The 43,553-nt window shown below is 70.8% G+C and carries 37 protein-coding genes, 2 tRNA genes and 1 other RNA gene; 27 read left to right on the forward strand and 13 right to left on the reverse strand.

Annotated elements, in window-relative coordinates:
* From AB1K54_RS16320 to AB1K54_RS16340, 5 genes are all read right to left on the reverse strand, one after another.
* A partial coding sequence (locus tag AB1K54_RS16320) for a transposase (RefSeq protein ID WP_371203820.1) occupies positions 1 to 365 on the reverse strand: 365 nt, incomplete at its 3' end.
* Between the two features lie 404 nt (positions 366 to 769).
* Positions 770 to 854, reverse strand: a tRNA-Ser gene (locus tag AB1K54_RS16325).
* A 26-nt stretch (positions 855 to 880) separates the two neighbouring features.
* The gene (locus tag AB1K54_RS16330; RefSeq protein WP_371203821.1) at positions 881 to 3,178 is read right to left on the reverse strand and encodes a transglutaminaseTgpA domain-containing protein; all 2,298 of its coding nucleotides are present in this window, start codon (positions 3,176 to 3,178) and stop codon (positions 881 to 883) included.
* Entirely contained in the window at positions 3,165 to 4,412 is a 1,248-nt protein-coding gene (locus AB1K54_RS16335) for a DUF58 domain-containing protein (protein WP_371203822.1), read from the reverse strand. The genes AB1K54_RS16330 and AB1K54_RS16335 overlap by 14 nt, the downstream gene beginning before the upstream one ends.
* A gap of 70 nt (positions 4,413 to 4,482) precedes the next feature.
* Positions 4,483 to 5,559 (reverse strand): AAA family ATPase, encoded by a 1,077-nt coding sequence (locus AB1K54_RS16340; RefSeq protein WP_371203823.1) that lies wholly within the window; start codon positions 5,557 to 5,559, stop codon positions 4,483 to 4,485.
* A 256-nt stretch (positions 5,560 to 5,815) separates the two neighbouring features.
* Between AB1K54_RS16340 and ffs the strand changes: the two genes are divergently transcribed.
* The 8 genes from ffs to AB1K54_RS16380 all read left to right on the forward strand — a co-directional run bounded on the left by ffs (position 5,816) and on the right by AB1K54_RS16380 (position 16,297).
* An RNA gene (ffs, locus tag AB1K54_RS16345) (signal recognition particle sRNA small type) lies at positions 5,816 to 5,915 on the forward strand.
* A 61-nt stretch (positions 5,916 to 5,976) separates the two neighbouring features.
* Positions 5,977 to 8,109 carry a phosphate acetyltransferase gene (gene pta / locus AB1K54_RS16350; protein WP_371203824.1) on the forward strand — a complete coding sequence of 711 codons (2,133 nt, stop codon included), beginning with the start codon at positions 5,977 to 5,979 and terminating at the stop codon, positions 8,107 to 8,109.
* Entirely contained in the window at positions 8,106 to 9,332 is a 1,227-nt protein-coding gene (locus AB1K54_RS16355; RefSeq protein WP_371203825.1) for an acetate/propionate family kinase, read from the forward strand. The genes pta and AB1K54_RS16355 overlap by 4 nt, the downstream gene beginning before the upstream one ends.
* Positions 9,333 to 9,396: 64 nt before the next feature.
* Positions 9,397 to 10,125 carry an HAD family hydrolase gene (locus AB1K54_RS16360; RefSeq protein WP_371203826.1) on the forward strand — a complete coding sequence of 243 codons (729 nt, stop codon included), beginning with the start codon at positions 9,397 to 9,399 and terminating at the stop codon, positions 10,123 to 10,125.
* A complete protein-coding gene (locus tag AB1K54_RS16365; RefSeq protein ID WP_371203827.1) occupies positions 10,122 to 12,683 on the forward strand; it encodes a glycoside hydrolase family 65 protein in 2,562 nt (853 codons plus the stop codon). Before AB1K54_RS16360 ends, AB1K54_RS16365 begins: the two co-directional genes overlap by 4 nt.
* Positions 12,684 to 12,692: 9 nt before the next feature.
* Entirely contained in the window at positions 12,693 to 14,771 is a 2,079-nt protein-coding gene (locus tag AB1K54_RS16370) for a DNA polymerase III subunit gamma and tau (protein ID WP_371203828.1), read from the forward strand.
* Between the two features lie 9 nt (positions 14,772 to 14,780).
* Entirely contained in the window at positions 14,781 to 15,374 is a 594-nt protein-coding gene (gene recR / locus AB1K54_RS16375; protein ID WP_371203829.1) for a recombination mediator RecR, read from the forward strand.
* Complete coding sequence (locus AB1K54_RS16380) at positions 15,371 to 16,297, forward strand: DMT family transporter (protein WP_371203830.1); 927 nt, start codon at positions 15,371 to 15,373, stop codon at positions 16,295 to 16,297. The genes recR and AB1K54_RS16380 overlap by 4 nt, the downstream gene beginning before the upstream one ends.
* 42 nt (positions 16,298 to 16,339) lie before the next feature.
* On the opposite strand, the gene AB1K54_RS16385 is transcribed toward AB1K54_RS16380, so the two are convergent.
* Positions 16,340 to 16,831: a hypothetical protein gene (locus AB1K54_RS16385; protein WP_371203831.1), complete on the reverse strand. Its 492-nt coding sequence runs from the start codon at positions 16,829 to 16,831 to the stop codon at positions 16,340 to 16,342.
* An 82-nt stretch (positions 16,832 to 16,913) separates the two neighbouring features.
* Between AB1K54_RS16385 and AB1K54_RS16390 the strand changes: the two genes are divergently transcribed.
* From AB1K54_RS16390 to AB1K54_RS16425, 8 genes are all read left to right on the forward strand, one after another.
* Entirely contained in the window at positions 16,914 to 18,983 is a 2,070-nt protein-coding gene (locus AB1K54_RS16390; protein ID WP_371203832.1) for an elongation factor G, read from the forward strand.
* 131 nt (positions 18,984 to 19,114) lie between these two features.
* Positions 19,115 to 20,401 (forward strand): aspartate kinase, encoded by a 1,287-nt coding sequence (locus tag AB1K54_RS16395; RefSeq protein WP_371203833.1) that lies wholly within the window; start codon positions 19,115 to 19,117, stop codon positions 20,399 to 20,401.
* 90 nt (positions 20,402 to 20,491) lie between these two features.
* On the forward strand, positions 20,492 to 21,079 hold the full coding sequence (locus AB1K54_RS16400) for a DM13 domain-containing protein (RefSeq protein ID WP_371203834.1): 588 nt from the start codon (positions 20,492 to 20,494) through the stop codon (positions 21,077 to 21,079).
* A gap of 49 nt (positions 21,080 to 21,128) precedes the next feature.
* Positions 21,129 to 22,199, forward strand: coding sequence for an aspartate-semialdehyde dehydrogenase (locus tag AB1K54_RS16405; protein WP_371203835.1), 1,071 nt, complete (start codon positions 21,129 to 21,131; stop codon positions 22,197 to 22,199).
* Positions 22,200 to 22,201: 2 nt separating this feature from the next.
* Positions 22,202 to 22,411, forward strand: a complete 210-nt coding sequence (locus AB1K54_RS16410) for a PLDc N-terminal domain-containing protein (RefSeq protein WP_371203836.1) — start codon at positions 22,202 to 22,204, stop codon at positions 22,409 to 22,411.
* Positions 22,412 to 22,510: 99 nt separating this feature from the next.
* Positions 22,511 to 24,022, forward strand: a complete 1,512-nt coding sequence (mqo, locus tag AB1K54_RS16415) for a malate dehydrogenase (quinone) (protein ID WP_371203837.1) — start codon at positions 22,511 to 22,513, stop codon at positions 24,020 to 24,022.
* Complete coding sequence (locus AB1K54_RS16420; protein ID WP_371203838.1) at positions 24,019 to 26,016, forward strand: DUF2207 domain-containing protein; 1,998 nt, start codon at positions 24,019 to 24,021, stop codon at positions 26,014 to 26,016. Before mqo ends, AB1K54_RS16420 begins: the two co-directional genes overlap by 4 nt.
* Positions 26,017 to 26,106: 90 nt before the next feature.
* Positions 26,107 to 26,754, forward strand: a complete 648-nt coding sequence (locus AB1K54_RS16425) for a thymidine kinase (protein WP_371203839.1) — start codon at positions 26,107 to 26,109, stop codon at positions 26,752 to 26,754.
* Positions 26,755 to 26,803: 49 nt separating this feature from the next.
* Here AB1K54_RS16425 and AB1K54_RS16430 read toward each other — a convergent pair whose 3' ends face one another.
* Positions 26,804 to 27,652 carry a DUF1295 domain-containing protein gene (locus AB1K54_RS16430; RefSeq protein WP_371203840.1) on the reverse strand — a complete coding sequence of 283 codons (849 nt, stop codon included), beginning with the start codon at positions 27,650 to 27,652 and terminating at the stop codon, positions 26,804 to 26,806.
* Between the two features lie 96 nt (positions 27,653 to 27,748).
* Between AB1K54_RS16430 and AB1K54_RS16435 the strand changes: the two genes are divergently transcribed.
* Together AB1K54_RS16435 and AB1K54_RS16440 are read left to right on the forward strand one after the other, a co-directional pair.
* Positions 27,749 to 28,456, forward strand: coding sequence for a FadR/GntR family transcriptional regulator (locus AB1K54_RS16435; RefSeq protein ID WP_371203841.1), 708 nt, complete (start codon positions 27,749 to 27,751; stop codon positions 28,454 to 28,456).
* Between the two features lie 17 nt (positions 28,457 to 28,473).
* Positions 28,474 to 29,733, forward strand: coding sequence for an alpha-hydroxy-acid oxidizing protein (locus AB1K54_RS16440; RefSeq protein WP_371203842.1), 1,260 nt, complete (start codon positions 28,474 to 28,476; stop codon positions 29,731 to 29,733).
* A 6-nt stretch (positions 29,734 to 29,739) separates the two neighbouring features.
* Here the strand turns inward: AB1K54_RS16440 and AB1K54_RS16445 are convergent, their stop codons facing one another.
* From AB1K54_RS16445 to AB1K54_RS16460, 4 genes are all read right to left on the reverse strand, one after another.
* Complete coding sequence (locus AB1K54_RS16445; protein ID WP_371203843.1) at positions 29,740 to 30,504, reverse strand: HAD-IIB family hydrolase; 765 nt, start codon at positions 30,502 to 30,504, stop codon at positions 29,740 to 29,742.
* Between the two features lie 59 nt (positions 30,505 to 30,563).
* A tRNA-Pro gene (locus AB1K54_RS16450) sits at positions 30,564 to 30,640 on the reverse strand.
* Between the two features lie 16 nt (positions 30,641 to 30,656).
* Positions 30,657 to 31,634 carry a metallophosphoesterase gene (locus tag AB1K54_RS16455; RefSeq protein WP_371203844.1) on the reverse strand — a complete coding sequence of 326 codons (978 nt, stop codon included), beginning with the start codon at positions 31,632 to 31,634 and terminating at the stop codon, positions 30,657 to 30,659.
* Positions 31,634 to 34,471 (reverse strand): transglycosylase domain-containing protein, encoded by a 2,838-nt coding sequence (locus AB1K54_RS16460; protein WP_371203845.1) that lies wholly within the window; start codon positions 34,469 to 34,471, stop codon positions 31,634 to 31,636. The genes AB1K54_RS16455 and AB1K54_RS16460 overlap by 1 nt, the downstream gene beginning before the upstream one ends.
* A 116-nt stretch (positions 34,472 to 34,587) precedes the next feature.
* Here AB1K54_RS16460 and AB1K54_RS16465 point away from each other — a divergent pair, with 116 nt between their 5' ends.
* From AB1K54_RS16465 to AB1K54_RS16475, 3 genes are read left to right on the forward strand one after another with little or no spacing between them, the layout of a single operon-like run.
* Entirely contained in the window at positions 34,588 to 34,803 is a 216-nt protein-coding gene (locus AB1K54_RS16465; protein ID WP_371203846.1) for a hypothetical protein, read from the forward strand.
* A 4-nt stretch (positions 34,804 to 34,807) separates the two neighbouring features.
* The gene (locus tag AB1K54_RS16470) at positions 34,808 to 35,278 is read left to right on the forward strand and encodes a RidA family protein (RefSeq protein WP_371203847.1); all 471 of its coding nucleotides are present in this window, start codon (positions 34,808 to 34,810) and stop codon (positions 35,276 to 35,278) included.
* Positions 35,275 to 36,108: a PIG-L family deacetylase gene (locus AB1K54_RS16475; protein WP_371203848.1), complete on the forward strand. Its 834-nt coding sequence runs from the start codon at positions 35,275 to 35,277 to the stop codon at positions 36,106 to 36,108. Before AB1K54_RS16470 ends, AB1K54_RS16475 begins: the two co-directional genes overlap by 4 nt.
* On the opposite strand, the gene AB1K54_RS16480 is transcribed toward AB1K54_RS16475, so the two are convergent.
* Together AB1K54_RS16480 and acs are read right to left on the reverse strand one after the other, a co-directional pair.
* Positions 36,105 to 37,553 (reverse strand): glycosyltransferase, encoded by a 1,449-nt coding sequence (locus tag AB1K54_RS16480; protein WP_371203849.1) that lies wholly within the window; start codon positions 37,551 to 37,553, stop codon positions 36,105 to 36,107. The genes AB1K54_RS16475 and AB1K54_RS16480 overlap by 4 nt on opposite strands.
* Before the next feature lie 15 nt (positions 37,554 to 37,568).
* Positions 37,569 to 39,539, reverse strand: a complete 1,971-nt coding sequence (acs, locus tag AB1K54_RS16485; protein WP_371203850.1) for an acetate--CoA ligase — start codon at positions 39,537 to 39,539, stop codon at positions 37,569 to 37,571.
* 409 nt (positions 39,540 to 39,948) lie between these two features.
* Between acs and AB1K54_RS16490 the strand changes: the two genes are divergently transcribed.
* The 6 genes from AB1K54_RS16490 (at position 39,949) to AB1K54_RS16515 (ending at position 43,434) form a co-directional block, all read left to right on the forward strand.
* Positions 39,949 to 40,959, forward strand: coding sequence for a TadA family conjugal transfer-associated ATPase (locus AB1K54_RS16490; RefSeq protein WP_371203851.1), 1,011 nt, complete (start codon positions 39,949 to 39,951; stop codon positions 40,957 to 40,959).
* Positions 40,956 to 41,858, forward strand: a complete 903-nt coding sequence (locus tag AB1K54_RS16495; RefSeq protein ID WP_371203856.1) for a type II secretion system F family protein — start codon at positions 40,956 to 40,958, stop codon at positions 41,856 to 41,858. Before AB1K54_RS16490 ends, AB1K54_RS16495 begins: the two co-directional genes overlap by 4 nt.
* Before the next feature lie 38 nt (positions 41,859 to 41,896).
* Positions 41,897 to 42,139: a DUF4244 domain-containing protein gene (locus AB1K54_RS16500; RefSeq protein WP_371203852.1), complete on the forward strand. Its 243-nt coding sequence runs from the start codon at positions 41,897 to 41,899 to the stop codon at positions 42,137 to 42,139.
* Positions 42,136 to 42,510 carry a TadE family type IV pilus minor pilin gene (locus tag AB1K54_RS16505; protein WP_371203853.1) on the forward strand — a complete coding sequence of 125 codons (375 nt, stop codon included), beginning with the start codon at positions 42,136 to 42,138 and terminating at the stop codon, positions 42,508 to 42,510. Before AB1K54_RS16500 ends, AB1K54_RS16505 begins: the two co-directional genes overlap by 4 nt.
* Positions 42,511 to 42,513: 3 nt before the next feature.
* Positions 42,514 to 42,831, forward strand: coding sequence for an Rv3654c family TadE-like protein (locus AB1K54_RS16510; RefSeq protein WP_371203854.1), 318 nt, complete (start codon positions 42,514 to 42,516; stop codon positions 42,829 to 42,831).
* A gap of 165 nt (positions 42,832 to 42,996) precedes the next feature.
* Positions 42,997 to 43,434 carry a hypothetical protein gene (locus AB1K54_RS16515; RefSeq protein WP_371203855.1) on the forward strand — a complete coding sequence of 146 codons (438 nt, stop codon included), beginning with the start codon at positions 42,997 to 42,999 and terminating at the stop codon, positions 43,432 to 43,434.
* Positions 43,435 to 43,553 lie beyond the last annotated feature (119 nt).

Below are 43,553 nucleotides of genomic sequence, written 5' to 3' on the forward strand. Positions count from 1 at the left end.
TCCTCCATCCGCCGGGTCGATACGCCCAGGAGATAGCTGGTCGCGACCACCGTGGTCAGCGCCGCCTCGGCCCGGCGGCGGCGTTCCAGCAGCCATTCCGGGAAGTACGTGCCCTGCCGCAGCCTCGGGATCTTCACGTCGAGCGTGCCTGCGCGGGTGTCGAACTCGCGGTGCCGGTACCCGTTGCGCCGGTTCACCCGGTCAGCGCTGACCGCGCCGTAGGAGGCGCCGCAGACCTGATCGGCGTCGGCGGACAACAACACGTTGATGAACGTGGTCAACATCTCCCGGAGCAGGTCCGGGGACGCCTGGTCGAGCTGTTCGTGGAGGAAACGGGCAGGGTCAATACTGGGTACGACGGTCATCGTCGTGGTTCCTTTCGAGACGGATGTGAAGAGTTCTCTCGAAGGATCACGCGGTGACCGTCGCCACGTTCACAGCGACGCGGCCACCGGATCCGTACACCACGCTATTGGACGCAACCCAGGCGGCTCTCGGTTCTTCCCGATTCACAACGCGAGACGGGAACGCAGATCGGCGTGCGGAGGAGAGGGGACTGCGTCGCACCGCCTCCGGCGGCGCTCCTCCCCGAATCCGCAGCACCCTATGAATGAGTTGAGCGCCGCACCCTACGGGCGCGACGCTCGATTCATCTGCGGAGGATAGGGGACTGCGTCGCACCGCCTCCGGCGGCGCTCCTCCCCGAATCCGCAGCATCCAATGATGAATCGAGCGCCGCACCCTGCGGGCGCGACGCTCGATTCATCTGCGGAGGATAGGGGATTCGAACCCCTGAGGGCTTGCACCCAACACGCTTTCCAAGCGTGCGCCATAGGCCACTAGGCGAATCCTCCATGGCCCCGAAGGACCGCAGACCATCCTACCGTGCGCGCACACGTGCCCCCGACCGAGCGGCGCCCGAGCCGGCGTAGAGGCTCCCCGGGCGGATGACGAGCGAGCGCGGCGCGACCACCGCGAGAAGCCGCCGCGCGGGCTCGACGTCGGCGAGCATCGCCCGCGACACCGTGGTGGCGGCATCGGCGATCGTCTCGCCCTGCCAGAAGCCGTGCTTTCCGCCCGGTGCGTAGCTGGCGCGCTCGATCGCGCTGATCAGCAGCCCCATCTCGGCGTGCGGCGCACCGTGGTGCTCGACCAGGCGGCTCCCGAGCGACCGCGCGGTCTCGGCGGCGGGCACGCTGATGCCGAGGTCGATGGCGGTGTCCTGCACGACGGTCCAGGCGGCGGCCGCATCGCCGGTGCGGGCCGATGCCAGCAGCTGGCGTCGACGCAGGTCGCGCAGCAGCGCGGGGATGAGCAGGGCGAGCAGAATGCCGAGCACGACCGAGATGGTCGGCACCGGGTCCGCGGTGGCCGTGGTGGAGGCATCCGTCGTCCCGGTCTGGTTCGGCCCCTCGGTGTCGGCGCCGGGGCCCGGCGCGGTGGTCGGCGCCGCGGAGGGCGCGGTGGGAAGTCCCGGCGTGTTGTCGGCGACGCCCGGCGTGCTGGGGGCCGCGGCGAAGGCGGTCGGTGTGCCCAAGCTGTTGGTCGGCTCGAACTGCACCCAGCCGATGCCGTCGAAGTACACCTCGGGCCATGCGTGAAGCTTGGCGCTCGACACCGAGTACACGGTCTCGCGGTCGACCGCGTCGGTCGTGGCTTCGCCCGGAAGATAGCCGACGACGATGCGCGAGGCCATGCCGAGCGTGCGGGCCATGAGGGCGAACGCCGAGGCGTAGTGGATGCAGTAGCCCGAGCGCACCTCGAGGAAGCGGCCGATCGCCTCGGCGCCGGTGCCGTCGAAGCCGTCCTCGACGGGCGCGTCGAGCGAGTACTGGAACTGCGGTCCGCGAAACCACGTCTGCAGGGCGACGAGCGCGTCGTAGTCCGACTCGGCGTCCTCCGTGACGGTGGCGGCGAGCTCGGCGACCGAGGCGGGAAGGTCGTCGGGCAGCTGGGTGGTCTCGTCCCGCTGCTCGCTGGCGCGCGCCTGCCGCGCCCGGATCTGCTCCAGCGTCGGGCGGGGCACCTGCGAGATGACCTCGTACTCCTGTCCCTGCGTGAGCGCCGACCGGGCGACCACGGTGCGGTTGTAGGGCACCGCGGCCCATTCGCCCTCCAGCCCGGTGATCCCGGTCGCGGGATACGCCACCGGCAGCCACGGCGAGGCGAGGTTCTTGACCTGCACGGTGGTGGCGTACTCGGCGAGCTCGATCGCCGACGACACCGACGGGGTGCTCAGACCCTCCGGGCCGTCCAGGGGCACGCTCCGAGCCCGGTCGGGCTGCCACACCGCGCCATCGAACTCGGTGAGCGTCGTCAGCCGCAGGTACGGGGGCGTCGGGGCGCTGCTGCGCATCTGCAGCACCTCGGTCTCCTGCGGGCGGCGCAGATCGTCGCCGAGCTGCAGGGTCGCGTCGACGCCCGCACCGCCGCCGAGCCCGCCCGCGCCCGCGCGCACGACAGGCTCGGGCAGCAGCGGCGTCGCCACCAGCGCCACGACGACCGCGATCGCGCCGATGCCGAGCGCGGTGGCCGGCACGCCGGCGGTGCGGTCGGCGTCCTGCTCGGCGGGCCGCTCGCGCGCGCGGGTGTCGGCCCGCATGAGGAACAGGATCGCCACCGCCAGCAGCACGAACGCCATCACGTCCATGTCGCTCGGCACCGCGATCGCGGGAATGAGCGACACGGCGATCAGGCCGACGGCGGCCAGCAGCGGCATCCGCGCGGTGAGCACGACATGGTCGATGACGATCGTGAGCAGTCCCGTCGTGCCCACGATCAGCAGCGACAGCGACATGCTCGCCTCGAGCGGGGCAGCGCCGAGCGCGATCTCTTCCGAGGCGATCGCGACCAGCGCCGGCACCTGGCGCGTGATCGTCTCGATGCTCGGGATCACCCACAGGATCGCCGTGTCGCGCAGGAACACGAGCGTGACGAACACGACCCACACGGCGACCTCGATGAGGGTCACGGCGATCGCGGCCAGGCGATAGCGCCGCGCGAAGAACCCCGCCGCGAGGATCGCAGCCGCCAGCACCACCGCGCCGAGCAGCCAGCCGCTCGGGCGCACGACGCGCATGAGCGGAAGGAGCGCGGCGAGCACCGCGATCAGCACCCCCGCCGTCAGCGTCGGGTTCGCGATGCGCCGGGCGCCGCGCGGCTGGTCAGCGGAAGACATTCGCCGTCCCCCTGTCGACCGCGCCCGCCCACGCGCTGGCGATGTCGGCCTCCTCGCCGATCCGCCCGACGCGCCAGCCGAGGTCGGATGCCCGGTCGAGCGAGCCCGCGCTGGGCGAGGTGGCCAGCAGCACCGGGAGGGTCGAGTGATGCACGATCGGGGCCAGGGCCGTGGCATCCGTCTCGTCGAATCGACCCGTGATCACCACCACCGGCCCCGTCATGACCCCCGAGAACACGCGCGGCAGCTGCGCGAGGTGATCGTCGCGGCGCGCGGTGAGCTTCGCGAAGCCGGTGACGACGAGCTCGACCTCGGTCATGTCGCCGCCGTCGATGCGCTCGGCGAGCTCGGCGCCGTCAGAGTCGATCACCTCGATCGCGTAGCCGTCGTGCGCGAGACGCGTGATGACGGATGCCGCGGCCGACACCGCCAGCTCGAACCCCGGGTCCGCCCCCGGCGCCTGCATCGCCTCGCCCGACCAGCGCAGCACGCCCCGGTCGAGCACGACGGTGGCCTCGGGGGTGGACTCCTGCTCCTCCTGACGCACCATGAGGGCGTCTCGGTGCGCGGTCGCGCGCCAGTGGATGCGTCGCATCGAGTCGCCCGGCATGTACGGCCGCGCGATGAGGTTGTCGGCGCCCTGGCCGAGCTGGCTGGTCGTGGTGTGCAGCATCCCGCCCGCCTCGCCGGCGAGGTTGTTGACGGCGGGCAGATCGACGACCGCGGGCGCGACGGTCACGCGGGTGCGCTCGCCGAAGACGCTGCGCCGGGTCGCGAGGCCGAAGGGGTCGGTCGAGCGCACGGCGAGGGGGCCGATGGGGTGGATGCCGCGGCTCATGCCGGTCACGGAATACGACAGGTCCACCACGCGCTCCGAACCGCGCAGCCCCGAGCCGAGTGCGGGGAACACGCCCTCGGCGCTGCCGTCCAGGGCCCTCGGGAGGGCGTCCTTCCACGTGCCGGGAGCGGTCGGGAGGGCGGTGCGCACCCCCACCCGCACGGTCACCCGCGCGTCCCGGCCGACGGCGGCGGCGTTCGGCGTGAGCGAGCGCGACACCGTGTCGGAGCGGCGGGTCAGGTACAGCGACGCGATGCTCGCGGCGAGCACCGCCAGCATCAGGGTTCCGAAGTACACGAGCTCGCCCAGCCCGATCTCGTTCGCGAGCACGAAGCATCCGATCGCGAGCACGAGCGCGCCGGTGCCGCGCACGGTGAGCGGCCACAGCCGTCTCATGCTCGTGCTCCGGCCGTCACGGGCCGCGGGGCGATGCGCTCGCGACGGTGGCGCCTGCGTCGCATGATCGTCACTGCCTGGTCGCGAGCGGCACCCGCACGCTCGTCGCGATCCGGTCGAGGATCGTCGCGATCGCGTCGGCGGTGGTGCGCGCCCGCGCGCCGCCGGCCGAGCGCGTCGGGATGATCCGATGCGCGAACACCGGACCGAGCAGCGCCGTGATGTCGTCGGGGATCACGAACCCTCGACCGTCCAGCGCCGCCCACACCTTCGCGGCGCGCACGAGCTGCAGCGTCGCACGGGGGCTCGCCCCGAGCCGCAGGTCGGAGTGCGTGCGGGTCGCCGACGCGAGCGCGACGGCGTAGTCCTCGATCGCGGGGGCGACGTGCACGGCCCGCGCCCACCCGATGAGCTGGGCGACTGTGGCCGCGGTCACGACGGGGCGGATCGCGTCGAGCGGGTTCACGGCGTCGCGCTGGCGCAGCATGAGCGCCTCGGACCTCGGGTCGGGGTAGCCCATCGAGATGCGCATCATGAACCGGTCGCGCTGCGCCTCGGGCAGGGCGTAGGTGCCCTCCATCTCGAGCGGGTTCTGCGTGGCGACCACGAGGAAGGGATCGGGCAGGTAGTGCGTCTGGCCGTCGACGGTGACCTGCACCTCTTCCATCGCCTCCAGCAGCGCCGACTGCGTCTTGGGGGAGGAGCGGTTGATCTCGTCGGCGATCACGATGTTCGCGAAGATCGCGCCCGGCTTGAATTCGAACTCGCGCTCGACCGGGTTGAAGACGCTCACGCCGGTCACGTCTCCGGGCAGCAGGTCGGGGGTGAACTGGATGCGACGCACCGTCGCGTCGACGGATGCCGCAAGAGCGCGAGCGAGCATCGTCTTTCCGACGCCCGGCACGTCTTCGATGAGCAGATGCCCTTCGGCCAGCAGCACGACCAGGGCTGAGCGCACAGCCTCGGGCTTGCCGTCGATCACGCGGGAGACCGACTCGAGGATCGCGGCGGTCGTGCGTGCGAAGCCCTCGGCCGTCAGCGCCGGGGCATCGCCCGCGCCCCTTCTCCTGGCCGCTGATGCGTCCAGCGGAGCCTCCGGTCGCGTGGGCCCAGTCATCGTCGTTCCATCCGTCACGGTCTCAGCCATGCGTTCCCCTCGCGCACCCGGGCCTCGACGCCCGCCCTGGCTCGATCGTAACAATTCGGGCACGGTGGCGGGCCTGAGAGAAGCCTTTGAGGTTCGCTCCGGCCCTTCCTCCCGCGCGCGCCGAGGGCCATGAGGGCGACGGAGGCGCCCAACCTGACAGCCGCACGTGATCCGGGCGCCGCGCTGGCGGGAGGGCCGCCGCGCCGTCCGGGGTCCGCCGCACGAAACGCGGCGCCCTGCGGAGCGGGTAGACTGCTGGAAGCTCTCCGCGAGGCGGCATCCAGGCCAACTCCCCCAGGACGGAAACGTAGCAAGGGTAACCAGGCTCTGCCGGGTTCGCGGAGAGTCTTACTCTTCCCGGGTGCTTCACCACCCGTGCCCTGGTCGCCGGTCGGAGTCGACCCCTAGGCTGAGCGCGTGGCGCAGAGCATCTACATCACGTCCCCAGAAGGCCACGCGGGCAAGTCCAGCGTCGCGCTCGGCGTGCTCGACGCGCTGAGCCACGCCACGGCGAGGGTCGGCGTCTTCCGGGCGATCGCGCGCTCGACCGCCGAGCCGGACTACGTGCTCGAGATGCTGCTCGCCCACGACGGCGTCGACCTCGCCTACAGCGAGTGCATCGGCGCGACCTACGACGAGGTGCGCGCCGACCCCGAGGCGGCGCTGGCGACCATCGTCGAGCGCTACAAGGCGGTCGAGGCGCAGTGCGAGGCGGTGGTGATCGTCGGTTCGGACTACACCGATGTGGCCAGCCCCGCGGAACTCGCCTACAACGCCCGGATCGCGGCGAACCTCGGCGCCCCGGTGCTGCTCGTGCTCGGCGGCCGCGGCGACGGCCACATCGAAGAGCTGGGCTCCCTGCCGCCGCGCACACCCGCCGAGATGGGGCAGATCGCGTCGCTGTCGATCGCCGAGCTGGCCCGCGGCCGTGCGCAGCTGTTCGCCGTGGTCGCCAACCGCGCCGACCCCGAGCGCCTTGCCGAGACGATCGCGGCGGTCGAGGCATCCGTTCGCGCCGGCGGCCGCGCAACCGGCCGCACGGTGCCGGTGTGGGCGATCCCCGAGGACGTGTCGCTGGTCGCCCCGTCGATGGCGAGCATCCTGCGCTCGCTCGACGGGCGGCTGCTCGCGGGCGATCCCGAGCTGCTCACCCGCTCGGCGCTGGGCATCGTCGTGGCGGGCATGTCGATGGTGAACGTGCTGCCCCGCCTCACCGAGGGGGCGGTCGTGGTGATCGCCGCCGACCGGTCCGAGGTGCTGCTGGCGACGCTGCTGGCCAACGCCTCGGGCACCTTCCCGTCGCTGGCCGGCATCGTGCTGAACGGGCCGTTCGAGATCCCCGACCCCGTGCGGCGTCTCATCGACGGGCTGGGCTCGAAGCTGCCGATCATCACGAGCGAGTTCGGCACGTACGAGACCGCCGTGCGCATCATGGGCACGCGGGGGCGGCTGGCCGCAGACTCGCCGCAGCGCTACGAGACGGCGCTCGCGCTGTTCGAGAAGAACGTCGACATCGACGAGCTCACCGTCGCCCTCGGCATCGCCCGGGCGACGGTGGTCACCCCGCTCATGTTCGAGTTCCAGCTCGTCGAGCGCGCCCGCTCGCGACGCAAGCGCATCGTGCTGCCCGAGGGCGGCGACGATCGCATCCTGCGGGCGGCCGGCACGGTGCTGCAGCGCGGCATCGCCGACCTCGTGATCCTGGGCGAGCCGGTCGAGGTGCGCGCGCGGGCGATCGAGCTGGGCGTCGACCTGCAGGCCGCCGAGGTGCTGAGCCCCTTCGACCCCGTCCACGTGCACCGCTTCGCCGAGGAGTACGCGCGCCTGCGCGCCCACAAGGGCGTCACGTTCGAGCGCGCCGCCGACACGGTGACGGATGTCTCGTACTTCGGCACCATGATGGTGCACCTGGGCCTGGCCGACGGCATGGTCTCGGGCGCAGCGCACACCACCGCCCACACGATCCGCCCCGCGTTCGAGGTCATCAAGACCCAGCCGGGCGTCTCGGTCGTCTCGAGCGTGTTCCTCATGGCGCTCGCCGACCGGGTGCTGGTGTACGGCGACTGCGCCGTGATCCCCGACCCGACCCGCGAGCAGCTCGCCGACATCGCGATCTCGTCGGCCGCGACCGCACGCCAGTTCGGCATCGATCCGCGCGTGGCGATGCTGTCGTACTCGACGGGCGAGTCCGGTTCCGGGGCCGAAGTCGAGAAGGTGCGGGATGCCACGGCCCTGGTCCGCCAGCGCGCGCCCGAGCTGCTCGTGGAGGGCCCGATCCAGTACGACGCGGCCGCCGACGCCGCCGTGGCCGCCGCGAAGATGCCGGGATCCGAGGTCGCCGGCCGCGCGACGGTGTTCATCTTCCCCGACCTCAACACCGGCAACAACACGTACAAGGCGGTGCAGCGCTCGGCCGGCGCGGTGGCGATCGGACCGGTGCTGCAGGGCCTCAACAAGCCGATCAACGACCTGTCGCGCGGAGCGCTCGTCGAAGACATCGTCAACACGATCGCGATCACCGCGATCCAGGCGCAGGGGAGCCCGTCGTGAGTGTCGTCCTCGTGGTCAACAGCGGGTCGTCCTCGTTCAAATACCAGCTGCTCGACGTCGAGTCCGAGCGCGTGCTCGCCTCGGGCCTGGTCGAGCGCATCGGTCAGGCCGACGGGCATTCGACCCACACGGTGACCAACCCGCACCCCGAGGGCGCGGCATCCGCCATGCTCGAGGCCACCTACGAGCGGGAGCTGCCCATCGCCGACCACACGGCCGGGTTCCGCGTCATGCTCGACGCGTTCGCCGAGCATGGACCGTCCCTCTCAGACAACGCGCCGGTCGCCGTCGGCCACCGCGTGGTGCACGGCGGCGCGCGGTTCTTCGAGCCGACGCTCATCACGCCGCTGGTCGAGATCAACATCGACGAGCTGTCGGTGCTGGCCCCCCTGCACAACCCCGCGAACCTCGAGGGCATCAAGGCCGCTCGCACGGCGTTCCCCGACGTGCCTCACGTCGCGGTGTTCGACACGGCGTTCCACCAGACGCTGCCGCCGGCCGCCTACACGTACGCGATCGACGCGAAGCTCGCCGCGGCCCACCGCATCCGCCGGTACGGATTCCACGGCACCAGCCACAAGTTCGTGAGCGAGGCGGCCGCGGCGTTCGTCGGGCGTCCGCTCGCGGACCTGCGGCAGATCGTGTTCCACCTCGGGAACGGGGCATCCGTCAGCGCCATCGACGGCGGACGCTCGGTCGACACGTCGATGGGGCTCACGCCGCTCGAAGGGCTCGTGATGGGCACCCGATCGGGCGATATCGACCCCGCCGTGCTCTTCCACCTCGCCCGCCGCGCCGGTCTGTCGATCGACGACCTCGATGACCTGCTCAACAAGCGCAGCGGGCTGCTGGGCCTGGCGGGCGTGTCCGACATGCGCGACCTCGAGAGCGCGATGCGGGAGGGGGATGCCGCGGCCGCGCTCGCCTATGACGTCTACGTCCATCGCCTTCGCGCATACGCGGGCGCGTACCTCGCGGCCCTGGGCGGCGCCGACGTGATCTCGTTCACGGCCGGGGTGGGCGAGAACGACCCCGGCATCCGCGCCGCGGCGCTGGCGACCTTCGGTTTCGCGGGCATCGAGATCGACGCCGCGCGCAACGAGGAGCGCCGTGGCGGCATGCGGGTCATCTCGACCGACTCGTCGCGCACGATCGTGCTGGTGGTGCCGACAGACGAGGAGCTTGAGATTGCCCGTCAAGCGCTCGCGGTCGCACGAGCTTAGGCTGTTATCGGCACGACGAAGAGCCCCTGTCCACACGCACTGTTTGCCCGGAGACCGAGACCCTGTGACCGAACCGCTGCCCGACCTGTCGGCCTATGAGGCCGTTCTGTTCGATCTCGACGGCGTGCTGACCCCCACCGCCGAGGTGCATATGCACGCGTGGCGCACGATGTTCCAGCAGCTGTTCGCCGACTGGGGCATCGAGCCGCCCTACACCGATGACGACTACTTCGCGTACCTCGACGGAAAGAAGCGGTACGACGGGGTGGCGAGCCTGCTGCACAGCCGCAGCGTCGAGGTGCCGTGGGGAGAGCCGTCCGACCCGGTGACCGATGACACGGTGTGCGGCATCGGCAACCGCAAGAACGTGGTGTTCGAGAGGGTGCTCCGCGAGGAGGGCATCGCGCCGTATCCGGGCTCGCTCGCCCTCATCGACCGGCTGCGCGATGCCGGCACCCCGATCGCGGTGGTGTCGAGCTCGAAGAACGCGGCGGAGGTTCTCGATGTCGCCGGCATCCGCGACCGCTTCGCCGTCGTGATGGACGGCGTGATCGCCGAGCGCGACCACCTCCGCTCCAAGCCCGCGCCCGACGTGTTCGTCGAGGCGGCGCGCCTGCTGGGCGTCGACCCCGCGCGCGCGGCCGCCGTCGAGGACGCGATCAGCGGCGTCGCCTCGGCCGCCGCGGGCGGATTCGCGCTCGTGGTCGGCGTCGACCGCGGCGTCGGGGAACAGGCCCTTCGCGAGGCGGGGGCGCACCTGGTGGTCAACGACCTGGAGGAGTTCACGGCATGATCGACCGCGACCGTTTTCCCGTCGACCCGTGGCGGCTCGTCGAGCGTTCGACGACCGTCGATGACGTGGGGGTCACCGAGACGCTGTTCGCCGTCGGCAACGGCTACCTCGGGCTGCGCGGGAATCACCCCGAGGGCCGGCAGGCGCACGAGGCCGGCACGTTCATCAACGGGTTCCACGAGACCTTCCCGATCCGTCACGCCGAGCAGGCGTACGGCTTCGCCGAGATCGGGCAGACCATCATCAACGCCCCCGACGCGAAGGTGCTGCGCGTCTACGTCGACGACGAGCCGCTGTCGCTCGATGTCGCGGACGTGCGCGAGTACGAGCGAGTGCTCGACATGCGCGATGGGGTGCTGCGCCGGCACGTGCGCTGGACGACGCCGTCCGGCAAGGACGTCCTCGTCGAGGACGAGCGCTTGGTGTCGTTCCCGGAGCAGCACCTCGCGGTGATGCGCTTGACGGTCACGGTGCTCAACGACGACGCGCCCGTCACGGTCAGCTGTCAGATCATCAACCGGCAGGATGGCGAGAACGTCTACGGCGGCACCCCTGTCGCGACGAAGAAGGCGGGATTCGACCCGCGCAAGGCAGAGCGCATCGAGGACCGCGTCCTGCAGCCCCAGGAGTACTGGCAGGAGGGCGACCGCGCCGTCCTGTCGTACCGGGTCACCGAGTCCCACATGACTCTCGCGGTGGTCGCCGACCACCTCATCGAGACCGAGAACGAGTTCACGACGCGGCGGCTCGTCGAGCCGGACATCGCCAAGAACGTCTTCCGCGTGCAGGCCCGGGCGGGAGTGCCCATCACGGTCACCAAGCTCGTCTCGTATCACACGTCCCGCGGCGTGCCGGCGCGCGAGCTCGTCGACCGCTGCCGTCGCACGCTCGATCGCGCCGGAGCCGAGGGCGCCGACCAGCTGCTGGCGCAGCAGCGCGAGTGGCTGGACGCCTTCTGGAGCCGATCGGATGTCGTCATCGGGGGCCACGACGACCTGCAGCAGGCCACGCGGTGGTGCCTGTTCCAGCTCGCTCAGGCCTCGGCCCGCGCCGACGCGTCCGGCGTGCCCGCGAAGGGCGTGACCGGCTCGGGGTACAGCGGCCATTACTTCTGGGACACCGAGATCTACGTCCTCCCGTTCCTGACGTACACGACGCCGCAGTGGGCGCGCAACGCCCTGCGGATGCGGTACCTCATGCTCCCTGCGGCGCGCCGCCGGGCCACCCAGCTCAACGAGCACGGCGCGCTGTTCCCGTGGCGCACGATCAACGGCGAAGAGGCGTCCGCCTATTACGCCGCCGGCACCGCCCAGTACCACATCAACGCCGACGTGAGCTATGCGCTCGCGAAGTACGTGCGCACGACGGGCGATATCGACTTCCTGACGCGCGAGGGCATCGACATCGCGGTCGAGACGGCCAGGCTGTGGGCGACGCTCGGCTTCTGGCGCACCAGCGACGACGGCGAGCGCAGCTTCCACATCCACGGCGTGACCGGCCCCGACGAGTACACGACGGTCGTCAACGACAACCTGTTCACGAACGTGATGGCACGCTTCAACCTGCGCTTCGCGGCGCGGATCGTGCGCGAGATGGCGGCGGCCGACGGCGAGGCGTACCGCAGGATGGTGGACCGGCTCGCGCTCGAGCCCGGTGAGGCCGACGGCTGGCTGCAGGCCGCCGAAGCGATGCACATCCCCTTCAGCACGGCCCTCGGCATCCACCCGCAGGACCACGTCTTCCTTGAGCGCGAGATCTGGGATCTCGAGAACACGCCCCCCGACAAGCGCCCGCTGCTGCTGCACTACCACCCGCTTGTCATCTACCGGTATCAGGTGCTCAAGCAGGCCGACGTCGTGCTCGCGCTGTTTTTGCAGGGCAATCACTTCTCGGCCGCGGACAAGCGCGCCGACTTCGAGTACTACGATCCGCTGACCACGGGCGACTCGACGCTGTCGGCGGTCGTGCAGTCGATCCTGGCGGCCGAGGTCGGGTATCAGGACCTCGCGCTGGAGTACTTCCACCAGTCGCTGTTCGTCGACCTCGGGGACCTCCACCACAACGCCGCCGACGGCGTGCACGTCGCCTCGGCGGGAGGGGTGTGGACGGCGCTCGTGAGCGGCTTCGGCGGCATGCGCGACCACTTCGGCGAGCTCAGCTTCGATCCGCGGCTGCCCGCGGCGTGGCCCGAGCTCTCGTTCGTGCTGCACTGGCACGGCACACGCCTGGACGTCACGGTGCGCACGCACGAGCTGCGCGTGCGGGCCTCGGGCGGCGATCCGCTCACCTTCAGCGTGCGCGGCGCGCCGTTCGTGATCGGCGCGGGCGAAGAGGTCGTCGTCCCGCTCGCCGACCAGGGGCCGGTGATCCCGGGGCGTCCCGACCATCGCAAGTTCGCCGACGTGCGCCGTGAGGACGGCACGCTGCTGTCCTCGTCCATCCCGACGGTGACCTCCGCGATCCCGATCATCGACGCGGGCCTGGCAGCGACCGGGGCCGATCGCGTCCGCGACGACGTGCTGGCGGTGAGCGGCGGCGATGTCGGACCCACGACGTAGGCTGTGGGGGTGACCATCGCCCTCTATCGCCGCTACCGTCCCGAGGCGTTCGGCGAGATGATCGGGCAGTCGCAGGTCACCGATCCGCTCATGACGGCGCTGCGCGGCGACCGCGTCGGTCATGCGTACCTGTTCTCGGGTCCGCGCGGGTGCGGCAAGACGACCTCGGCGCGCATCCTCGCGCGCTGCCTGAACTGCGCGACCGGCCCGACCGACACTCCATGCGGCACCTGCGAGAGCTGCGTCGAGCTCGGCCGCGACGGCGGTGGCTCGCTCGACGTGGTCGAGATCGACGCGGCATCCCACAACGGCGTCGACGACGCCCGCGACCTGCGTGAGCGCGCGGTGTTCGCCCCCGCGCGCGACCGCTTCAAGATCTTCATCCTCGACGAGGCGCACATGGTCACCCCGCAGGGGTTCAACGCGCTGCTCAAGCTCGTCGAAGAGCCGCCCGACCACGTCAAGTTCATCTTCGCGACGACCGAGCCCGAGAAGGTCATCGGCACGATCCGCTCGCGCACGCACCATTACCCGTTCCGGCTGGTTCCGCCGGCTGCGATGCTCGCCTACGTCGAGCAGCTGTGCGAGCAGGAGGGCGTGCGGGTCGAGCCGGGCGCGCTGCCGCTGGTCGTGCGCGCCGGCGGCGGGTCGCCGCGCGACACCCTGTCGCTGCTCGACCAGCTCATCGCGGGCTCCGAGGCGACGGCCGACGGCGTGGTGGTGACCTACGAGCGTGCGGTGTCGCTGCTCGGCTACACGCACGCCGAACTGCTCGACGAGGTCGTGGGCGCGTTCGCGGGCAGCGACGCCTCCGCCGCGTTCGCCGCGATCGACCGCGTGGTGCAGACGGGCCAAGACCCGCGTCGCTTCGTCGAAGACCTGCTCGAGCGGCTGCGCGACCTGATCGTCGTGGCGGCCACCGGCGAGGGCGCGTCGGCGGTGCTGCGCGGCATCACAGCCGACGATCTCGCGCGCCTGCGCGCGCAGGCCTCGGCCTTCGGCTCGGCGCGGCTGTCGCGCACCGCCGACCTCGTGATCGGCGCCCTCGACGAGATGACCGGGGCGACCTCGCCCCGGCTCCAGCTCGAGCTCATGGTCGCCCGGGTGCTGACGCACGCCGCCGGCGCCGCGGCTCCCGCGGCAGCGCCCGCGCTCGTGCCGTCTCCCGCGTCTGCTGCTCCGCCCGCCGCACAGCCGGCGTCTGCCGCACAGCCCGCGCCTGCCGCACAGCCCGCAGCTGCCGCGCCTCCCGCATCGGCCGCCGCCGCACCGCCTGCCGCCGCACCCGCGGCGCCGGCTGAGCCCGTCACACTGGAGCGCCTGCGGGCGGCCTGGCCGGCCGTGCTCACGCGCGTCGAGGGAATCAGCCGCACGTCGTGGATGGTCGCGTCTGCCGCCGTGGTCGCCGATCTGGCCGACGACGTGCTGACGGTGTCGTTCCCGAGCGTGTCCGACCTCGAGAAGTTCAAGAAGCGCCCGGGCGGGCCGAGCGAAGACCTGCGCACCGCGATCCTCGACACGCTGGGGCTGCGCGTGCGCTACATCGCCAAGCACGAGCCGGGCGCGCCCGGCGCGGGACGCGAGCCCTCGACCGCGGCGGGCGAACGCGCCCCCACGGAGGGCGCCTCCTCCGACCCCGACCCGGTCGCCCCGGCCCGTTCTCGCGTCACGGCTCCGCTCGCGGCGGCGCCCGTGACCGAATGGGCGGTCGCGCCGATTCCCGCCGACGCGCCCGCGGCGACGCCAGCGCCCGCGGCCCTGGCCGACGCGCCGCAGTTCGCCGTCGACGACGAGCCCGAAGACGCCGAGTCCGCACCCGGCCGGATCGCGACGATCGCCCCGGCGCACGAGGGTGAAGTGCTCCCTCCCGACGAGGTCGCGCGGTCGATCGAACCCGACGACGATGACGAGATCCCCGCGGGTGGCGACGTGCCGGTGCCCCCGGTGATCGCGCCTCCGGCGCCGGTGGTCGTCCGCACCGCGGCATCCGGCCCCCCTGGTCGATACGGAGAGGCGGTCGTGCGTCAGGTGCTCGGTGCGACGTTCGTGCGCGAAGAGCCCTACGACCCGCCCACCAGGTTCAGCTAGGAACTTCCCATGTACGACGGCATCGTCCAAGACCTGATCGACGAGTTCGGGCGGCTTCCCGGCATCGGCCCCAAGTCGGCGCAGCGCATCACCTTCCACATTCTGCAGACGCCGAACTTCGACGTGTCCCACCTCGCCGAACTCCTCACCGGGGTGCGCGAGAAGGTGCGCTTCTGCGAGGTGTGCGGCAACGTCTCGGAGCAGGACCTGTGCGTGGTGTGCCGTGACCCGCGCCGCGACGGCACGGTGATCTGCGTGGTCGAAGACGCCAAGGACGTCGCGGCGATCGAGCGCACGCGCGAGTTCCGCGGGCTCTACCACGTGCTCGGCGGCGCGATCAGCCCGATCGCGGGGGTCGGCCCCGACGACCTGCGCATCGCGCAGCTCATGAAGCGACTCGCCGACGGAACGGTCACCGAGGTCATCCTCGCGACCAACCCCAACCTCGAGGGCGAGGCGACCGCGACCTACCTCTCTCGGCTTCTGCACACCCTCGAGATCGCGGTGACCCGCCTCGCGTCGGGCCTGCCCGTCGGCGGCGACCTCGAGTATGCCGACGAGGTCACTCTCGGCCGCGCGTTCGAGGGACGACGCGCCCTGTGAGCGCGCTCCAGCGGTTCGACGCGCGCGCATGGCTGCTTTTCGCGGCGATGGCGCTGATCTGGGGCGTGCCGTATCTGTTCATCAAAGAGGCGGTCGACTCATACTCGCCGGCGGCGATCGTGGCGGGGCGCACTCTCATCGGCGCCGCCATCCTGTTGCCCTTCGCCCTGCGTCAGAAGGCGCTGCGACCCGCGTGGTCGAAGATCTGGTGGGTGCTGCTGTTCGGCGCGATCGAGATGGCGGGACCCTTCTTTCTGCTCGGGCACGCCGAGCAGACGCTGCCGTCGGGGCTGACCGGGCTGCTCGTCTCGACCGTTCCGCTGTTCGCGGCGATCTTCGCGTTCTCGACAGGCGACCGCACCGCCCTCAGCCCCTCGCGCACGATCGGGCTCGTGGTGGGCTTCCTGGGCGTCGCGGTGATCGTGCTGGGGCCGGGGCTGGCGGTCCAGGGCGGCGGGGGGCTCGTCGCCGTCGGCGAGGTGCTGCTGGTGGCCGTGCTGTACGCGATCGCCCCGTTCATCGTCGCCACCAAGCTGAAGGATGTCCCCTCGCTCGGGAGCATCACGATCTCGCTGGCCGTCGTGGGGCTGTTCTACCTGCCGCTCGGACTGCTCACCCAGCACCAGGTGCCGACGGTGTCGAGCACCGTGTCGCTCGTGACCCTCGGGGTGCTGTGCACCGCGATCGCGTTCATCGCGTTCTTCGCGCTCATCGCCCGCGTGGGCCCGGCTCGCGCGCCGCTGTTCACCTACGTCAACCCGGTCGTGGCGATCGTGCTCGGCGCGATCATCCTGGGCGAACAGATCACCATCGGCCTCATCGTGGGCTTCCCGCTGGTGATCTTCGGCTGCTGGCTCGCCGCGACCGGCGGGCGACTGCGCGTGCGCGACGGCGTCGATGAGCTTCCGCCGCTGTCCGGCTGACGCGCCGCGGCCGGCTGGCGCGCCCCGTCGGGCCGACCGGGTTCAGCGCAGCACTTCGACCAGTGCGATCCACGAGATGAGCAGGCCCGCGACGATCGCCGCGATCGCGCCTGCCGCGAACCAGACCACGCCGTCGCTCTCGCCCGCCACGAGCAGGCTCCCGCCGACGAGATAGGCGACGGGAGCCACGAATCCGACGACGGCTTTGCCCGGTCGCATACGGTTGGCCGGATGCCGGTTCTCGAAGATGCGGCGAGCAGCCTGGCCGGCGAAGACTCCGGTGACGAGGGCGAACGCGATCATCGTGATGCCGTAGGCGAGGGGCGTGATACCGGGGACCAGTCCCACTCCGGCCCCGACGATCGCGAGCACCAGTCCCGCGATGCCGGCCGCGAGGCGCGCCGTGAGCGAGGTCGCCTTGACGATCTCGGCGATGTTCACGCTCGCCGCCACGATCACAAGACCCGCCAGCGCGGCGGTGGCCCCCATCAGGGCGACGTTGAAGTCGGTCCACGCCTCGAGCACGTCGTCCATGAGCGGATCGTAGCAACCCCTGGCGAAGCCGTGCGCGGCACGGCACGATGGTCAGCATCCACATCGGTGGGGGAGGTCAAGGATGAGCCCGACCCAGGGTCCGAGTCATCGCACGATCGCGCTTGTCGGCGGCGCGGGATCCGGCAAGACGACGCTCGCCGAAGCGCTGCTGCTTCGGTCCGGCGTGATCGCCCGCAAGGGGTCGATCGCGCAGGGCACCACGGTGTGCGACCACGATCCCGAAGAGATCGCGCGCGGCATCACGCTGAGCCTGTCGCTCGCGTACCTGACGTGGACGGACGCCGGTGGCGACGAACGCGCCGTGACGCTGATCGACACGCCGGGGCATCCGGATTTCATCGGCGCCGTCGATACGGCGCTGTCGGTGGCGGATGCCGCAGCCGTCGTGGTCAGCGCGGTCGACGGCGTGACCGCGGGCACGCGTGCCGTGTGGGCGGCGGCCGAGCAGGCCGGGGTCGCCCGCATCGTGGTCGTGACGCAGGAGGACCGCGCGCGGGCCGACTTCCGGCGCGTGCTCGCCGACCTCCGCGAGGCGTTCGGGGAGCACCTGTGGCCCCTCGAACTGCCGCTGGGGGAGGAGCAGGACTTCCACGGGCTCGCCGACGTGCTCAGCGAGCATGCGCTGGTCTACGACGACGAGGGCCGGCACCACGACGAGTCCCTCCCGAGCGCGCTCGAGGCCGAGGAGCACGGACTGCACGTCGGCGTCACCGAAGAGATCGTGTCGCACGACGACGCGCAGCTCGAGGCGTATCTCGACGGCACCGAGCCCGCCACGGCCGACCTCGAGCGCACCTTCGCGCGCGAGGTCGCGACGGGCGAGGCGGTGCCGGTGCTGGTGTGCTCGGGCGAGACCGGCGCGGGGGTCGACCGCGTCGCGGACCTGCTGTGCGCGCTCGCCCCCTCGTCGCGCGACCACGACTCGCGCATCATCGTGGGCGGATCGACCGACGGCGAGGGCGGCACCGAGGTGGCGGTCGCCCCGGCCGCCGACGGCGACACCGTGGTGCATGTCTTCCGCACGGTGGCCGACCCCTTCGTCGGACAGATCGCGATGCTCAAGGTGCTCTCGGGCACGCTGCGCCCGAGCGACCGGCTGCACAACGCCACGACGGGCGCCGAGGAGCGCATGCCGGCGCTTTTTCGCCTGTGCGGCGCCCAGCATGTGCCGGCTGACGTGCTGCGGGGGGGCGATGTCGGAGCGGTCGCCAAGCTCACCGGCTCGCCATCGGGCTCCATACTGTGGTCCAGAAGCCACGGCACCGCGCGGCCGGCGCCGCTGCCGCATCGTGAGCCCGTGTTCGCGGTGACGGTGACCCCGGTGTCGCAGTCCGACGACGCGAAGCTGTCCGGGGCGCTCGGGCGACTGCTCGCCGAAGATCCGACGCTCGTACTCGACCGCACCGGTGGCGACACGATTCTTCGCGGGCTCGGCGACACGCACGTCGCGGTCGCGGTGGAGCGGCTGGCGCGCGTGCTCGGGGTGCATGTGACGACGGGCCAGGCCCCGGTGGCGTACCGCGAGACGATCGCGCGCCCCGCGGCGGCGGAGGGGCGCCTGAAGAAGCAGTCGGGCGGGCACGGCCAGTTCGCGGTCGTGCAGCTGCGGGTCTCGCCCCTGCCCACCGGCTCGGGCTTCGAGTTCGTCGACTCGGTCGTCGGCGGCGCGGTGCCGCGCACGTACATCCCCGCGGTGGAGAAGGGCGCGCGCGACGCACTGGCCGCGGGCGGGCCGCAGGGGCATCCGGTGGTCGACGTGCGGGTCGAGCTGCACGACGGCAAGGCGCACTCGGTCGACTCGTCCGAGATGGCCTTCCGCACCGCGGCATCCCTCGGGGTGAAGGCGGCCCTCGCCGAGGCCGGCACGGTCGTGCTCGAGCCCATCTCGATCGTCACGATCACCGTCCCGCCCGACCTGCAGGGGCCGGTGCTGACCGATCTGTCGTCGCGCAGGGCGCGGGTGAACGCGACGGATGTCGCCCCCGACGGTCGCGCGCTCATCATCGCGAGCGCGCCTGAGGCGGAGCTCGCGCGGTATGTGCTCGAGCTGCGGTCGCTGACCGGCGGCCAGGCCGAGCTGGTCATCGCACCGGATCGCTACGAGCGCGCGCCCGAGACCCACCGCGTCTGAGCGGTGCCGCTCGCGCGCATGGCTCGGCCGGCGCGCGCGCGTCCGTAAGATGGAACGTCGGGCGCGGCATCCGTCGCCCGTCCTTCCACACCAGTCGCGCGCCGCCCTGCGGCGCATCCGGGGGTTCCAACGTGGCGCTGATCGTCCAGAAGTACGGCGGTTCGTCCGTCGCCGACGCCGAGAGCATCAAGCGGGTCGCCAAGCGCATCGTCGATGCCCGCCGGGCCGGCCACGATGTCGTCGTCGCCGTCAGCGCGATGGGCGACACGACCGACGAGCTGCTCGACCTGGCCGCGCAGGTCGCCCCGATCCCGGCGCCGCGCGAGCTGGACATGCTGCTGTCGAGCGGCGAGCGCATCTCGATGGCGCTGCTGGCGATGGCGATCCACTCGATGGGCTTCGAGGCGCGCTCGTTCACCGGCTCGCAGGCGGGCATGATCACGACCGCCGACCACGGCGCGGCTCGCATCGTCGACGTCACGCCGATCCGCCTGCGCGAAGCCCTCGACGAGGGCGCGATCGTGATCGTCGCGGGCTTCCAGGGCTTCAACCGCGACACCCGCGACATCACCACGCTCGGCCGCGGCGGCTCCGACACGACCGCCGTGGCGCTCGCGGCGGCGCTCGAGGCCGACGTGTGCGAGATCTACAGCGATGTCGACGGCATCTTCACCGCCGACCCGCGGGTCGTGCCGAAGGCGCGCAAGCTGGGGATGGTGTCGGCCGAAGAGATGCTCGAGCTGTCGGCCAACGGCGCGAAGGTGCTCTACCACCGCGCCGTCGAGTACGCGCGCCGCCATGGCGTCCTGATCCACGCCCGCTCCACGTTCACCTCGAGCGCGGGCACCTACGTTCTCGGGCCGGGGATGAGCATCCCCGACGGCGAAGAAGGAGCAGAGATGGAAGAGCCGATCGTCGCGGGCGTCGCGACCGACCTGGGCCAGGCGAAGATCACCGTGATCGGCGTGCCCGACGTTCCCGGCAAGGCGGCTGAGATCTTCAAGATCGTCGCCAAGTCGGGCGCGAACGTCGACATGATCGTGCAGAACGTGTCGGCGGCCACGACCGGCCGCACCGACATCTCGTTCACGCTCCCCAAACCCGACGCCGCCCCGGCACTGCGCGCGCTCAGCGCCGAGCAGGCGGGCGTCGGGTTCGAGAGCCTCGTGCACGACGACCAGATCGGCAAGCTCTCGGTCGTCGGCGCGGGTATGCGCACGCACTCGGGCGTGTCGGCGACGCTGTTCGAGGCGCTGAGCGTCGCGGGCATCAACATCGAGATGATCTCGACGTCTGAGATCCGCATCTCGGTCGTGGTGCGCGGCGACGACCTCGCCGAAGCGGCCCGGGTCGTGCACACCGCGTACGGGCTCGACGGCGAGACCGATGCCGTCGTCCACGCCGGCACCGGCCGCTGACCCGCGCCGTGGGGTGAGCGGCCGCCGCTCACAGCGCGCCGCCAGCCTTCCGCACTATCGTCTCTTCGTCGAGGCGCAGAGGAGATCCGGGTGGCACGCAAGCCGATGTCGGTACGCGGCCGCTGGCTGTGGGGGACCGGTGCTGCGCTTGCAGTGCTCGTCGCGGTGGTCGGCGGTCTGATCCTCCAGCCGTGGCTGCTCTTCACCGACGTGCGGGTGCAGGACGAGATCCCCGTCGCGGCCTCGCCGTCGAGCGAGCCGGCGCCGACCGCGTCGGCGGGGGTCGAGCTCGCCGAGCAGCCGGCTGTCGACCCGCCGGCGCCCACCGGCCCGGTCGACCTTCTCGCCGGGACGTTCGTGAGCCATGAGCACACCACGACCGGATCGGCTCGCGTGATCGAGCATTCCGACGGCACCCGGCAACTCGCCCTCGTCGGTCTGGAGACGAGCAACGGCCCGGACGTCCACGTGTGGCTCAGTGCGGGCCCCGTGATCGAAGGATTCGACGGATGGTTCACGGCCGCAGGATACGAGCAGGTGGACCTCGGGCCGATCAAGGGCAACCTCGGCGATCAGCTCTACGACATCCCCGCTGGTGTGGATCTGAGTGCGTACCGCACGGTCGATCTGTGGTGCGTTCAGTTCGCCGTCTCTTTCGGCGCGGCGGCCCTGGCCTGAACGGACCGGTAGAATCGGGCGATCCCCCGCATCTTCGAGGAGCCCGCTCATGACCCGCATCTCCGATTCCGGACTCTCCGTCGCCGTTGTCGGCGCCACCGGCCAGGTCGGCACCGTCATGCTCGAGATCCTCGAGGAGCGCGGCTTCCCGGTGCGCGAGCTGCGGGCCTTCGCGACGGCCCGCTCGGCGGGCTCTGACGTCGTCTTCCAGGGCAAGGCCGTGACCGTGGAGGATGTCGCGACCGCCGACCCCTCGGGCATCGACATCGCCCTGTTCTCGGCCGGCGCCACCGGATCGCGCGCACACGCGCCCCGCTTCGCCGAGGCCGGCGCGATCGTCATCGACAACTCCAGCGCCTGGCGCATGGACCCCGACGTGCCGCTGGTGGTCAGCGAGGTCAATCCGCACGCGATCGCAGACGCGCGCAAGGGCATCATCGCCAACCCGAACTGCACGACGATGGCCGCGATGCCGGTCCTGAAGCCGCTCGACGCCGAGGCAGGCCTCGAGCGGCTGATCGTGTCGACGTTCCAGGCCGTGAGCGGATCCGGCCTCGCCGGCGCGCAGGAGCTGCTCGGCCAGGTCGAGGGCGTCCTGGCCCAGGGCGACACGCTGCGTCTGGTGCACGACGGCTCGGCGGTGGATTTCCCGCAGCCTGAGAAGTACATCGCCCCGATCGCGTTCGACGTGATCCCGTTCGCGGGCAACCTCGTCGACGACGGGCTCAACGAGACCGACGAAGAGAAGAAGCTCCGCAACGAGAGCCGCAAGATCCTCGAGCTGCCCGACCTGCGCGTGGCCGGCACGTGCGTGCGCGTTCCCGTGTTCACCGGCCACTCGCTGAGCATCAACGCCGAGTTCGCGCGCGAGCTCACCCCCGAGCGTGCGCGCGAGGTGCTCGCTTCGGCCCCGGGCGTCACTCTCGAAGAGGTGCCGACGCCGCTGTACGCCGCCGGAAAGGACGACTCGTTCGTCGGCCGCATCCGCGCCGACCAGTCCGCCCCCGACAACCGCGGCCTCGTGCTGTTCATCTCGAACGACAACCTGCGCAAGGGCGCCGCGCTCAACGCGGTGCAGATCGCCGAGGTGGTCGCGGCGAACCTGGGCGTCTCGGCCTGACGGTGACCGCCCGCGCACCCAGGACCGCCATCGCCCGCGTCGGCGTCGGCGTCGTCGCGGTGCTGCAGGCGACGTACGCGTTCCTCGCGTTCTGGGATCTCGCGCACCGGCGCGACGGCGACGTGCACGGCCCGCGGGCGGCGTGGATCCCGGTCATCCTGGTGAACTGGATCGGGCCCACGGTCTACTTCATGTTCGGCATCCGTCGCTGATCCCGCCTCTGGTCGTGTGCGTGAAAGAATCCCGGTTCTTGAGAGCTGCTGAGCGGCTCTCTGGCCGGTCGGGCGCTGACGGCGACCTAGAATTGTCAGGTGACCCACACTCCTGATTCCCCCCAGTTTCCGCGCGCCCACGACGAGGTCGTCGATGTCGCTCTGATCGGCGGCGGGATCATGAGTGCGACACTGGGCACGCTGCTGAGCGAACTGCAGCCGGACTGGAAGATCGTCGTGTACGAACGGCTGTCGGATGTCGCGCTCGAGAGCTCGAACGCGTGGAACAACGCCGGCACCGGTCACGCGGCGCTGTGCGAGCTCAACTACATGCCCGAGGGCGCCGACGGGGCGCTGGACCCGGGCAAGGCGATCTCGATCAACGAGCAGTTCCAGCAGAGCCGCCAGCTGTGGTCGTCGCTGGTCGAGCGAGGGGTGCTCGATGCGCCGTCGACGTTCATCAACTCGGTCCCGCATATGACGTTCGTGCGTGGCGAGAAAGACGTCGCATACCTCAAGAAGCGCTACGAGATCCTCAAGGAGCAGCCGCTGTTCTCGGGCATCGAGTACAGCGAGGACTCCCGCGTCATCAACACCTGGGCGCCGCTGCTCATGCAGAAGCGACTCAAGGGCGAGCCGTTCGCGGCCACTCGCGTTCCCGCCGGCACCGACGTCGACTTCGGCGCGCTCACCCATCAGCTGTTCGACGCCCTCCGCGCGCGGGGGGCCGACGTGATCACCAATCGCGAGGTGCGCCGCCTCAAGCGCCAGAAGGACGGAACCTGGCTGCTGAAGTGGCGTGACACGATCGGCCGCACCCCGGGGCAGACCCGCGCGCGCTTCGTGTTCGTGGGGGCCGGCGGATGGGCCCTCAAGCTGTTGCAGCGCTCGGGCATCCCTGAGATCGACGGCTACGGCGTGTTCCCGATCGGCGGCCAGTTCCTCAAGACCACCAACTCTGCCGTGGTCGCCCAGCACAAGGCGAAGGTGTACTCGCAGGCCTCGGTCGGCGCACCGCCGATGTCGGTGCCCCACCTCGACACGCGCGTCGTCGACGGCACGGCGTCGCTGCTGTTCGGGCCGTTCGCGACGTTCAGCCCGAAGTTCCTCAAGAAGGGGTCGATGCTCGACATCGTCGCCCAGGTGCGCTTGAAGAACCTCGGCCCGATGCTGAAGGTGGCGTGGGACAACCCGGGCCTCATCAAGTACCTCGTCGGCGAGCTTCTGAAGAACCACGCCAAGAAGGTTGAGAGCCTGCGCACCTTCATGCCGACCGCCAAAGACGAGGACTGGACGCTGATCAACGCCGGCCAGCGTGCGCAGGTCATGAAGAAGGACCCGCAGAAGGGCGGAGTCCTGCAGTTCGGCACCGAGGTCGTCACCGGCGGCGACGGCACGATCGCGGGTCTGCTCGGCGCCTCGCCGGGCGCCTCCACCGCCGTGTCGATCATGCTCGGGCTGCTCGGCACGTGCTTTCCGGACCGCATCGCCGACTGGCAGCCGCGCCTGCGCGAACTGATCCCAAGCTACGGCGCGACGCTCAACAGCGACGCCGAGGCCGCAAGCGAATCGCTCGCCGGGACTGCGGACGCCCTCGCGCTCCGGGAATGAGCCACCGACTCCGTCCAGCACGTCTTCGCAGAACCCGGCTGCTGCTGAGCGCGCTCGCGTTCGCATTCGTGCTCGTCGCCGGTGCGGTCGCGCCGACTGCGGCATCCGCTGTTCAGGCGAGCGCGCGCACGGGCGTCGACGACTTCGCGTTCGACTCGATCGAGGTCGAGTACTGGCTCGTGCGCGGCGAAGACGACCGCAGCAATCTGTATGTCACCGAGACGATCGTCGCGAGCTTCCCCGAGATCGACCAGAATCACGGCATTGTCCGCAAGCTGCCGCGGGTGCTCTCGGGCATCGACCTCGGAACGCGTGTCGAGGGCGTGACGGATGCCGACGGCCGGGCGATCCCGGCGTGGTCGACCGACACCGACGACGAGTGGATCTACATCCACACCGCCGGTGACGAATTCGTCCATGGCGAGCAGACCTATGTCATCTCCTACTCCATGAGCGACGTCGTGCTGCGCTACCAGGACACCGCGGCGGACGAGTTCTACTGGGACGTCACCGGCCTGGACCATGCTCAGCCGATGGGCCGGGTGGCCGCGATCGTGAACGTGGCCGGCGATGCGGCCGGGGGTCTGCTCGACGACCACTCGTTCTGCTACCAGGGCCCCCACGGGTCGACTGAGCGGTGCGGCATCGACGGACCCTCGGCGAGCGGGTTGTGGCCGGCTCCCGTGCGGGAGTGGGCTGCGGACGTGGGTGTTCAAGATGCCGTCTCAGAAGCGGTGCAGTTCGTCACCGCGGCGGTCGGGCTCGGCCCCCGAGAGAACGTCACGGTGGCGATCGGCTTCGAGCAGGGCACGTTCGCGGCCGCGTCGCCGGCACACGCCTCTGCGTGGTGGCAGTGGGTGCTCCCCGGGATCGCTCTGCTGGCAGGGTTCGGAGGTCTCGCCTTCGCGCTCGTGATGAGGCGGCTGCTGCGTCGCAACCCCGACCGGTCGCCGGTGATCGCCCAGTACTCGCCGCCCGCGCGCGAGTCCGTGACGATGTCGGCAGGCATCCTCGACCTCCCCGGCCGGGCACTGGCCGCGCACGCCGCCGAACTGGCCGTGCGCGGCGCGATCGAGATCCGGGCATCCGCAGGCCGCGCGCGGCCAGACGACTTCGAGCTCGTCCTGATCGGACGCGATGGGCTCGGAGTCGACGACAGGGCCGCCGTCGGCGCGCTGTTCGGCTACAAGGCCCGTCCGGGCGCGACGACCCGCCTCGGCACGTTCGCGAAGCAGCCGCCGAAGCGGGCGGTGGTCTACGTGCGGGGGATCGCGAAGCGGGTGCGGCAAGGCGGCTACCGCGAGGCTGCGCCGCGCTGGCCTGTGCGCGTTGTGGCCGCCGCCGGGGTCGCCGGATTCGCAAGCGCGCTGCTGACGTCGTTCGTCTTCCCGGAGGCGTCCGTGCGCGATGCCGTCCCCGCAGGTCTCGGCCACGTCGTGTGGGTCGTCGCGATCGTCAGCGGGCTCTTCGCCGCCGTCGGCACGCCGCTGCTCGTCAAGCTCCCCAAGACGGTGCTCACTGCCGCGGGCGGAGAGTGTGTCACCTACCTCCACGGCATCCGCGCCTACCTTCGCCTCGCCGAGGAGGAGCGCCTCGCCGCCGCGCAGGCTCTTCATACGGCCGACTTGGTCTCGTCGGGCCGCCGTTCGTTCGGGCAGGCGGTGGGTGGGCCGGGCGCTGATGTCGTCAACCTGTACGAACGGCTGCTTCCCTACGCGGTGCTGTTCGGCATGCAGCGCGAGTGGCTCGACGTGATCCGGGCGGCCGCGCCCGCAGGGGCGGCCACCGGCGACACGCCGCTGTTCGAGGCGATCCGCGCCGATTCGCTGACGAACGCGTCGTACGCGGTCGGCGTGCTCGCCGCGGCTCCGGTCGCACGGGGATCGTCGGGCGGCGCGGGTGAGGGGGCGGACGGCTGGTCGTCTGACGGCGGTTCTTCCGGCGACGGCTATTCGGGCGGCGGCGGAGGAGACGGCGGCTTCGGCGGGGAGTGACCGGCCGCGCCCACGTGCTCGCCGGGAGGCACCACGAGCACCGGTGTGCGCTCGTCGGCGGCGTCGCCGCACCCCGACTACGCTCGGTTCGTGGCCAAGCTCTACTTCCGTTACGGCGCGATGAACTCCGGCAAGTCGACCGCCCTGCTGCAGGCCGCGTACAACTACGAGGAACGCGGGCAGCATGTGCTGCTGGCCAAGCCCGCGATCGACACGAAGGGCGCCGAGCGCATCACGAGCCGGCTCGGCGTGTCGCGCGACGTGGACTTTCTGATCCGGCCGGGCGACGACGTGCGGGCGCTGTTCGCCGCACACCGCTCGCGCCTGCGTCGCCACGAGATCGACACGCTGATCCCCGACCAGGGAGGCATGATCCCCGACGTCGCGTGCCTGCTCATCGACGAGGCGCAGTTCCTCACCCGGGACCAGGTCGACGACCTGATGCGCATCGTGGTGCTCGACGGGGTGCCGGTGCTCGCATACGGCATCCGCACCGACTTCCGCACCGACGCCTTCCCCGGCTCGCGGCGCCTCATGGAGCTCTCCCACAGCCTGGAAGAGCTCAAGACCATCTGCCGATGCGGGCGCAAGGCGATCTTCAATGCGCGCCTGGTCGGTGGGCGATTCGTGTTCGACGGCGACCAGGTCGCTATCGACGAGCTCTCGGCAGACCGCGTGACCTATGAGTCGATGTGCGCCGAGTGCTACCTGCGCGAGTCGGGCGGACGCCTCGGCTGAGCTGGCCCCACCCGCTTCGCGGGCACTCGATCACCGGGCAGAAGGCGCTTCAGGCGCGCGCGTGGGCCTCGTCAGCCCGTCGGCGCGGGGGCAGCGGGATCAGCATCGACGTCGAGCGCTTGTACGCCGCGTAGGCGGGGTACTTCGCCGACGAGATCGACTCGGTGAAGATCGTCGAGCCGATGAACAGCACGGTCAGCAGTGCGGCCCCCGCGATGGTCCAGTTGATCGCTGCGCCCCATAGCCCGAGACCGGATGCCACGGCCGCGGTCGCCCCGATCGCGTAGAACGCCCACCACTGGGCCTGCTCGAAGAAGAAGTTCGGGTGACGGCTGTAGGCGAACAGGCCCGTGGTCAGGAAGCCGGGCTCGAGCGCACCGCCGGCCGCTTTCTTGGCCCGATGGAACTCCCACTGCTGCTGGTCGGCGATGAACTCGCCCACGAGGAAGGCGACGAACAGCGCCGCGAAGGCGGCATCCCACCCGGTGAACCCGGCGGGGTGGAGGTAGGCGTAGTAGGCCGGGAGCGTGATGAGCACGAGCAGCGCGTTCTGGTAGAGCACGATGAACGCCAGGTTGAACACCTGGAACTGCCACGGCTTCATGCGGGCGCGCAGGATCGCCCAGCGGTAGTCCTCCATGCCGGTGTAGCCGCCCTTGCGGGCGAAGTTGAACGTCAGTCGCGCGCCCCACGCCGTCGCGAGCAGCGCCATGACGATCAGACGCACGACATCGGCGCCCTGCACGATCGCGGCCACCGCGAAGACCCACACGTAGACGACGGGCACGATCGACCAGATGCGGTCGACCCACGAGGTGTCCTTCGTGACCAGCGATGCGACCCAGCAGAAGGCGCAGGTCGCCGCGGCGACGATGACGACGAGCAGGAGGGGATCCATGGGGCCAGCGTACTTGCTCGCGCACGCTTGTTCGCCTGCTTGTTTGCACGTGCGGGAGCGCGTCCCCTATTGTGGTCAGACCATGAGGAGGTGACCGTGACCGAACAGCCGCGCGCATGGCGCATCGTGCTCGACCGCATCGAGGCGGACCTTGTCGCCGGCAGGCTCGGCCCCGGCGACCGGCTGCCGTCCGAGCGCGACCTCGTCGCGCAGCTCGGCGTCGGGCGCTCCAGCGTGCGCGAGGCGCTGCGCGTCCTCGAGGTCATGGGACTCATCCGCACCGCAACCGGGTCAGGGCCCAACGCCGGGGCCATCGTCATCTCATCGCCCACCGGCGGCATGGCGGCCCTCCTGCGCCTGCAGGTGGCCGCGAAGGGCTTCCCGATCGCCGACATCGTCGCAACCCGCCTGCTGCTCGAGGAGTGGGTCATGCGCACGCTCGCCTCGACTCCCGACGCCGAGCGCGACCTCGCCCTGGCCCACGAGACGCTCCTTGCGATGGACGACCAAGCCCTGACATCGACGGAGTTCCTCGCGCTGGACGCCGCGTACCACCTCGCGCTGGCGAAGGCCTCCGGCAATCAGGTCGTCGCCTCGACCATGGAGGGGCTGCGCACGTCGATTGAGGAGTACGTGCTGGACACCCTCACGCGGATCCCGGACTGGGATGCTGAGGCGGCCGTGCTGCGCGGCGAGCACCACGGCATCCTCGAGGCGATCGAGAAAGACGACCCCGCACTCGCCGAGCGGCGCGTGCACGACCACATCACCCGCTACTACCTGACACCGCGCGTCGGCGCGTGACGCACGAGAGGAACCGCATGGTCACCCGCCAGCTCCCCAAGATCCCCGAGCTCTTGGAGCTCATGCAGTTCAAGACCCCCGATCTCAACGCGCGCCGGCGCCGGCTCGACGCGGCGCTCACGATCTACGACCTGCGCGCCATCGCCAAGCGCCGCACCCCCCGCGCCGCGTTCGACTACACCGACGGCGCCGCCGAGGGCGAGCTGTCGCTGGCGCGGGCGCGACAGGCGTTCGAGGACGTCGAGTTCCACCCGTCGATCCTGCGGCCGGCCGAGAACGTCGAGGTCTCCACGACGATCCTCGGCGGACCGTCGGCGCTGCCTTTCGGCATCGCGCCGACCGGGTTCACGCGGCTCATGCAGACCGAGGGCGAGTCGGCCGGGGCCTCGGCGGCGGCCGCCGCCGGCATCCCGTTCACCCTCTCGACCCTCGGCACGACCTCGATCGAGGGTGTGAAGGCCGCCAACCCGCACGGGCGCAACTGGTTCCAGCTCTACGTCATGCGCAACCGTGAGATCTCGTACGAGCTCACCCGTCGCGCGGCGGCCGCGGGCTTCGACACGATCATGTTCACCGTCGACACTCCGGTCGCGGGGGCACGTCTGCGCGACAAGCGCAACGGGTTCTCCATCCCGCCGCAGCTGACGCTCGGCACGATCATCGACGCGATCCCGCGTCCGTGGTGGTGGTTCGACTTCCTGACGACCCCCAAGCTCGAGTTCGCGTCGCTGTCGTCGACGGGCGGCACCGTCGGCGAGCTGCTGGATGCGGCAATGGATCCCACGATCAGCTACGACGACCTCGCGGTGATCCGCGAGCTGTGGCCCGGGAAGATCGTCATCAAGGGCGTGCAGAACGTCGAGGACTCCACGCGCCTGGTCGACCTCGGCGTCGACGGGATCGTGCTCTCGAACCACGGCGGGCGCCAGCTCGACCGCGCGCCCATCCCGTTCCGGCTGCTGCCCGAGGTGGTTCGCGAGGTCGGGCGCGACGCGACGATCATGGTCGACACCGGCATCATGAACGGCGCCGACATCGTCGCATCCGTCGCCCTCGGCGCGAAGTTCACCCTCATCGGCCGCGCATACCTGTACGGCCTCATGGCCGGCGGACGTCAGGGCGTGGACCGCACCATCGCGATCCTGCGCAGCGAGATCGAGCGCACGATGAAGCTGCTGGGCGTCGCCTCGCTCGAAGAGCTCGAGCCGAAGCACGTGACCCAGCTCACGCGGCTCGTGCCCGTCTCGGCGCCCACAGCGGCGGCCGTCGAGGTCTGAGGCCGGTCAGCGCGACGGGAGGGTGGGGATGAGCCGCTCGAGATACTCGGCGGTCTGTTCCCACCCCTCGACCGCGTGGCACGCCACGCCCATCGCGAGCACGGGGTAGTCGTTGCCGTGCGGGTCGAGGCGGTCGCCCACGAAGAGCATGTCGTCGAGGGGGATGCCGGTCTGCTCCGCGAGCTGCCGCATGCCGTACGCCTTGTCGATGCCGCGATGGGTGATGTCGATGGACGTCGACCCGCCGGAGCGCACCTCGAGATCGGGAATGAGCACGGCGACCGCGTCGCGGAGCGTGTTCTTCTTCGCGCCGGTCGGGTCCCACACGGTCTTCGCCGCGAGGGGAGCGCTCTGCCCGAGCGCCGAGAAGGTGATCTGCGAGCCGCGATCCTCGAGGATCTCGCCCCACGTCTCGGACTCCCAGTAGCCCAGGCGGCGCGCCTCGGATTCCACGGCCACCAGCGCGCGGGCCTTCTCGTCCGCCGAGAGCGAGCGCGCGTAGATCGTCTCGATGCCGCCCTCGCCGATGCGGTAGTACTGGGTGCCGCAGGTGGGAAGCAGGTGGAGGCGGCCGAAGACGGCGGGGGAGGCATCCGGAAGCCTGTCGACGACCTGCGAGCGGAACTGGGCGAGCTGCCCGCCCGAGATGATCGCGACCTCGACCCGCTCGGCGAGGGCGATGAGCAGTTCGCCGATCCGCGGGTCGATCGCGCTCTTGGAGGGCGCGAGGGTGTCGTCGAGGTCGAAGGCGACGAGACGCGGCGCGGTCATGGGACTCCCTGTGATCGAATCTACGGAAAAGGCTCCACCTGTGCGGTGGAGCCTTTTCATGGTCGGGGTGACAGGATTTGAACCTGCGGCCTCTTCGTCCCGAACGAAGCGCGCTACCAAGCTGCGCCACACCCCGTGGCAACCCTCCAAGCCTACAGGATCGGCGGGCGTGCTCCGAATCGAGCGGGAGTCCCGGGGGTGTCGCTCGCCACCAGCGTCACGAGCGATGCCTCGGGTCGACACGCGAACCGCACGGGCGCATAGATCGAGTGGCCGATGCCCGCGCTGACGTTCAGCGGAACGGATCGCGACCGGTGCGACCAGGTGCTCAGCCCCCGCGCCTGGCGCAGCGGGATGTCGCAGTTGGCCACCAGCGCCCCGTAACCGGGCACGCGGACCTGCCCGCCGTGCGTGTGGCCGGCGAAGATCGCGTCCGCCCCGAAGTCCGTGAAGGCGTCCAGCACACGACGGTACGGGGCGTGGGTGACGCCGATCGTGAACGCGGCGTCATCGTCGCGGACCTCTTCGAGGGCGTCCGGGATCAGGTCGAGCCGGTCCCAGCGCCGGTGGGCGTCGCTCACGCCGAAGGCGTCGATGGTCACCCCGCCTACCTCGAGCCGCGCCGCCGTGTTGTTCAGGTCGATCCAGCCGAGGTCGTCGGTGAGATAGCCGTCCAGCGCGCCCGTGTCGAGCGGCTCCGCCGCGGTCGTGATCTTGGAGGGTCCGGTGAAGTACCGGAACGGGTTGCGCGGCGAGGGCGCGGCGTGGTCGTTCGAGCCGTGCACGAACACCCCCGGGATGCCGCGGAACGGCGCGAACGCGCTGCGCAGGCCCCTCAGGCCCTGGGCGTGGCCGAGGTTGTCGCCTGTGTTGACGATGAGGTCGGGGCGCAGGTCGACGAGGGAGGCGATCCAGCGCTGCTTGCGGTGCTGCCACGGCGCCATGTGCGCATCCGAGAGGTGCAGCACGCGGATGGGGGCGGACCCGGGAGGCAGGATCGCGAGCTCGTGCTCACGCACCGTGAAGAGGTATCGCTCGATGCCGATGCCCCACACCGCCGCGCCGACGCCGACCGCCCCCACCGCGCCGAGCACGGTGAGGGCGGTCTTGGCGTCTCTCGCAGACGGCACTAGCCGTTACCGCCGCCGGGGGCCGGGGTCGGGCCGCCGCCCCCGCCACCGCCGCCGCCCCCGCCGCCGCCGCAGGTGGCGGAAGCGTAATCCACGATCACCTGGTTGTTGCGGTTCACGACGCTTCCGGCGCCCGGGTTGGTGCCGGTCGCGCGCTGCTGGTTGCCGGGGACGCTTGCGTCCACCGTGCACGAGCCGCGCTGAACGTTGCCGAAGCCGGCCCGCTGGACGGTGCGGACGGCGTCGTCGAGCGCCTTGCCTGCGACATCCGGAACCGCGATGCCCTGTCCGTTGCTCGGGTTGATCGTGACCGTCGAGCCGCCCGCCACCTGACCCGGGCCGGGGTTCTGCGCCGCGACGACGCCCTCGCCCGCGTTCGAGTCGACGGGATCGCCGACGACGACCTCGAAGCCGGCCGCGTCGAGCGTGGCCTTGGCCTGGTCGATCGACATGCCCACGACGTTCGGCAGCTCCTTGAGAACCTGCTTGGTCAGTTCGGTGTCGGGGCGGGCGAACGCGTCGCCACCGTACGCGAGGTTCGCCACGTACTGCACGTCGCGGGCGATGCTGTAGCGGACGTTCGACAGGGCATAGTCATTGAACCACGTGTTGAAGATGTCGCCGCCGCCGTAGGCGTTGCCCACCCAGGCCGCCGTGGCGACCTTCGTGCTCGACTCGATCATCCACGTCTGGCGCGCCTCGTGCGTGCCGGTCTTGCCGAGCACGGGGATGCCGTCGTACGGGTTGCCTCCGGAACCCGTGCCGCCGTTCATGACGCCCTGCAGAGCGTAGGCAGCCGTCGCGGCGACCTTCGGATCGATGACCTGCTTGCAGTCGGGCGCGGGGATCGCGATGTCGTTGCCGTCGGCGTCGGTGATGCGGTCGATCACGCGCGGCTTGCAGTACATGCCGTTGTTGGCGACCGTCGCATATGCCTCGGCCATCGCCAACGGCGAGATGGCGTTCGAGCCGATGATCGAGCTGAGGCCCTCCATCTTGACAGGCTGGCCGTTTGCCAGCGTCGCGCCCATCTTCGTCGCGACATTCTTGATGTCGCACAGGTCGAGCTTCTCGGCCATCGCGAAGAATCCGGTGTTCAGCGACGCGGCGGTGAACTGCATCGGTGTGCCGATGCGACCCCGGTCCTTGCCGAAGTTGTTGACGATCTCGTTCTTCTCGTTGATCCAGTCGCCTTCGCACGAGTTCTTGAGCCTCTTGATCGGCCGCAGCGTGCCGTTGAGCACCTCGTTGACCGAGTTCCCCTTCTCGAGCCAGTCGATGAGCGTGAAGAGCTTGAAGGTCGAGCCAGTCTCGAAGCCGGTCGAACCGCCGTAGGTCTCGTCGCCGGCATAGACCAGTGACGAGTACTGGGGGTTGTTCTGCGTGACCGCAGGGTCCTCGCTGAACTGTGTGTTCTGCGCGATCGAGAGCACGCGGCCGGTGGTTGCCTCGATGCTCGTCGTGGTCGATCCGAACCGTCCTGGCGGCAGTCCCGCTGACGTCGGCATGTCGATGTAGCCCGGCGTGTACTCGACCATGGCCGCTTCTGCCGCGTCCTGCACACGCGGGTCGAGCGTCGTGTAGACGCTCAGGCCGCCGCGCTGCAGGGTCTCCTGCCGTTCCTCGGCGGTCGCGCCGAATGCGGGGTCGTTCAAGATGACGTACTTCACGTACTGGCAGAAGTACGCCCTGCCGCCCGCTGCCGCACAGCCCACCTGCGGATCGCGGATATCGGGCGTGATCGGCCAGGCCATCGCCTCGACGTACTGCTCGCGCGTGATCTTGCCGTCTTCGAGCATGCGGCCAAGCACGTACATCTGGCGCACCTTCGTCGAGGTGTAGCCGTCGAGCGCGGCGTCGCGCTGCTCCTGTGTGATCTCGCCGGACGCGACCAGGCTGTCTATGGACTCGTACTCGCCTTCGTCGATCTGGCCGTCGGCCGCCTTGTTGTACGTGGTGCCGTCATCGGCCACGATCGACCCATCGACACGATCGATGCGGTACCGGTTGGGGTTCTGCACCATGCCGGCGAGCGTCGCCGCCTGGGCGATGGTCAGGTTCGCCGCCGTGGTGGCGAAGTAGTGGCGGGCGGCCGCCTCGATGCCGTACGTCGTACCGCCGAAGTTCGTGATGTTGAGGTATCCGAGCAGGATGTCGTTCTTGGAATACTTCTGCTCGAGCGCGATCGCGTAGCGCATCTCTTGCAGCTTGCGCGTGTAGCCCTCGCTGCCCGTTGCCGTGGTCGCGTCCTCCCAGCAGTTCTGCAGCACCTCGTCGCGCGACACCTCGACCTCGGCGACGCCGTTCTCGTCGACGATGCGTTCGCCCGCGTCATCCGTCTTGTACACGGTCTCGGCGTTCTGCTCGCATTTCTGGATCAGGACGTTCTTGACGTACTGCTGGCTGATCGACGAGCCGCCCTGGGTCTCGCCGCCCTGCGCGTTCGACAGCAGCGCGCGGGTCGTGCCGATGAGGTCGATGCCGCCGTGCTGGTAGTAGCGCGGGTCTTCGCTGGACAGCAGCGCGTCGAACATGACCGGGGTGATCTGCTCGTACGCGACCGGCGTGCGGTCCTGCTCGAGGAACTGGGTCATGAGCACGGGCTGCCCGGTGCCGGGGTCGGTGTAGTAGAAGTGGCTCGGCTCCATCAGCTTGCCGATGTCGAGCACGGTCGGCAGGTTGTCGAACATCGTGATCGCGCTCGTGGCAGCTGCGCCCGAGAGAGCGATCGCCGGCGTGACGGTGAGGGTGACGAGGACACCCGCGACGGCGCTGAGGCCGACGAGGCCGGCGAAGCCTCCGAGCGCGCCACTAGCCGTCCGTTTCGTATCAGGCATAGGCTCGATCGTAGGGGAGATTACTGGGTGAATCCTTGGCAGACGGGCCATCGCTGAGCTTCTTCCCAGACTTTCTTCACCAGCTCGATCCCGCCGACCCCTTATCGAGGAGCCGCATGACCACGTGGGAATACCTCACCACCCCGCTGCTGATCCACAACACCGCCGCGATCCTCAACAACTGGGGCAAGCAGGGCTGGGAACTCGTCCAGGTGGTGCCTGGGCCCGAAGGCGGTCTGGTCGCCTACCTCAAGCGCCCGTCGGGCGGCGGCGAGGCGAACGCCGGACTGGATGCCGCGGCCCAGGCAGCGCGCCAGTTCGACGGGCAGTGAGCTCATGACGACGATCAGCGAACGTCTCGCAGCGCTCGGCATCCAGCTTCCCGATGTCGTGCCGCCCGTGGCCGCCTACATTCCCGCGAAGGCGCACGGCGACCTCGTCTTCACCGCCGGGCAGCTGCCGATGGTGTCGGGTGCGCTGCCCGCGATGGGCAAGGTCGGTGACGGCCACGGCCTGGTGCCGGCATCCGACGCCAACGCCCTCGCGCGCCAGTGCGCGCTCAACGCGATCGCGGCTGCTGCTGCCGCCGTCGGCGGCGTCGACCGGCTGACCGGGGTCGTGAAGGTCACCGGTTTCGTCGCATCCGTTGCCGACTTCACCGGTCAGCCAGGGGTCGTCAACGGCGCCAGCGAGCTGCTTGCCGAGGTGTTCGGCGAGGCGGGCGTGCACGCGCGCTCGGCGGTCGGCGTCCCGGTGCTCCCGCTGGACTCGCCCGTCGAGGTCGAGGTCGTCTTCTCGTACGCGTGAACGAGTCACCCGCGGGGGACCCCGGCCCGGTGCTCTCCATCTGGGCCCACTACGACGACGACCTCATCTTCGGAAACCCCACGATCGATACGGCCGTCGTGCGCGGCGCACCGGTCACGACCGTGTTTCTCACGTGCTCCGACGCCGGCCGCGGCGCCGCCTACGTCGCAGGGCGCGAGCAGGGACTCAAGCACGCGTACGAGCACATGCACGGCGCCCCGCTCACCTGGCGCGTCGGCCAGCGCCGGATCCAGGATGTCCCGGTGCTCACGTGGACCGCGGTCGAGGCGCCGATCACGCTCGGGACCCTGGGGCTGCCGGACGGGCGACCGAACGGAGCGGGCTTTCCCGAGACCGGAAGCCAGAGCCTGCGGCAGGTGCTCGAGGAGACGGCGGACGGGATCACGCCGCTCACCGGCGGCCCGCGCGTGAGCGGCGAGCATTTGGTGGATGTGATCGCCGACCTGCTGGAGCGGCATGCGGGCGGCAGGATCCTCGCGCACGCGCCGGCGAGCGCGGGGCCGCTCGCCCGCGAGGACCACTCCGACCACTGGTCGACGGGCGAGTTCGTGCGTCGCGCCGCCGCACGCGCCGGCATCGGTGACGACGGCGTATCGTGGCGCATCGGCTATCCGTCGGTGGGGCTGCCGGCCACGCACGACGAGGCCGTGCTGCGACGCAAGGTCGAGGTCTTCCGCACGTACGCCGCGCACGATCCGGTCGTCGCGCGCGACGACCCCGAAGAGACGCTCGCATTGCGCGGCTTCGGTCAGTGGCTGCGCCGCAGCTATGGCATCGATCCCGCGACCGGCACGCCGACGGCGCTCTAAGCCGGGCCTGCCGTACTCGGCCCTGTCGTACCCGGGCCTGCCGTACCCTGCCCTGTCGCACCGCGGCGCGCAGGCCCCGCGAGCGCGGCGCGGAGGGCGTCGCCCAGAGCGACGGTGGTGCACGACGCCGAGAACGCCTCGGCGCATGCCAGCGCCCCGGCCGACATCCGGGCGCGCCAGGGCGCGTCCGCCAGCAGCCGGATGGCGGCGGCGGCCAGCGCGTCCACGTCGCCGCTCTCGACGAGCACCTCGCCGCCCACGGCGGCGCGGTCGCGGGGACCGTACCGCACGTCGTACGACAAGACGGGGCATCCGCGGCTCATCGCCTCGAGCGGAGCGAGACCCTGCCCCTCGTATGCCGAGGTCTGGAACGCGAACGCCGCACCGTCGAAGACCGCCGCGCCTCGGTCGGTGTGGCCGTGCAGCGTCACCCGGTCGCCGACACCGAGGTCATCGATCTCGCGCTCGAGATCTGCCCGGAGCGGTCCGTCGCCGTAGATGTCGAGCCGAGCCCCCGGAATCTCGCGCACGACCTGCGCCCACGCGCGCACGGCGTGCGCGATCCGCTTCACAGGGGCGAGTCGGGCCAGGATCACCGCGCGGGGCTCGACGGTCTGCGCCGGGTCCGCCGCCACCGGCGGTGCGGCGTGCGGCACGACGGCGTTCACCGTGGCCGAGCCGAACCGTGCCTCGACATCGTCGCGCTGCTGCCGCGTCGGCCACAGCACCGCGTCGAAGGCGGGCATCGCGTCGAACCATCGTCTCCACAGGGCGTTCACCGGGGCATCGGCGGTGTAGGGCGGCTCGAGGTGCGAGGTGTGGATCGTGTGCACGATCCGCACGCGCGGGTTCGCCCAGTCGGCGATGAGCAGCCCCACCTGGCGCGACTCGCACACCACCACGACCGGCGTCCGCGGCGTGTCGCGCGTGAGCCGAGCCACGACGTGGTCGAGCCACGCGTGGTAGAGGCCCCGGAAGCCGCGCAGGAATCTGTCGCCGTCGGCGCCGTGCACGACCACCGGGGCATCGGTGAGGAACCATTCGGGGCTGTCGACGACGGGGATGCCGGCCACCGGCCGATCCGCGTCGTCGACGATCGCGCGCAAGGGCGCCCGCGGGGTTCCCTCGGCGGGCTTGGCGCGGTCATACGCCCACGAGGGGTCGGCGCGGAGTTCGTCGAAGAGGTTGCAGAACACATCCGTGGACTGCACCTGGCCCGACGCGAGCAGCGCGGCGCGGTGTGCGGCGTGGTCGGCCGTCGTGCCGGGGTCGACGGTGAGCAGCAGCGGCCCGCGGTTGGCGTCGGCGCCGGCATCCGCCATCTGACGGGCACGGCGCAGCGTCGCGACCGTGAATCCGCCGTCGAGGTCGGGGACGATACGCGACGAGAGGATCACATAGTGCGCGGAAGGCAGGGCCCGGCGCCCCTCATCGTCGGCGTGCATCAGGTCAGTCTGGCACTACCTGACCTGCGCCGAGATGACGCTCATCACCGCGGTGTCCGCGAGCGTGGTGGTGTCTCCGACCTCCCGGCCCTCGGCGACGTCGCGAAGCAGGCGCCGCATGATCTTGCCCGAGCGGGTCTTGGGAAGCTCCCCGACGATGTAGACATCGCGCGGGCGGGCGATCGGGCCGATCTGCTCGCCGACCCACAGCCTCAGCGAGCCGGCGAGACCCTCGGGGGAGTGCTCGGCGAGGTAGGACTCCTTGACGATGACGAAGGCCACGACAGCCTGGCCGGTCGTCTCGTCGGATGCCCCGACCACCGCGGCTTCGGCGACCGCCTCGTTGCCCACCAGGGCCGATTCGATCTCGGTGGTCGACAGGCGGTGGCCCGAGACGTTCATGACGTCGTCGACGCGGCCCATGAGCCACACCTCGCCGTCGTCGTCGAGGCGCGCCCCGTCGCCGGCGAAGTAGAAGCCCTGCTTCTGGAACTTCTCCCAGTAGGTCTCGACGAACCGCTCCGGGTCGCCCCAGATGCCGCGCAGCATGCTCGGCCACGGCTCGGTGATCACGAGCAGTCCGCCGTTGCCGTTGCCGACGTGGGTGCCGTCCTCGTCGACGACGTCGATCGAGATGCCGGGGAACGCCACCTGCGCCGAGCCGGGCTTGGTCTCGGTGACGCCGGGAAGCGCCGAGATCATGATCGCGCCGGTCTCGGTCTGCCACCAGGTGTCGACGATCGGCGCGGTCTTGCCGCCGATGATCTTGCGGTACCACATCCATGCCTCGGGGTTGATGGGCTCGCCCACCGAGCCGAGCAGGCGCAGCGACGACAGGTCGAACTGCTTGGGCACCTTGCGGCCGATCTTCATGAACGAGCGGATCGCGGTGGGCGCGGTGTAGAGGATCGTCACGCCGTACTTCTGCACGATCTCCCACCAGCGGCCGGGATGCGGCGTGTCGGGGGTGCCCTCGTACAGCACCTGAGTGGCGCCGTTGGCGAGCGGCCCGTAGACGACGTACGAGTGGCCGGTGACCCAGCCGATGTCGGCCGTGCACCAGAACACGTCGGTCTCGGGATGCAGGTCGTGCACGACCTTGTTCGTGAAGGTCGCCTGCGTGAGGTATCCGCCGGTGGTGTGCAGGATGCCCTTGGGCTTGCCGGTGGTGCCGGAGGTGTAGAGGATGAACAGCGGGTTTTCGGCGGGGAACGGCTGCGCCTCGTGCTCGGCCGAGGCCTGCGGCACGACGTCGTGCCACCACAGATCGCGGCCCTCGGTCCACTCCACGTCGTTGCCGCCGCGCTTGACGACGAGCACGTGCTCGACGGTCTGCTGCGGGCCCGAGCCGTTGCGGTCCCGCAGGGCGAGGTCGACGGCGGGCTTGAGCGGCGACACCTTGCCCTTGCGGTAGCCCCCGTCGGCGGTGATCACGACCTTCGCGGCCGCGTCGTCCAGGCGCGCGCGCAGGCTGTCGGCCGAGAAGCCGCCGAACACGACCGAGTGGATCGCGCCGATGCGCACCACCGCGAGCATCGCGGCGACGGCCTCGGGGATGGCGGGCATGTAGATCGCGACGCGGTCGCCGCGCCCGACGCCGAGGCCCTCGAGCACGTTCGCGAGACGCTTGACCTCGTCGGTCAGCTCCGCGTAGGTGACGCGGCGTTCGTCGCCGGGCTCGCCCTCCCACAGCAGCGCCACCCGATCGCCGTTGCCGGCCTCGACGTGACGGTCGAGGCAGTTGTACGCGACGTTCAGCTCGCCGTCGGCGAACCACTTCGCGAACGGCGGGTTCGACCAGTCGAGCACCTCGGTGAAAGGCTTGTGCCAGTGCAGCAGGTCGCGCGCCTGCGCGGCCCAGAATCCCTCGCGATCGGTCTTCGATCGGTCGTAGAGGTCGGCGCTCGCGACCGCGTCGGCGACGAACTCGGTCGGCGGCGCGAAGCGCCTGGACTCGGTGAGAAGGTGGTCGATCTGACTGCTCATGCGCAGCGCTCCTTTGCGGCAACTCGAGATCTCGGCACACGGCCGGACGACACGGTCAATCTACCCAGGCGCACCGGTGGCCACTACCTCCGATAGTGGGTGTATCGGGATATCGGCGACACAACTGATATATCGCTCGGAATAGAACATTCCGTTTGGCAGGTCGTCGTGTTCTTGCGTATGCTCATCAGCGGCCGAACATCGATTCTGGCATTGCGACACCCGAAGCACCCCCCGAAATGCGGTGTCGCGCGTGGCGGCATCCCATTCCCCCCATGGGATGCCGCCCTCTTTCGTTTTCGGCGGTCGCTCGCGGTCTTCTCCTCCCCAGCCGGGCGGGATCGCCGGTTTCGCACGGATGCCGCATACGGCCCCTCTCGGGCGTCGTCGACGGGCCTACCGTCGAGGCATGCCCGCACCCTTCGTCATCCAGCCGCGCGACTCTCGCGACGGCGACGGCGGCGTTCCGGCGGCGGCGGAGCCGAGGCATCCGGCCCTCGCGCCCTTCGCGCGGTACCTCGCCGATCCCGAGGTGACGGATCTGTTCGTGAACTCCGCCGCGGGGCTCTATGTCGATCGCGGGGACGGCGCCCGGCGTGCGCCCGAGTGGCGCGCCGCCGAAGATGACGTGCGCGACCTCGCCATTGACCTCATCGCGGCGGGAGGCCGGCACATCGACGACGCGACGCCGTGCGTCGACGTGCGGCTGGACGCAGGCATCCGGGTGCACGCGGTGCTGCCGCCGATCTCGCCCGAGGGCACCGTCATCTCGCTGCGCGTGCCTCGGTTCGACCGGCCGTCGCTCGCGGCGCTCGAGCGGCGCGGCACGCTCGACGCGCAGCGCCGCGCGTGGCTCGAGCAGCTCGTGGCGCGGCGCGAGAACCTGCTCGTCACCGGCGCGGCCGGGGCGGGAAAGACGACGTTGCTCGCGGCCCTGCTCGGGTGCGCGGCACCGTCCGAGCGGATCGTCACGATCGAAGACGTGGCGGAGCTTCGCATCGACCACCCGCACCATGTGCGGCTCGAGGCCCGTCAGCCCAACCTCGAGGGCGCGGGCGGCATCGGGCTGGAGCGGCTGCTGCGTGAGGCGCTGCGCATGCGCCCCGACCGGCTCGTCGTCGGCGAATGCCGTGGCGCCGAGGTGCGCGAACTCCTCGCCGCGCTGAACACCGGCCACGACGGCGGCGCCGGCACGCTTCACGCGAACGGCCTGGCGGACGTCCCCGCGCGCCTCGAGGCGCTGGGGGCACTTGCCGGCCTCGACGACCGTGCGCTCGCGCGGCAGGTCGTAAGCGCGATCGGCGTCGTGCTGCACGTCGAGCGCACCGCCGACGGCACGCGCAGGCTCGCCGAGGCAGGCACTCCGGTGATCGGCCCCGACGGTCGCCTCGCGATCGAGGAGCGGGGGTGGGAGTCATGATGCGCCCGAGGCGACGCGCAGCCGGTGCGCCGCAGGCGTCGGCACCCGACACGGTGCTCACCCTCGCGGTGCTGCTCGCCGCGGGCGTGTCGGGCGTGCGCGCGTGGCGGCACCTCGCAGACACCGGCGACGCCGGCGCACGTCGCGTCTGCGACGCACACGACGAGGGGATGCCGCTCCCCGCCGCGATCGCGGCCCTCGGCGGCACGTGGACCGACGTGGCAGCCGCATGGTCGGTTGCCACGACCGTCGGCGCCCCGCTCGCCGACAGCCTGCGCGCGATCGCGTCGTCGCTGCGCGATGCGCAGGAGGCCGCCGACGACGTGCGCGTGGCGCTCGCCGAGCCGGCCGGCACCGCCCGGCTCATGGGGTGGCTGCCGCTCGTCGCGATCGCGTTGAGCCTGCTGCTCGGCTTCGACGTGGTGGGCGTCCTTCTCGCCCAGCCGCTCGGCATCGCGTGCCTCGTCGCGGGCGGTGCGCTCATGCTCGCCGCCCGCCGTTGGAACGCCGCTCTCGTGCGCCGCGCGACCCTGGCCGCTGCGGTGCCCGGGCTCCACGCGGAGCTGCTGGCCATCGGCTTGGGCGGCGGGGTCTCGATCGACCGGGCTCGCGCTATCACGGCCGCCGCGCGGGGCCAGGACGAGCCGGTGACTGATGTCGCGACCGACGCGGTCCTCGCGCTCTCGCGCACCGCGGGCGTTCCCGCCGTCGAGCTGCTGCGGGCTCAGGCGGCGCTCGCGCGGCACCGCGCCCGCGTCGACGGCCGCCTTCGTGCCGCGCAGCTGTCGTCGCGGCTGCTGCTGCCGCTGGGCGTCTGCACGCTCCCCGCGTTCCTGCTGCTCGGCGTTGCCCCCATGCTCCTGAGCGTCATGTCGTCCTTCGACCTGACGCTGTTCTGACGTGCCCGAGACAACCCCTTGAAGAGAGGAATGAACCGATGACCGACACCCCCACCCAGACGCCTTCCGAGTCGCCGACCCAGGCGGGCCCGCTGCCACGGCTCGACCGCAGGCGCGCCGTGCGCCTGTTCGGCGATGAGACCGGAGCGGCCACCGCCGAGTACGCGATCGCGACGATGGCCGCCGTCGCGTTCGCGGGACTTCTGGTCGTGATCATGCGCAGCGACGAGGTGCGCGGCATCCTCACGGATCTCGTGCGCCGCGCGCTGACGGTCGAGTGATCGGTCGCGCTCTGCGCCGCGGCTCGGGCGGCGGCCGGTGCCTGCGGTCGGATGATCGAGGTTCGGTCGTCGCCGAGTTCGCGATCGCGCTTCCCGCGGTGGTCCTCGTGCTGGTCCTCGGCGCCGGCGCGCTCGCGCAGGGCGGGCGTCAGGTGCGGCTCGAGGATGCCGCGGCCGATGCGGCTCGTCTCGTCGCGCGGGGCGAAGACCCTGCGCGTGCCGTGTCGCTCGTCCTCGGCGCCGTCCCGGGTGCCGAGGTGACCGTGCAGGCCCGCGGCGACCTCGTGTGCGTCGTGGCGGCGGCTCCGGGCCTCCCGTCATTGTTCCGGTCGGTCCCGGTGACGAGCTGCGCGCTCGCGGGTGGGCGTTGACCGGTGGCGGGGAGCGTTCTGGCGGTCGGGGTGGCGGGGGCTGCGGCATCCGTCGTCTTCGTCGTCTGCGTGGGGGCCGCAGCGGCCGTCGCCGGTCAGCGGGCTGCGGCGGCGGCCGACGCGGCAGCCCTCGCGGCGGCCGACGCGGCTTCGGGTGCGGTGAGCGGCGTGCCGTGCGAGAGAGCGGAGCAGATGGCCGATGCCGCGTCTGTCCGTCTCGTCTCGTGCGAGGTAGACGGTCTCATCGCGACCGTCGCGGTGGCGGGCCGCTTCGGACCCTTCGCCGTGCCCGCCGCCGCGCGCGCCGGGCCCGAGCCCTGAGGATCGAAAACGCGCGGGCGCGCGCCTTGCTGTCTGACCTGCCCGGTACCGTCGATCATCGACGTGCGCATCACGTCAAATGCAACCGGCCGAGGCTCTTCGAGATCAGATCGGTCGTCAATGGCAGGCCCCTCGAATGGACGCTGGAGCAGTGAGCATAACCGCATGACCGAGCAAGGAGTTCTGCAGAGCTTGATCTCGAAGTGGGTTTCTCTTGCGTCCGAGTATGCGTCGGGCGCGCCCGACGTCCGCGCTTACTACATCTACGGCGCGTCGGAGAAGCCGGGCGTTACGTACATCAACGTTCTATTCGAGCAGGCGGGCTCCCTCGTCTATCCCTCTGACCTCGTTGGAGCGAACGCCTCAATAGAGCGGGCCTCGTTGATACAGCGACTTTTCCGGGATGACCTCTTCGAAGCGCGCGCGCAGTTTGAGGCACTGGGGGTGCAGACGCCGACTGAGTACAGGGTCTACTACGAACCAGCGACCCGGAAGCTGGACGTGCAGGTGTCACGAGAGTTGATCTACCGCTACTCCGACAGGGAGCCCGGTACTGATGGATTCCATCGTTGGCTGGGGGATCGGGCGCCCAAGCTGTTCTAGCTGTTCTTCCCACGGTGGTTGTGTGCAGCGTGGCGTGATGGGGTAGGGCGAGGACCTCCGGTATCGATGTGGGTTACCACACTCACTCGATCCACGGAGGTCCTCGTGTCTTACGTTAC

The organism is Microbacterium sp. BWT-B31 (assembly GCF_041379855.1).
Classification (GTDB): domain Bacteria; phylum Actinomycetota; class Actinomycetes; order Actinomycetales; family Microbacteriaceae; genus Microbacterium.

What these genes read in the sequence shown, in the direction of transcription:
- AB1K54_RS16330 (WP_371203821.1), bottom strand. Translation starts at nt 3,178, where the DNA reads ATGTCTTCCGCTGACCAGCCGCGCGGCGCCCGGCGCATCGCGAACCCG.
- AB1K54_RS16335 (WP_371203822.1), bottom strand. Translation starts at nt 4,412, where the DNA reads ATGAGACGGCTGTGGCCGCTCACCGTGCGCGGCACCGGCGCGCTCGTG.
- AB1K54_RS16340 (WP_371203823.1), bottom strand. Translation starts at nt 5,559, where the DNA reads ATGGCTGAGACCGTGACGGATGGAACGACGATGACTGGGCCCACGCGA.
- AB1K54_RS16365 (WP_371203827.1), top strand. Translation starts at nt 10,122, where the DNA reads ATGATCGACCGCGACCGTTTTCCCGTCGACCCGTGGCGGCTCGTCGAG.
- recR (WP_371203829.1), top strand. Translation starts at nt 14,781, where the DNA reads ATGTACGACGGCATCGTCCAAGACCTGATCGACGAGTTCGGGCGGCTT.
- AB1K54_RS16385 (WP_371203831.1), bottom strand. Translation starts at nt 16,831, where the DNA reads ATGGACGACGTGCTCGAGGCGTGGACCGACTTCAACGTCGCCCTGATG.
- AB1K54_RS16390 (WP_371203832.1), top strand. Translation starts at nt 16,914, where the DNA reads ATGAGCCCGACCCAGGGTCCGAGTCATCGCACGATCGCGCTTGTCGGC.
- AB1K54_RS16405 (WP_371203835.1), top strand. Translation starts at nt 21,129, where the DNA reads ATGACCCGCATCTCCGATTCCGGACTCTCCGTCGCCGTTGTCGGCGCC.
- AB1K54_RS16420 (WP_371203838.1), top strand. Translation starts at nt 24,019, where the DNA reads ATGAGCCACCGACTCCGTCCAGCACGTCTTCGCAGAACCCGGCTGCTG.
- AB1K54_RS16430 (WP_371203840.1), bottom strand. Translation starts at nt 27,652, where the DNA reads ATGGATCCCCTCCTGCTCGTCGTCATCGTCGCCGCGGCGACCTGCGCC.
- AB1K54_RS16440 (WP_371203842.1), top strand. Translation starts at nt 28,474, where the DNA reads ATGGTCACCCGCCAGCTCCCCAAGATCCCCGAGCTCTTGGAGCTCATG.
- AB1K54_RS16445 (WP_371203843.1), bottom strand. Translation starts at nt 30,504, where the DNA reads ATGACCGCGCCGCGTCTCGTCGCCTTCGACCTCGACGACACCCTCGCG.
- AB1K54_RS16460 (WP_371203845.1), bottom strand. Translation starts at nt 34,471, where the DNA reads ATGCCTGATACGAAACGGACGGCTAGTGGCGCGCTCGGAGGCTTCGCC.
- AB1K54_RS16465 (WP_371203846.1), top strand. Translation starts at nt 34,588, where the DNA reads ATGACCACGTGGGAATACCTCACCACCCCGCTGCTGATCCACAACACC.
- AB1K54_RS16470 (WP_371203847.1), top strand. Translation starts at nt 34,808, where the DNA reads ATGACGACGATCAGCGAACGTCTCGCAGCGCTCGGCATCCAGCTTCCC.
- AB1K54_RS16480 (WP_371203849.1), bottom strand. Translation starts at nt 37,553, where the DNA reads ATGCACGCCGACGATGAGGGGCGCCGGGCCCTGCCTTCCGCGCACTAT.
- acs (WP_371203850.1), bottom strand. Translation starts at nt 39,539, where the DNA reads ATGAGCAGTCAGATCGACCACCTTCTCACCGAGTCCAGGCGCTTCGCG.
- AB1K54_RS16490 (WP_371203851.1), top strand. Translation starts at nt 39,949, where the DNA reads ATGCCCGCACCCTTCGTCATCCAGCCGCGCGACTCTCGCGACGGCGAC.
- AB1K54_RS16495 (WP_371203856.1), top strand. Translation starts at nt 40,956, where the DNA reads ATGATGCGCCCGAGGCGACGCGCAGCCGGTGCGCCGCAGGCGTCGGCA.
- AB1K54_RS16500 (WP_371203852.1), top strand. Translation starts at nt 41,897, where the DNA reads ATGACCGACACCCCCACCCAGACGCCTTCCGAGTCGCCGACCCAGGCG.
- AB1K54_RS16515 (WP_371203855.1), top strand. Translation starts at nt 42,997, where the DNA reads ATGACCGAGCAAGGAGTTCTGCAGAGCTTGATCTCGAAGTGGGTTTCT.